Source organism: Paraburkholderia franconis, from assembly GCF_009362735.1.
Taxonomy (GTDB): Bacteria; Pseudomonadota; Gammaproteobacteria; order Burkholderiales; family Burkholderiaceae; genus Paraburkholderia; species Paraburkholderia franconis.
This window is the reverse complement of record NZ_WHNP01000018.1, coordinates 1-55,647: the sequence shown is the minus strand read 5'-3', so window position 1 is coordinate 55,647 and position 55,647 is coordinate 1. Positions and strand designations below refer to the sequence as shown.

The following is a 55,647-nucleotide window of genomic DNA, read 5'->3' as shown; positions in this document are numbered from 1 at the left end:
GATGCTCGACGGCGTGAGTGCCGCCGTGTTCGGCGTGATGCTGCCGCTGATCGCCGCCGACGTCGCGGGTGGCAAGGGCCGCTACAACCTCACGATCGGCCTGTTCGGTCTCGCGGCGGGGATCGGCGCGACGTTCTCGACGGCACTCGCGGGTTTCATTGCCGACCGCTTCGGCAGCGCAATCAGCTTCTTCGGACTCGCGGGCGCGGGTGCGCTTGCGGTGCTGCTCGTGTGGGCCGCGATGCCCGAGACGCGCGTTGCGAACGACGATCTGCAGACGAAGCCGGCGCCGTCCGACGAAGGACCGTTCAAGCGGGCGAAGTAACGTAGAAGCAACGTCGACGCGCGGCTTCAGCCGCGCTTCGATCAAAATCTCGATGCGGGTCGGCAGATTTCACGCGCGGCGGCGCTTCCTCGCAGCCGCGATGGATGGCATCGGAATCGGCACACTGCCCGTCATGCCCTCGTCGATCAGAAAGTCGCGAAACAGGCTGGCGACGCGCGGCAAGCGCTTATCCGATACATGCATCACATACCAGTCGCGCTCGATCGGGTTGTCGGGCAGCGGCAGCAGCGCGAGCAGCCCCGCCTGAAATTCCAGCGTGCACGCGTGCAGCGACAGAAACGAAATGCCGAGGCCCGCTTCCACCAGTTGCTTGATCGCTTCGTTGCTCGACAGCTCCGAGCCGATATGAATCTTGTGCCCCGCCTGACGGAACAGATTCTCGACGGTCGAGCGTGTACCCGAGCCGCGCTCGCGCACGAACAGGTTCGCCGACTCCAGATCGCCGAGCGTCAGCCGCTTCTTCTTCATCAGCGGATGTGACGGCGACGCGACGAACGCCATCGGATGCTTCGCGAATGCCGTGGCGACTGTGCGCAACTCGCGCGGCGGACTGCCCATTACGGCGAGATCGATTTCGTGCGTCGCGAGCATGCGAATGATGTCCGCGCGGTTGCCGACCTTGAACTGCACCTTCACCTGCGGACGCGCCTCCGTGAAGCGCACGAGAAACGGCGGGATCAGATATTCGGCCGTCGTGATCGCGCCGATGCGCAGCGTGCCGCCCTGCTCGCCGTGCAACGCGGCGAGATCGTCGGAGGCGCCGTTCCACAAATCGAGAATCTCCAACGCATAGCGCGCGAGGATTTCTCCCGCCGCCGTCAGTTGCACGCCGCGCCCCACGCGCTGCAAAAGCGGCGCGCCCGCTGCCTCTTCGAGCAGCCGGATTTGCAGCGATACGGCGGGCTGCGTCAGGCGCAACTCTTCCGCCGCGCCCGACACGCTGCCGAGCTTCGCCACCGTATGAAGCGCCTTCAATTGACGAAATGTCGCCACCTTTAACATAAGTCGGAACCTATATGTTTCGTACAAACATTAAATTGTGCTGCTGTTTTACCCGATTCTATACTCGACCTCAATGATGAAGTTGCCGCATGAATCGAATTGAAAACGTTCAGGAGAGTACACGTCATGGCCTCGATCGATCGACACACAGCAAGCAGCACGCACTACGCGTCGCACCGTATCGTCATCGTTGGCGGCGGCGTCGGCGGACTGGGACTCGCGACGCGGCTCGGCGAATCGCTCGGCAAGAGCGGACAAGCGCGGATCGTTCTCGTCGACCGTTCGCCGACGCACTTCTGGAAGCCGCTCCTGCACGAAGCCGCATCGGGGCAGATCGATCCCGCCACGCATCAGCTGCAATATGCGGTGCAGGCGCGGCGTCATGGCTTCGAGTTCGAACAGGGTTCGCTGCAATCGCTCGATCGCGCGCAGCGCCGCATCACGATCGGCGCGACGCGCGACGCGGACGGCCGCGAAGTGCTGCCCGAGCGCGACATCGCATTCGATACGCTCGTGCTCGCGATGGGCAGCGTGACCAACTATTTCGGCGTGCAAGGCGCGGCCGAGCATGCGCTGCCGCTGGAGTCCGTCACGCATGCGGAATCGTTTCGCCGCAAGCTGCTCGATGCGTGCACGCGGGCGAATCACGCGCGGCGCGTGAGCGGCGCGCAACACGTGCAGCCTGTGTCGATCAACATCATCGGCGCGGGCGCGACGGGCGTCGAACTCGCCGCCGCGCTGCGTGACAGCATCCGTTTGATGCACCGCTACAGCCTCTTCGCACTCGATCCCGAGCGCGACTTCTGCATCAGGCTGATCGAAGGCACCGATCGCGTATTGCCCGCGTTGTCGCAACGCATTTCGGCGCGGGCGCAGCGGATACTCGGCGGGCTCGGTGTCGACGTGCTCACGAATACACGCATCACCGAAGTGCGCGAAGCGGCCGTGCGCACGCACGACGGCAAGCAGCTCGCAAGCGATATCGCGATCTGGACGGCAGGCATAGCAGGGCCGCCCGTGTTGCGCACGCTCGACGGCATCGAGGTGAATCGCAACGCGCAGGTGCTCGTGAGTCGCACGCTGCAAACGACGACGGATGCGAACGTGTTCGCGCTCGGCGATTGCGCGGCCTGTCCGTCACATGCGGATGGCTTTCTCGCGCCGCGTGCGCAGGTCGCGCATCAGCAGGCGATGTTTCTCGCCCGCGCGCTGAAGTGCCGTGTCGGCGGTGAAACGCTGCCGGAGTTCACGTATCGCGATGCGGGCACGCTGGTCGGCTTCGGCGATGTCGGCACGATCGGCAGCCTGAGCGGGTTGCGCGAGCGGCCCGTGTTCGTCGACGGCTGGTTCGCGACCGTCGTCTACCGGCTGATCTATCGCCGGCACGTGATGACGCTCACCGGCTTCGCGCGCATGACGCTCGATACGGCGAGCCATTGGCTGCGCCGCCGCGTGCACCCTGTGATCCGGCTGCATTGAATCTCGCGCGAAACGAGGGAATGCAGGCGGTCAGTCGAGAAACTCGGCGGACCGCTTGCGCAGCGCCGCGCCAAAATCATCGAGCCAGCCGATCGACAGACGCCAGCTTTGCCAGTACAAGTCGACGTCGAGATGCTTGCCCGGCGCCATGTCGATCAACTCGCCGCTTTCGAGCTGCGCGGCAATCATCCGCTCCGGGCACATGCCCCAGCCCAGGCCCGTCGAGCATGCGCGCAGAAAGCCGGAGACGTGCGGAATCCAGTGCGTCGGCGCGTCGAGTTCGGCGCGCGTGATCTTGCGCACGAAGCGCTTTTGCAGCTGATCCTTCGGATTGAAATCGACGCACGGCGCACGGCGCAACGTATCGCGCGCGACGCCTTCGCTGAAATAGCGCTCGAAATATGCTGGCGTGCAGACGGCGAGATAGCGCATCCTGCCGAGCCGCGTCGAACGGCAACCCTGCACGGGCTCCGATTGCGTCGTCACGGCCCCCTGCACGCTGCCGTCACGAATGCGCTGTGCCGTATGGTCCTGATCGTCGATCACCAGATCGAGCAGCATGCCGCGCCCGGCGCAGAAATCCGCAACGGCATCGATGAACCACGTGCCCACGCTGTCGTCGTTCACGGCGACGCGCAACGTCGGCCACGGCTCGAGCAATGCGCCCGGCAGATCGGGCACGCGGCCCGTGAGTTCGGCTTCGAGCAGTTGCACGCGCTCCGTATGCCGGCACAGCAGCGCGCCCGACGTGGTCGCCGTGCACGGCTGCCCGCGCTTGACGAGCACGCTGCCGACGCGCTCCTCCAATAGCTTCACGCGTTGCGATACAGCCGAAGGCGTCACGTTGAGCGCCGTCGCCGCGCGATCGAACGAGCCGTGGCGCACGACGGCCGCGAGCGCATCCAGCAGTGCATAGTCGAGCATTAGCGCTCCTTAATCGACATTACCGAAATTAGCTTCTCTTATTTTAACGATCGCGGCACACTTGCGCCACGCGACTTACTCATCTCCCCAAAAACATCATGAACTGGCTGGCTTTTTCACATGGCGCCGCGTTGTGCGCGTCACTCATCGTCACTATCGGCGCGCAAAACGCATTCGTGCTGCGTCAAGGCATCATGCGCTCGCATATCGGCAAGATCGTGTTGCTGTGCACGCTGTCTGACTTTCTGCTGATCGGCGCGGGCGTCGGCGGCGCGTCGGTGCTCGTCGAGCGTTATCCGACTTTCATCCACGCGCTGCTGTACGTGGGTCTCGCCTATCTGGCGTGGTTCGGCATCAGCGCGCTGATGCGCGCGCTGCGCCCCGGACATGCCGTGCTCGACGCCGATTCGAAAGGCGACACCGCGCCTCCCGTGCAACGCGCATTGCCCATCGTGATGATGACGCTCGCGTTCACGTGGCTCAATCCGCACGTCTATCTGGATACGTTTTTGCTGATCGGCACGGCGGGCGCCCGCGAAGCGCAAGGCACGCGCGCCGCGTTCGCCATCGGCGCGATGACCGTCAGCGCCATCTGGTTCGTTGCATTGGGCTATGGCGCGCGAGCCCTCGCGCCGCTCTTCAGGCGCGCGGCCGCGTGGCGCGTGCTGGATGGCGCGATCGGCAGCATGGTGTTGCTGCTGGCCGTCACGCAGTTGCGCTAGGGCCGCTGACGTGTGCCGGATTGCGTCGACTGACGCGCCGGCTCTTCAACGTTCGAATCTCACCTTCGTGGGCCGCGCGATGTCTTCGAGGGCTGCGCTGCCCACGCCCACTGTCTGCAACGCGCCATCCGTCACGTAGGGCTCCAGGCCCAGCGCGGCGATCTTCAGCGCGATCTCGCGGCGGCGTGCTTCCTCGTGCGGCGGACAATAATCGATTGAAATGACGGGCAGCCTGTAGTGCTCGCATATCGTGCGCGCCTGGTCGAGCAGCCATTCGCGGTCGTTGTCGGGCACTTCGCCATAGCGCTGGTTCGTTTGATCCCACCGGCCGAACAGCGATTCGAACGCGACGGCCGCGACCTGATCGTGCACGTGCGGCAGGATCTCAAAGCCGCGATTCAGGATCAACTGTGCCTGCGGATAGCGCGCCTTCAATGAGCGCAGCACCGCGATCAATCCCGCCTGCTGCCGCGCCCGCTCGTTATCCGTCTTCGCGACGAGCTGATACGAGTCGAGCGTGTCGAGAAAAAAGCCGCGATAGCCACGCTCCCACAGCGGCCCGACGATCTCGCCGACAAAGAACTCGGGCCAGCCAGCCGCTGTCTGATCCACGACCGTCGACGCCCATACTTCGTTGCGGCCTGCAAACCACTCCTTCGGCATTTTCGCGTAATACGCGCGCTGCTTCGTCACCTCGCCGACGCTCACATACGCATACGGACAGTGCGCCGTGTGCGCGAGCGGATCGAATCCGCTATCGGGTTCGAGCACGACGGTATCGAACGGCTCGAACAGCTCGGCCTGCACGCTCGTGCCGTAGAAGAACGCGACCGACCCGATGCCCGTCGCCGAAACCCGCTTGCACGCGGTAATCGCGGGTCGCAGCCATCCAACCGACAACAACAGTATCGCCACCACCACGCAGGTGATAACGACCCATGAAATTCCGATCTGAGCGAGAAAATGGGCTGTCATGAGCCGACAATTGCAAATGGGCCACCAGGCTTCCTATGATGGCATGATGGGCACGGGTGTTGCTCCATGCCGTGACGGCGGCGCCTGTGTCTGCCGGCGCGGTTTCCGCGCATCGGTCGATCGCTGCATCGACCTGTCCAGCAATCCAACGATGGAGATTGCCATGCTTCGATACGCTGCCATCTTTTTCGTCATTGCCATCATCGCGGCCATCTTCGGATTTGGCGGTATCGCCGCCGGCGCTGCCGAAATCGCGAAGGTGCTGTTCTTTATTTTTATCGTGATCTTCCTCGTGACGCTGCTGATGGGCGTAATCAGACGCTGAGCGCGCATACCTTTTGTTCCGGCAAACGGCTGATCGTGGTGCTTGCAAATTGTGCTCGGCACTTTTGCAATAGTTGCCGACAGCCGTTTGCGGCTGCTTTTCGTGAGTCGCCTTGCCTGTCCTGAGCATCCGCAACGCGCCAGGAGGCGCTAACGCGGATGCCAGCAAAAGCGCCCAGGCGACACATCGCAGACGAGCAAACGCTCAAGTCCCCGCACGAGACTCCAGCGCGTTCAACGCTTCGTGAAGCTTCTGCGCGCGACTCTTCTGCGCAGGAATGCGCGCAGCCGCATTGACGTCGTCCACGCGCTTGCGCCAGTAAGAAAGCGGAATAGGCTCCGCACCGGAAATGCGCACCAGGACATGCTCGAGATGCTCGAGATCCGACTCAAGCTGATGATGGTTCATGCCTTTCCCCGATTGCACAGTCCGCCTGGCTCACCCCGTCATGCTGTCGCGGCAGTGTCGAATTGATATGTGCTGAGGCGGGCTCTCGCGCGCTCAAGCCATCGCGGCCCTCGAACAGACTATGAACGGACAATATGACAACTTGACCAACACGTCGGCAAGTCCAGCGTTGTCCGCCGTTGTGTATTCGAGGAATCCTCACAGCTTTCACGCGCTCGTCAAACTGACGCTTTTCGCGCAAGCCGCGCGCGTAGCGTTCACTGCGGCATGCGGCGCTAGCGGCGCTCTTTCGATGAACGTTCGATAAGGCCGATATCCAGTTCTTCGCAAAGGAAGGTTTGCAATGCATCCACAGCGGCGCTCTGCGCGCCCGCCACGTGCCGAGTGAAAAGGCCGAGGTCTGCTGCGGGCGGCTCGGGCAAGCCGTCGGCGGCGCCGAGCACGCGCATCGATTCGTAGCGGATATTGCCTTCGAGCAGCACCGATACGCCCAGCCCCGCTTCGACGGCCGACTGCACGGCAGGCAGGCTCGTGCTCGTGCAGACGACACGCCACGCGATGCCCGCGCGCCGCAAGATCGTCATCACCTGTTGCTGCCACAGGCATGTGCCGCCGAAGGCGACGAGCGGCAGCGGCGCATCGCGCCCGGCCACATAGCCGCGCGCGCCGACCCAATAGAGCGGCAGGGTCCACGCGACGAGCGGCGTCGCATCGACCATCGCCGGATCGCCGACGAGCACGTCGAGCGCGCCATCGGCAAGACGCTGCGACAGCGCCGCGCTCGCATCGACGACGATCTCCAGCGCGACCTGCGGATGCGCGGCCGAGAAACGCCGCAGCGCGCGCGGCAAGCGGCCCACCGCGACGTCTTCGAGCATGCCGAGACGCACGGTGCCTGCCACATCGCCCGCATCGAGCGCACGGCGGGCATCTTCACCCGCGCCGAGAATCGCGTGCGCGTAAGGCAGCAGCCGATGGCCCGCCTCCGTCAGGCGCACGCCGCGCGGCGAACGCTCAAGCAGACGCTGGCCGATGTCGTCCTCCAGACGGCGCAGCTGCATGCTGACGGCCGCCTGGGTTCGCGAGAGACGCGCAGCGGCGGCACTGACGCCGCCCGTCTCCGCGACCGTCACGAAGGCTCTCAGAAGACTGCTGTCGAAGTCACGCACTATTAGTGTCCGTGATAGTGGCATAAGAAATATCAGCTTATCTTAACGCTCGTTTCGCCGATATGATGGGATCTGCCGTTCTTCCGCCGATTTATGCCCGCTGCGCGCCCATTGAAAACAACCCATGAAAGACTCCACGCTCGCCGATCCCGCCGCATTCGACGCGTCGCCATCTTCTTGCGCGCCGACTGAGCCCGCGCCGGCCGCACCTACGACGGCCGCACCGAAACGCCACGTCGGCGTGGCGGCGCTGCTCGGCTTGCTGTCGATGTCGTGCGTGCAGTTCGGCGCCGCTCTGTCTGCGCCGACGATGGACGCATTCGGCGCATTCAGCACGACCTGGTTGCGGCTCGCGTGGGCGGCGGCTGTTCTCGCGCTCGTCGTGCGTCCGCGGCTGCGCCGCTACTCGCGCGCGCACTGGATCGCGGCGGGCGTGCTCGGCGTTGCGATGGCAGGCATGACGTTGTGCTTCTTCTCGGCGATCGAGCGCATTCCGCTCGGCCTCGCCGTCGCAATCGACTTTCTCGGCCCGCTCACCGTCGCGACGCTGGGCGTGCGGCGTCTGCGCGCGCTGTTGTGGCCGCTGCTCGCCGTCGCGGGCGTGCTGCTGCTCGCGCATGACCGCGCGGGCTGGATCGGCGAGCCGATCGGCATGCTGCTCGCGGCGGGCGCGGCGTGCGGCTGGGGCAGCTACATCGTGTTGATGAAAAAGACGGGCGCGCTCTTCGACGGGCTCGAAGGACTGTCGGTGTCGTTGATCGCGGCGGCGCTCGCCGCGACGCCGTTCGGGCTCACCGAGCACGGCCTGCACATCGCATCGACGCAACTGGCCGCGACGGCCGGGCTCGCGCTGCTCGTGCCGCTTCTGCCCTACGCGCTGGAGATGATCGCGCTGCGGCACATGCCCGCGTCGTCGTTCGGCATTCTGATGAGCATCGAACCGGCGATCGGCGCGCTCGCGGGCTTTGTCGTGCTGCATCAGCCGATGACGGCGCTGCAACTCGCGGGCACGCTGTTCGTCGTGAGCGCAAGCGTCGGCGTAATTGTCACGTCGAGATGAGGCGCTGCGCTGACGCTTCGCATCGACGGTCTACAATCGACGGATCACATTCCGACCATCGAGGACGGCATCATGACCGACGACGAACGCGCAATCCGCCAGCTGATCGACACATGGCTCGCCGCCAGCAAGGCAGGCGATACGGCAACCGTGCTGAGCCTGATGACGGACGACGTCGTCTTCATGGTCGCGGGCCAGAAGCCTTTCGGCAAGGCCGCGTTCATGGCGGCATCCGAAGGACAGAAGAACATCGACATCGACGGCAAGAGCGACATTCTCGAGCTTCAGGTGCTGGGCGACTGGGCATTCTTGCGCACGCATCTCGAAGTCACGATCACGCCGAAGGACGGCTCGCCGCCGATGCGCCGCGCCGGCAACACGCTGACGATCCTGCGCAAGGAAACCGACGGCCGCTGGCTGCTCGCGCGCGACGCCAATCTGCTCGTGCCGCAGCAGTGACCTGGACGACCGCTACGCGAGTCGCGGCAACGACGGCTCACTTCTCCCAGGGCACGCGCCGATCCGCGTCGAGTCTGCTGTAGCGTCCGAGCGCCTGCCGCACGGTATCGCGCGAAACCACGCCCTCGTCGGCCAGCGATTTCAGCGCCGCAATCGCAATCGACACACGATCCACCTCGAAGAACGCGCGCAATGCCGCGCGCGTATCGCTGCGCCCGAAGCCGTCGGTGCCGAGCGTCACGTAGCGGCGCGGCACATACGCGCGAATCAACTCGGGCACGGCGCGCACGTAATCGGTCGCCGCAATGACGGGGCCGCGCGATGCAGCGAGCGCCGATGTCACATAAGGCGTCGCCGTGTCCCCGTCAGTATCGGCATCGAACAGGCGCTCCGCGCGCTCCGATGACACGCCGTCGCGATGCAATTCGGTGAAGCTCGTCACGCTCCACACGGCCGCGTCGATCTGCCAGTCGTCCTTCAATATGCGCGCCGCCGCCTGCACCTCACCGAGTATCGCGCCCGAGCCGAGCAACTGAACCTGCGCCGTTTCGAGCGCCGCGGCATCGAGCGGATACATGCCCTTCAGCACGCCGTTGCGCAACTCGTCGATGGGCGTGGCTGGCAATGAAGGCTGCGCGTAGTTTTCGTTCGTGACGGTGAGGTAATAGAACACGTCGCGCTGACGCTCGATCATCTCGCGCATGCCTTCGTCGACGATCATCGCGATCTCGTATGCGAACGCGGGATCGTATGCACGGCAGTTCGGCACCGTCGATGCCGCCAGATGGCTCGTGCCGTCCTGGTGCTGCAGGCCTTCGCCGCCGAGCGTCGTCCGGCCCGCCGTCGCGCCGATCAGAAAGCCGCGTGCGCGCTGGTCGGCGGCGGCCCAGATCAGATCGCCGATGCGCTGGAAGCCGAACATCGAGTAGTAGATGTAGAACGGCAGCATGGGGAGATCGTGCACGCTGTACGACGTCGCCGCCGCGATCCACGACGACATCGCGCCCGCCTCCGAAATGCCCTCTTCGAGTATCTGGCCGCGCGTGTCCTCTCGGTAGTACAGCATCGAGCCCATGTCTTCCGGCTCGTACAGCTGGCCGAGCGGCGAATAGATGCCGACCTGGCGGAACAGGTTAGCCATGCCGAACGTGCGCGCCTCGTCGGCGACGACGGGCACGATGCGCGGCCCGAGCGACGTGTCCTTCAAGAGACTGCCGAGCATGCGCACGATCGCCATCGTCGTCGACATCTCCTTGCCGTTCGCGTCCAGCGCGAATTGCCCCCAGGACGGCATCGCGGGCACGGTCGGCGTCTGCGATGCCGCTCTCCGCCTTCTGGGCAGATAGCCTCCCAAGGCAGCCCGGCGCGCATGCAGGTACTGCATTTCCGGGCTGTTTTCCGCTGGCTTGTAGAACTTGAGCTGCTCGACCTCGTCATCGGAGAGCGGCAAACGGAAACGATCGCGAAACGCCTTCAATTGCTCGACGTCGAGCTTCTTCTGCTGATGCGTCGTCATGCGCCCCTGGCCGATCGAGCCCATGCCGAAGCCCTTCATCGTCTTCGCGAGAATCACGGTGGGCTGGCCGCTGTGCTTCGATGCGCGCTCATACGCTGCATGCAGCTTGCGCACATCGTGGCCACCGCGCCGCAGGCGGTCGATGTCGTCGTTGCCCAGATGCGCGGCGAGCGCGGCCAGCTCGGGGTTCTGGCCGAAGAAGCGTTCGCGGTTGTAGGCGCCGTCGTTGGCCGAGAAGGTCTGGAACTGGCCGTCGACGGTATGCGCGAACGCGCGCAGCAACGCGCCCGTGCGATCGCGCGCGAACAGCGCATCCCAGTCCGAGCCCCACAACACCTTGATCACGTTCCAGCCCGCGCCCGTGAATTGCGCTTCGAGTTCGTCGATGATGCGGCCGTTGCTGCGCACGGGACCATCGAGCCGCTGCAGGTTGCAGTTGATCACGAACACCAGGTTGTCGAGCCGTTCGCGCGCGGCGAGCGACAGCGCGCCGATCGATTCGGGCTCGTCCATCTCGCCGTCGCCGAAAAAGCCCCACACCTTGCGGCCTTCCGTCTTCAGCAGACCGCGATTCTGCAGATAGCGCATGAAGCGCGCCTGGTAGATCGCGTTGATGGGCCCGATGCCCATCGATCCCGTCGGGAACTGCCAGAAGTCCGGCATCAGCCACGGATGCGGATACGAACACAGCCCCGGCCCGGAGATCTCGCGCCGGTAGTGCTCGAGATGCGTCTCGCTCAAGAAGCCTTCGAGAAACGCGCGCGCATACACGCCTGGCGACGAATGCGGCTGGAAGTAGACGAGATCGCCGCCGCGCGCATCGTCCGGCCCACGAAAGAAATGATTGAAGCCGACTTCGAACAGATCCGCCGCCGATGCATAGCTCGCGATATGACCGCCCAGCTCGCCGTACGCGCGATTGGCGCGCACGACCATCGCCAGTGCGTTCCAGCGCAGCGCGGCGGCGAGCCGTTCTTCCGTGTCGAGATCGCCGGGATAAGGCGGCTGCTGATCGACGGGAATCGTGTTCGCGTACGGCGTGACGCTCACGCGCGCCGACGCGACGCCGTTCGACAGCGCATGCGCGGCGAGCCGGTCGAACAGATACTGCGCGCGCCCGATGCCGACATGCTGCACGACGCCATCCAGCGCGGCGAGCCATTCGGCCGTTTCCTGCGGGTCGCTGTCGACGCGTGCTTGAGTGAGGGCTTGAACGGGTTGAGCACCGCTCGATAAATCGGTCATGGCGCGACTCCGGCAGAAAAGAGGCGTGAAAGCGGAATGTCAAAACGACTCGGCAACATCGAATCAGCTTACCCATGCAATCACAAAATGTGCGTCTCTTTTGCTCGCTTTCGCGCTTTCATATAGTGTATTTATTCCTGAAATACGGCCCCATATGGAATGTTTACACTATGACATCCGAAGCCAGATCCACCACCGCGCGGCGACTCGACCGTATCGACATCGCCATTCTCCAGCAGCTCCAGCAGAACGCGCGCATCACGAACGCGGAGCTGGCGCGCGCCGTCAACCTGTCGCCGACGCCCTGCTTCAACCGCGTGCGCGCGCTCGAAAAGCTCGGCCTCTTCCGCCAGCAGGTCACGCTGCTCGACGCCGAGGCGCTCGGGCTGCGCATCAACGTGTTCATCCAGGTGAGCCTCGAAAAGCAGGTCGAAGACGCGCTGCGCCGCTTCGAACAGGAAGTCGGCGAGCGGCCCGAGGTGATGGAGTGCTATCTGATGACAGGCGACGCCGACTATCTGCTGCGCGTCGTCGTGCCTGACATGCAGGGCCTCGAACGCTTCATCGTGCAGTGGCTCACGAAGATTCCCGGCGTGTCGAACATCCGCTCGAGCTTCGCGCTCAAGCAGGTGCGCTACAAGACGGCGTTGCCGCTGCCCGTCGCGGGCCTCACGCTCGCCGCCGATGACGATGCGCCGCGCGAATGGGCGTGAGGAAGAATCCGCGTCCGTTCGAACGCCGCCTACGCGGATGAACCGGCCGGCGGCGTCACGCGCTCGCGCAGTTCACGGCGGATCACTTTGCCCGTCGCCGTCATCGGCAACGCTTCGACGAAATGAATCGCGCGCGGATACTCATGCGCGGCGAGATGCGTCTTCACGTGCTCCTGCAGCGTCCGCACGAGCAGATCGCCCGGTTCGTAGCCGGGATTCAGCACGACGAAGGCGGTGACGATTTCGGTGCGCTGCGCGTCGGGCGCGCCGACCACGGCCGCCATCCGCACGGCGGGATGGCGCAGCAGGCAATCTTCGATCGGCGCGGGCCCGATCCGATAGCCGGCGCTCGTAATCACGTCGTCATCGCGGCCGACGAAACGGATGAAGCCGTCCGCGTCCATCAGGCCCATGTCGCCCGTCAGCAGCCAGTCACCGCGAAACTTGTCGCGCGTGGCCGGCTCGTTGCGCCAGTAGCCGAGGAACATCACCGGGTCCGGCGCGCGAATCGCGATGTTGCCGGGTTCGCCGCGCGGGACGGTCTGCCCCGCGTCGTCGACGATCGCGATGCGATGCCCGGGCACCACCTTGCCGATCGAGCCGGGACGCGGCTCGAACAGCGTCGCGCACGACGACACCACGACGTTGCACTCCGTCTGCCCATAGAACTCGTTGATCGTCACGCCGAGCGCGCGCCGCCCCCAGTCGATCAGCTCCGCGCCGAGCGACTCGCCGCCGCTTGCGACAGCGCGCAGCGAGAGCTTCCATCGCTCCGGGCGCTCGACGGCGCGCATCATCTTCAACGCGGTCGGCGGCAGGAACGTGTGCGTGACGGCGTAGCGCTGCATCAGATCGAAGGCCGCTTCGCCGTCGAACTTCTCGAAGCGCCGCGCGAGCACGGCCACGCCGTGATGCCACGCGGGCAGCAGGACATCGAAGAGGCCGCCGATCCATGCCCAGTCGGCGGGCGTCCACATCAGCCGCGCATCGGCGGGGAAAAACGCCTGTGGCATCTCGACGCCGGGCAGATGGCCGAGCAGCACGCGGTGCGCGTGCAGCGCGCCCTTCGGCTTGCCCGTCGTGCCGGACGTATAGATGATCACGGCGGGATCGTCCGCGGACGTCGCCTCCGGATCGAACTCGGCCGGCGATTGGTTGAGCGTGGTCCAGAACGATTCGACCTGCGATGCGGGACCGGCATGGTCGGCGTCGACGCAAAAGATCGTGCGCAGTTCGGGCAATGTCGCGCGCACCGAGGCGATCTTCTGCACGCCGCTCGGATCCGTGACGAGCGCGACAGCGCCGCTATCCGACAGGCGGTATTGAAGCGCATCGGGCCCGAACAGCGCGAAGAGCGGCACCGCGATTGCTCCGCACTTGTAGACGGCGAGATGCGCGATGGCCGTCTCGACCGATTGCGCGAGAAAGATGCCGACACGGTCGCCCTTCTTCACGCCACTGCGCCGCAGCGCATTCGCAAAGCGATCCGACAGCGACTTCAGTTCGTCGAATGTGTAGCGCGTCGCCTGCCCTTCGCGCGTCTCGCAGATCAGCGCGAGACGGCCGCTGCCGTCAGCCCACTTGTCGCACGCGTCCACGCCGATGTTGTATTGCTGCGGAATGCGCCATTCGAATGCGGCGATGAGACCGTCGTATGTGTCAGCGGCGGGAAGCATCAGTGTCTCCTGAGTGTTGCTTATATGTGCGGCAACGCGCTCGATGTCATGCTACTCCGCAAGCGATGCGGATGGCCTGCACAACGCGTATTCCTGGATCTCGATGTCGAACATCGAATTGCGCACAGGTTGTGCCTTGCAGGTTCGGGCGCGACGCGTGTGTCTTTATTTGAGTCCATCTCATCTTTTGCGTCAAGTGATGGATCGAATAATCTCTCTTTTTCTGCGAATCTTTTCGAAGTTATCGAGCGATGATGACTAGCATGAGTCACGCATTCTTGAGCTTTGCTCAATTCATGTTTTGCGCTCTGCCAGGCGCGATCTGGCTGCCGCGCCCGGTATGGGAAGCACGATGCAATAACATGGACCCGATGCGTGGGCCGCACTGGCGCCCTGAATCAGACCAGGATTTTTTTCGATTGCTTGTTATGGGCATCGGCCGCCACAATGCGCCAACCAGGGGAGGACTATGAAGAAGTGCATTCTGCTGGCGGGGATTGGCGTGCTCGCGGCATGCACCGCGGTATCGAGCGTGGACAAGAAGCAGAATGGCTATCTGTCGGTCACGAGTCGCGGACGCACTAGCCTCGCATCGTGGAACAGCATCCGCAATGCGGGGCTCAAGCACGCGAAGGCCTATTGCCGCGACCAGGACAAGCAGATGCACACCGTCGAGATCCATACGAACGGCGTGCGCAGCGCGGGCAACCAGACTGTCGAAGTAGTGTTCGAGTGCTTCTGACGAATTGATGAACGGCGCTCAGGCCGTATTCGATTGATCGGCGACGGTATCGCCGAAATGACGCGCGACGAACGCGCGCATCGCGGCGGTCAATGGCGTGGCGCCCGTCTGTTCGATCGTGCCTGTGCCCGCGGGGACGAAACCCGTCCACGTCGCGTGCTCGCCCGCCGCAGCGGGAACGAGATGAATCCTGGCACGCTCGATGATCGGGCCGCACTGGGCCCAGTCCGTCGACGGCGCGAAAACGGCTTCGAGCGCGCCTTCCGGGTCGCCGTCGCAAGCCGGTTCTTCGATCCAGCAGAAGCCATCGTCGACGCGCGGCTTCGGCAGATTGTCCGCTCGTGCGACCCAGTAATCGAGCAACGCGCCTTCCAGATCCGAAACTCTCATCTCTGCTCCTCGTGGAGATCGTGTGTGGCGAACCAGCATCGATTGTGCATCAAGTTCGTGTTGGGATTTGTGACGGTGCGTCCGCGTCCTTACCGCCGCTGAAGGACGCTCGCAATGCAGCGGCGAGGTAAGCATTCTCGCGATCAGTCGCCTAGAATGTAAGTTCGGCCACGACATGATGGAGGGCACGCCGTGAATGAAACGTTGATGGCGTACTTGCTAGGGCCCGTCGTAATGGCAATCGTCGGCGTTGTACTGTGGATCGTCACGCATTACCACGGCAAGCCCGGCCAAGGACGGGGAGCCCGTTGGCTCGATACGCACTACGTCGATTTGATGCACCACAGACACTGATGGCCCGCGCACACGCGCCTTTTTGTGGACTGCGGGCTCTTTGGCGGGCAGAAACGAAAACGGGCCGAATGGCCCGTATTCATTGGTGTCCTGGCGGAGAGAGGGGGATTCGAACCCCCGATAGGCTATTAACCTATACACGCTTTCCAGGCGTGCGACTTAAACCACTCATCCATCTCTCCGGCGGGGACGCGCATTATAGCAAACTCTCGCGCCCTTGCCACCTCAGCCGGATGGCACGTGTCACGGGTGCCGTATGTAGTCCACCAGCGCTCGCGTGTAAGCGTCCGGCTTCGCGTCCACGAGGCTGACCAGCACTGTCACCAGAAAGCCCGCCGGCACGCCGAACACGCCCGAGCTGATCGGCTCGATGCCGAACCAGCGCGTGCCGACGAAGCCCGTCAGCTGCGTGAAGAACGGATACGTCGACACGATGTAGTAAATGCACACCCCCAACCCCGCGAGCATCCCCGCGACGGCACCCAGCCGCGTCGTGCGCTTCCAGAACACGCCGAGCACCAGCACCGGAAAGAGACTCGACGCCGCCAGCGAAAACGCCGCGCCGACCAGAAACAGGATGTTCCCCGTATTCAGCGATGCCACATACGACGCGAACAGCGCGACGCCCAGCAGCAGGATCTTCGAGATCGTCACGCGCCGCTGGCTCGACGCGTCGGGATCGACCATGTGGTAGTAGACATCATGCGACAGCGCATTGGCGATCGTCAGCAGCAAGCCATCGGCTGTCGACAGCGCCGCCGCCAGCGCGCCCGCCGCGATCAGCCCCGACATCACATACGGCAGCCCCGCTATCTCCGGCGCGGCCAGCACGACCATGTCCGGCTGCATCTGGATCTCGCTCCAGCGCACGATGCCGTCGCCGTTCACGTCGGCGATGCTGATCAGGTACGGCTCGATCCGCCGCCACTGCATCACCCACTGCGGCAGCTCGGAGAAGCGATGGCCGACGAGATTCGACAGGATCTCGTACTTGATCAGCACCGCGAGCACGGGCACCGTCAGGTAGAACAGCGCGACGAAGAAGAGCGTCCAGCCGACCGAGCGCCGCGCCGATGCCACGGAGGTCGTCGTGTTATAGCGCGTCAGAATGTGCGGCAAGCTTGCCGTCCCCAGCGACAGGCACAGCAACAGCGAAAGAAAATTGCGCAGATGCAGCCGCCGCTCGGCTTCGTTCGCGGCGGGAAAAGGCTCGTGCATCTGCACGGGCGCCCCTGCGCGCCGCATCATCTCGTCGCGCTGCTGCGCCCACACGATCTGCGCCGTCGCGGCGTCGCGAGGAAAGCGCGCAATCCGCCGTTCGAGATCGGCGATCTCGCGCAACGGTCCGTTGTGCCGCCGCAAGTCGGCGAGCTGCTCGGTCAGCCGGCCTTTCTCGTCGATATACGACTGCGGCAAGCCGTCGATCTGCGCCTGCACCAGCGCGGCGCGCATCCGGTAATCGTCGCGCACCGATTGCTCGGACGGCGCGTCGCGCACGGCGCGCTCCATCGTCTCGACGCGCTCCATCAGGCGTCCATAGCCGAATTGCGGCACCCAGCCGAGGCCATCCTTGTGCGCGATCATCGACACGGGAATCAGGAACGCCGCGATCAGGATGATGTACTGCGCGACCTGCGTCCACGTCACGGCGCGCATGCCGCCGAGGAACGAACACACCAGAATGCCCGCAAGCCCGCAGAAGATGCCGATCGCAAAGTCGACGCCGATGAAGCGCGTCGCGATCAGCCCCACGCCCTGAATCTGCGCGACCAGATAAACGAACGAGCAGAGAATCGCCGACAGCGCCGCAAGCCCGCGCACCGCGTTGCTCGAAAAGCGCGTGCCGAGAAAATCGGGAATCGTGTAGCGCGCGAGCTTGCGCACGTACGGCGCGAGCAGAAACGCAACGAGGCAGTAGCCGCCCGTCCAGCCCATCGTGTACGCGAGTCCATCGTAGCCCGTCGCGTACAGCGACCCGGCAAGCCCGATGAACGACGCCGCCGACAGCCAGTCCGCCGCCGTCGCCATGCCGTTGAACACGGACGGCACGTGCCGCCCGGCCACGTAGTACTCGACGAGATCGGAGGTGCGCGACAGCAGGCCGATCACGGCATACACGGCAATCGGCACGAACAGGAACACATAGCCGATCCACATGCCCGCCCCGTTCGCGGCCTCGATTCGCCACAACAGATAGATGAACGCAAAAAAGCCCAGCGTATAGAGCGAATACGAACGGATCAGCCGATGCGCGAGCTTCATCGGTCGGCCGTGCGCTCGGCGAAGTCGTCCTGCGCACTGGCTTCGAGCGCGCGTTGCAATGCGGCGTCGGCACGCTGCATCAGCACGATGTAGATCACGATCAGCATCAGGTACACGAGGATCGCGCCCTGCGCGCCCATGTAGAACGGCAGGCTGAAGCCCGCAAAACGCACGGGCGCGAGCCCGCTCGCGATCAGCGGCACGATGAACGACACGAAGAAGCCGACCAGCATCAACGCGACGATCAGCACGATGTTGAAGCGCCAGTAGCGCGCATGCGCGCGCGCCATCGCCTCCGTCACGGGCGGCGGCTCGGGCAAGGGATTGATGTTGTGACGCGATGTGTGGTGTGGCGCGGCCATGCGCCTATGTATCAAAAACGTGTTACATCGGCAATCGGGGTTGTCCGCGCAACGACTTGCGTCACGGTTCGAAGCACGCCGCGCGGCGCATGAAAAAACGGCGCGTCCTCATCGGATGCGCCGCTTGCGTCTTCAAGGCTTCACGGCCTTAAGGCCCTATGCGCTTTATCGATCAGCGCGATTCACCCAACTGATCGAGAATCGCAGGGTTCTCGAGCGTCGACACGTCCTGCGTGATCTCCTCGCCCTTTGCGAGCGAGCGCAACAGACGCCGCATGATCTTGCCCGAGCGCGTCTTCGGCAGGTTGTCGCCGAAACGGATGTCCTTCGGCTTCGCGATCGGACCGATTTCCTTGCCCACCCAGTTGCGCAGTTCCGCGGCGATCTTCGCGGCCTCTTCGCCTTCGGGGCGCGTGCGCTTCAACACAACGAACGCGCACACGGCTTCGCCCGTCGTCTCGTCCGGACGGCCGACCACGGCGGCTTCCGCGACCAGCGGATTCGCGACCAGCGCCGACTCGATCTCCATCGTGCCGAGGCGGTGGCCCGACACGTTCAGCACGTCGTCGATGCGGCCCATGATCGTGAAGTAGCCCGTCTCCTTGTCGCGCACCGAGCCGTCGCCGGCGAGGTACAGATTGCCGCCGAGCTCTTCGGGGAAGTAGCTCTTCCTGAAGCGCTCCGGGTCGCCCCAGATCGTGCGGATCATCGCCGGCCACGGACGCTTGACGACGAGAATGCCGCCCTGCCCGTTCGGCACGTCCTGGCCCGTTTCATCGACGATCGCGGCCATGATGCCCGGCAGCGGCAGCGTGCACGAACCCGGCACGAGCGGCGTCGCGCCCGGCAGCGGCGAGATCATGTGGCCGCCCGTTTCCGTCTGCCACCACGTATCGACGATCGGGCAGCGCGAGCCGCCGACGTTCTCGTAGTACCACACCCACGCTTCCGGATTGATCGGCTCGCCGACCGTGCCGATGATGCGCAGCGACGACAGGTCGTAGCTCTTCGGATGCACCTTCGGGTCGGCTTCGGATGCCTTGATCAGCGAGCGGATCGCCGTCGGCGCCGTGTAGAACACGGAGACCTTGTGCTTCTGGATCATGTCCCAGAAGCGGCCCGCGTTCGGATACGTCGGCACGCCTTCGAACACGACCTGCGTGCCGCCGAGCGAGAGCGGACCATACGTGATGTAGCTGTGGCCCGTCACCCAGCCGATGTCGGCCGTGCACCAGAAGACATCCGTCGGCTTCCAGTCGAAGGTCCACTTCATCGTCTGCGCGGCCCACAGCAGATAGCCGCCCGTGCTGTGCTGCACGCCCTTCGGCTTGCCCGTCGAGCCCGACGTATAGAGGATGAAGAGCGGATGCTCGGCGCCGACCCATTCCGGCGCGCATTGATCCGATTCGTTCGCCGTGATCTCGTGCATCCACAGATCGCGCTTGTCGTCCCAGCCGATCTTGCCGCCCGTGCGCTGGTAGACGATCACGCTCTTGACGGCCTCGCAGCCGCCCATCATGAGCGCTTCGTCGGCGATGTTCTTGAGCGGCAGCGCCTTGCCGCCGCGCATCTGTTCGTCGGACGTGATCAGCGCGACGGCGCCCACGTCGACGAGACGTTCGTTCAGCGACTTCGACGAGAACCCGCCGAACACGACCGAGTGCGTCGCGCCGATACGCGCGCACGCCTGCATCGCGACGACGCCCTCGATCGACATCGGCATATAGATGACGACGCGATCGCCCTTTTTGATGCCGCGTTTCTTCAGCGCATTCGCGAAGCGCGACACACGCTGCAACATGTCGTTGTACGTGACGTGGGTGACGGTGCCGTCGTCGGCTTCGAAGATGATGGCGACGCGATCGCCGTTGCCCGCTTCGACATGCCGGTCGATGCTGTTGTACGACGCGTTCAGTTCGCCGTCTTCAAACCATTTGTAGAAAGGTGCATCCGATTCGTCGAGCACCTTCGTGAAGGGCTTTTTCCAGCTGAGCGTTTCACGCGCCAGCCTGCCCCAGAAGCCTTCGTAATCGCGCTCCGCTTCGGCGGCGAGCGCCCGGTATGCGTCCATGCCGGACACTGCCGCCTGTGCCGTCACTTCGGCGGAAGGCGGAAACACGCGGCGTTCCTGAAGAACCGATTCAATCGCAGACATCGACTACCCCTTGGTGAAGATGAAACATCAATCCTGTGTCGGCGCGCTCGCGATGCGTGCCCGTCCAGCGGGCGCAAGGCGTCGCTCCGTGTCGTCATAGTGGCGCCGCGCGTGACATCGGCCGCGGCGTGTCTCCCACCCTCGTGCCCGTTCGCAACGGCGGGCACACAGCGAATCGGCAAACGGCAGGTGCGGCGTCGCAACATCGCGCGGGCCGCCTGCCCGTTCAATAGGCTTCGATCGCTTCCCACGATAAGCGTTGCAACTTACCGCGTACTTACGCGCGGACCGGCTGCGCGTCAGGCAAAACACCAGGTGCCATGACAGCCAACGCGTCGCGATGCAAGCACATTGCAAACACCGCAAACATCGAGCCTACCTGTCGCTCGCGTGTCTTGCACACGTCCTAGTGCAATTGCGTCGCTTTGCACCGTAGTTATGCGCCCTTTTACAATGCTAACTGAACTAGCCACATGGATTCCAGCTTGAACCGCTATTCACTGTTTCTCATTGCCGCGATGCTGCTCGTCGGCAGCAACGTCGGCATTGGCAAGTCGATTGTCGCGTTCGTTCCCGTTCCCCTGTTCGCCCTGCTGCGTTTCGTGATCGCGATGGCCGTGCTGTGGCCGTTGCTGCGCGTGAGCAAGCTGCGCCGCGTGAAAGCGGGCGAATGGGTCAATCTGTTCCTGCAGGCCCTCTTCGGCACATTCGGGTTTACGCTGCTGATGCTCAACGGCGTGCACCGGACCAGCGCCGTCGCGGCGGGCGTCATCACGAGCACGATACCCGCCGTCGTCGCGCTGTTCTCGTGGATCTTCCTGAAAGAGAAGCCTGATGGGCGGGCGCTGGCCTCGATTGCGCTCGCGATCGCCGGCGTGGTCGTCATCAATCTCGCGCACGCCGGCAACGCCACGAGCGCCGCGAGCACAAGCTCGTTCGCCGGCAATCTGATGGTGCTCGGCGCCGTGTGCTGCGAATCGCTGTATGTGATCCTGTCGCGCCGCCTCACGCAGACGCTCGCGCCCATCGATATCTGCGCGTACACGCACCTGTTCGGCTTGCTGCTGATGCTGCCGCTCGGCGTGTCGGCGCTGTTCAAGTTCGACTATGTGAGCGCGCCCGTCAGCATCTGGGCGCTCGTGCTGTGGTACGGGCTGTCGGCGAGCATCTTCTCGTTCTGGCTCTGGATGAAGGGCATCCGCCACGTGCCGGGCAGCCTTGCGGGCGTGTTCAGCGCGGTGCTGCCCGTCGCGGCCGCCGTCTACGGCATCGTGTTCCTCGACGAACGACCGACGCTCGCGCACGGCGTCGCGCTCGCGTGCGTGATCGCGGGCATCGCGCTCGCGAGCCTCAAGGTCAGGCGCGTGCCGCCCGTCGCGTCGTAGCATCGGCGTCACGCATGGCCTTGCGCATCGGCCTCATACATCGGCCTCATACATGGCCTCGCGCAGCGCCGCGCCGGCTCTCGTGCCCGCTTGTACCCGCTCCTGCCCGCTTCGACACGGCCGTCACACATCACGCTGTACAATAACGCGCCCAGCGCGCTGCGCCCGCCGGTTTCATCGCCGGCCGCCTGAACGTCGGTTGTTCGCTTTCCGCGTGATCCGCCGTCGTCGATGCGAGCGCGCCCGTGCCCGCTGTCATTCGCCACCATCAAGCGCCAACACACTACGCCGACGACCCATGACCGCCCTGCGCCCCGTTCCTTCTGGCAAGCATCGACGCATGCGCCCGCTGCCCTCCGTGATCTTCATGAGCCGCTGGCTGCAAGTGCCGCTCTATCTGGGCCTGATCGTCGCGCAAGGCGTGTACGTCGTGCTGTTTTTGAAGGAAGTGTGGCACCTCGTCACCGCGTCGATGACGCTCGACGAAACCAGCATCATGCTCGTCGTGCTCGGCCTGATCGACGTGGTGATGATCTCGAACCTGCTGATCATGGTGATCGTCGGCGGGTATGAAACGTTCGTGTCGAGACTCGGCGTCGAGGGCCATCCCGACGAGCCCGAATGGCTCGACCATGTGAACGCGGGCGTGCTGAAGGTGAAGCTGTCGATGGCGCTCATCAGCATCTCGTCGATCCATCTGCTGAAGACCTTCATCGATCCGGACCAGCACACGACGCATGCCGTGATGTGGCAGGTGATCATCCACATCGCGTTCCTCGTGTCCGCGCTGGCGATGGCCTTCGTCGACCGCCTCACGACGCACACGCACCCTGAGCATTTCCACGAGCCCGCAGCAGCGCGCACGTTGAAGCAGAAGATTTCCCACTCCCCTGAAAGCGCATGACCGACCACGCAGCCGCGCAGTCGCGATAACGAGCGCCACCCCACTGAGCCTAGCCATGACCGTCATCAAACAGGAAGACCTGATCCAGAGTATTGCGGACTCGCTGCAGCACATCAGCTATTACCATCCGCTCGATTACATCCAGGCACTCGGCCGCGCGTACGAGCTCGAGGAGAGCCCCGCCGCGAAGGACGCCATCGCGCAGATTCTCACGAACAGCCGCATGTGCGCCGAAGGCAAGCGCCCGATCTGCCAGGACACGGGCATCGTCACGGTGTTCGTGAAGGTCGGCATGGACGTGCGTTGGGACGGCGCGACGATGAGCGTCACCGACATGATCAACGAAGGCGTGCGCCGCGGCTACACGCACCCCGACAACGTGCTGCGCGCGTCGATCGTGAGCCCGCCCGAAGGCGGCCGCAAGAACACGAAGGACAACACGCCGGCTGTCATCCACTACGAGATCGTGCCGGGCGACAAGGTCGACGTGCAGGTCGCGGCCAAGGGCGGCGGCTCGGAGAACAAGTCGAAGTTCGCGATGCTGAACCCGTCGGACTCGATCGTCGACTGGATCCTGAAGACCGTGCCGACGATGGGCGCCGGCTGGTGCCCGCCCGGCATGCTCGGCATCGGTATCGGCGGCACGGCCGAGAAGGCGATGGTCATGGCGAAGGAATCGCTGATGGACCCGATCGACATTCAGGACATCATCGCGCGCGGCCCGAAGGACTGGATCGAAGAGCTGCGCGTCGAGCTGCACGAGAAGGTCAACGCGCTCGGTATCGGCGCGCAGGGCCTGGGCGGCCTGTCGACGGTGCTCGACGTGAAGATCATGGCTGCGCCGACGCACGCCGCATCGAAGCCGATCGCGATCATCCCGAACTGCGCGGCCACGCGCCATGCGCACTTCACGCTGGACGGCTCGGGCGTCGCGAAGCTCGAAGCGCCGTCGCTCGACGCATGGCCGAAGGTCACGTGGGCGCCCAACACGGAAACGAGCAAGCGCGTCGACCTGAACACGCTGACGCCTGAAGAAGTCGCGTCGTGGAAGCCGGGCCAGACGCTGCTGCTGTCAGGCAAGATGCTGACGGGCCGCGACGCCGCGCACAAGCGCATCGCCGACATGCTCGCGAAGGGCGAGAAGCTGCCCGTCGACTTCACGAACCGCGTGATCTACTACGTCGGCCCCGTCGACCCGGTGCGCGACGAAGTGGTCGGCCCTGCTGGCCCGACCACGGCAACGCGCATGGACAAGTTCACCGAGACGATGCTCGCGCAAACCGGCCTGATCTCGATGATCGGCAAGGCCGAGCGCGGCCCCGTCGCGATCGACGCGATCAAGAAGCACAAAGCCGCGTATCTGATGGCCGTGGGCGGCGCTGCGTATCTGGTGTCGAAGGCGATCCGCAGCGCGAAGGTGCTCGCGTTCGAAGACCTCGGCATGGAAGCCATCTATGAGTTCGACGTGCAGGACATGCCCGTGACGGTGGCCGTCGATTCGAACGGCACGTCGGTGCATCAGACGGGCCCGAAGGAATGGCAGGCGAAGATCGGCAAGATCCCCGTCGCGACGGCTTGACGTCGGTTTGTTTTTACGGAAGCCGGGGCGTTATAGTCCCGGCTTTTTATTTGCTCACGCAGAACGCAACACAATTGCGTGAGCAATTCTCATCAACCGCATTCGTCCTTGGCTTTTCGGGTTCAGCCGTTTATTGTTCTTGGGAAACCAGGCTCCAACGAGGGAAAGATCATGCAAGGCGATAAAAAGGTCATCGAATATCTGAACGCCCAGTTGAAGAACGAACTGACCGCGATCAACCAGTACTTCCTGCACGCACGCATGTACAAGCACTGGGGTCTCGACAAGCTTGGCAAACATGAATACGACGAATCGATCGGCGAGATGAAACACGCCGACATGCTGATCGAGCGCATTTTCATGTTCGACGGCCTGCCGAATCTGCAGGATCTGCACAAGCTGCTGATCGGCGAAGAGACGAAGGAAATCCTCGAATGCGATCTGAAGCTCGAGCAGATCTCGCAGGGCACGTGCAAGGAGGCGATCGCCTATTGCGAGTCGGTGCGCGATTTCGTGTCGCGTGAAATCTTCACGACGATTCTCGACGACACCGAAGAGCACATCGACTGGCTCGAAACGCAACTCGATCTGATCGACAAGGTCGGCATCCAGAATTATCAGCAGTCGGCGATGGATTCGCCCGAAGAATAAGATCGCGTGCAAGATGGTGGCATCGCCACGCCTGTGACTCCTGCTACACTTCTGCGGTTCGATCCGCGCAACGTCTTTCGAACGCGCTGCGCGGATTTTCTTATATGGCTTCCATTGAATCCATGACCGCTTCGCCCCCCGCCTCCTCTGCGCTCTCTTCGCTGCCTGCGATTCCCTCGCTCGATCCGCGCGCGCCCGTCGGCATTTTCGACTCGGGCCTGGGCGGCCTGTCGGTGTTGCGCGCGGTGCGCGCGCAACTGCCGAACGAAGCGATCATCTATGTCGCGGATTCGCTCTACGCGCCCTATGGCGAGCGCGACGACGACTTCATCGCGGATCGCACGCTGGCGATTGGAGAATGGCTCGTCGCGCAAGGGGCGAAAGCGCTCGTAGTCGCGTGCAACACGGCGACGGCGCAGTCGATCGCACTGGTGCGCGAGAAGCTGCCCATTCAGCTGATCGGCGTCGAGCCGGGCGTAAAGCCCGCGGCGCTGCAATCGCGCTCGCGCGTGGCAGGCGTGCTCGCCACGCAGGTGACGCTGCGCAGCGCACGCTTTCAGGCGCTGCTCGAACGCCACGCCGCCGACTGCCGTTTTCTGTGCCAGCCGGGCCATGGGCTCGTGCAGGCTGTCGAACGCTGCGATATCGGCTCGCCGGAACTGCGCGCGCTGCTCGAAAGCTACATCCAGCCGATGCTCGATGCCGGCGCCGATACGCTCGTGCTCGGCTGCACGCACTATCCGTTTCTCGACGCCGCGATCCGCGATATCGCCGGCGACCGGCTTACGCTGATCGACACGAGCATCGCGATTGCGCGTCAACTGGAGCGCGTGCTCGACCAGCAAGGGCTGAGTTCGCCCGGGCGCGACGCCGCACCCCAGCCCCGCTTCTGCTCGACCAGCGACGGCGCGCATCTCAGGCAGCTTGCGGCGACACTGCTACAGATCGACGCGCCCGTCGAGCGCGTGCATATTCCTTCGCGTCGTACGGCCGCCACGGATTCGCACGCCGCCTGACCTGATTCCGGTAGCAGGCGCGCGCAATATTTCCGATTTTGATGCACTGCGCCGGCTGTACAGTGCCACCGTCGGTCGCAAGAGATACGCGCTCCCAACGCCCGCCCGCTGCGGCAAAAGCCCGCACGGCACCCACTCGCCGCAAGCCGGCGGCACCCGCGCCACATAAAGGCCGCTGCAACGAACCCCTTCCACCAAGCTGGTTTTGTTACAAAAATTTGCGACGAACGCTTGCCAAAGCGCCTGAACATAATGATAATAATTCGCATTAACGTTAGCTATCGCGAGCTGTCATGATTGTCTGCGTGTGCAAGTCTGTATCCGACCGGAAGATCCGCGCCTCGATCGCCGAGGGCATCGATACCTTCGACGAACTTCAGTTCGAGCTGGGCGTCGCGATGTGCTGCGGCAAGTGCGAACAATCCGTGCGGGATGTGATGGCCGAAAGCGGCGTCTGCGCGAGCCGTTGCGGCGTCGAACACCACACGCAAGCCGTGCCGCTGACGTTCTACGAACGCAAGGCCGCCTGACTCCGCGTTCGTCAGCCTTGACGCATCTTCATGTTGCGCGCTGAAAAGCGCGCTAGCATCGCACGCGCTTTCAGTTTTCTTTCCGCCGTCAGCAAGCCAGTCCGAGACCAGCCAGCGACGCCATTCTTCGAGGAGTTCGAAATGGAATTGCTGATCGGTTTCGTGACCACCCTGTGCATTTCACTGCTGATATTCCGAAAATGACGCCGTGCTGCATCGACGGCGCGCCGCCACGCTAACATGCAGGCCACGCCTACTCTCCCAACCGGCTTCGCGCCACACGCTTCCGCCCGAATCAATCCGCGTGTCGTCACGGTGACGGGCATCGTCATCGGACTGCATGTCGTTGCGCTCGCCGTCGCGTTCACGATGCGTGAAGCGACGCCGTCCAAACCGATCGAATCGCGCACGATCACGGCCGAGCTGATCAGCCCGGCGCCCGTCGCCGCGCCCGCCGCGATCCAGTCGATCCCGACGCCACCTCCGCCGAAGCCCACGCCCGTGCAGAAGGTCAAGCCGAAGGTGCAGCCGCATCCGACGCCGAAGCCCACACCGACGCCGCTGCCCGTTGCGCAGGCGCCGTCGCAGCATGAGATCACCACGCCCGCCGAGCCTGCGCCGCCGGCTCCGCCCGCGCCTGCCGCGCCCGCCCCCGCGACGCCAACTGCGCCCGCCGCGCCTGCCGTCGGCAAGCCGACGATGACGCTGTCCGCGCCGAAGAACGTGTCGCACCTCGATTGCAGCATCGTCCAGCCCGACTATCCCGCTCTTTCGCGCCGACGCGGCGAGACGGGGACGGCAATGGTCCACTTCGTCGTCGGGCTGACGGGCAAGATCGAGAACATCGAATTGAAAAAGAGCAGCGGCTACGATCGCCTAGACCAGGCCGCGCTCGACGCGATGCACTCCAGTTCATGCAAGCCGTATCTGGAGAACGGCGAGGCCATCCGCGCCGCGTACACACAGCCTTTCGCCTTCAGTCTTAGCAATTGATCCGCCGGAACAGATTTCAAAGAAGAAAAGGAATTGCCATGCAGAACTACGGTATTGCCCACGTCTGGGCACAAGGGGATTTCGTCACGCGCGGCATCGCGCTGGCACTGCTCATCATGTCGATGCTGTCCTGGAGCGTGATCTTCATCAAGAGCTGGAACGTCATGCGTCTCAAGCGTCTGACGAAAGACGCCGAGCAGGCGTTCTGGCATTCGGACGACTTCAGCGACGGCGTGAAGAAGCTCGGCAGCGATACGTCGTCGCCGGCTGAAAACCCGTTCCTGGCGCTTGCGCTGTCAGGCCAGGAAGCCGCCGACCATCATCATCAGACGCAGCCGCACCTGCACGACCGCATGGATGTGTCGGACTGGGTCACGCGCTGCCTGAAGGACACGATGGACGACAGCATCGCGCGCATGCAGAGCGGCCTCGCGATTCTCGCGTCGATCGGCAGCACGGCGCCGTTCGTCGGCCTGTTCGGTACTGTGTGGGGCATCTATCACGCGCTCCTGACCATCGGCGCGACGGGCCAGTCGTCGATCGATCAGGTCGCGGGCCCCGTCGGCGAGGCGCTCATCATGACGGCCTTCGGTCTCTTCGTCGCGATTCCCGCCGTGCTCGGCTACAACGCGCTCACGCGCGCCAACAAGGCGATCGTCAGCAAGCTGAGCCGCTTCGCTCATGGCCTTCATGCGTTCTTCGTGACGGGCGCGCGCCTGTCGTCGACGAAACGCGGAGACGGTCTTCGGCTCGCGTCCCGCGCCAACTAAATAAGCGAGGCACAGCGATGGCAATGAGCCCTTTTGCCGGCGACGATGACGACGGCCTGATGAACGAAATCAACATGACGCCGCTCGTCGACGTCATGTTGGTTCTCCTGATCGTCTTCATGGTGACGATTCCGGTGATCCGCCACGCGGTGAAGATCGACCTGCCGCACGCGAGCAGCCAGAAGGAAGACACGAAGCCGGCGCAGGTGACGGTGTCGATCGACGCCGACGGCAACGTGCTGTGGGACGACCAGAAAATCTCCGACGACACGCTGCAGGCGAAGATCACCGCCGCTGCGCAGCAGAACCCACAGCCGGAGCTGCATCTGAGCGCGGACCGCAAGGTTGCGTACGAGAAGGTGGCCGACGTGATGTCGGCGGCCCAGGCGGGCGGCCTGACGAAGATCGGCTTCGTCACGCAGCCGAAAGCGCACTGAGCGCGCCGCCCGCGTTCGTCATTCTTCGAAGAAAAGCCCTGTTTTTCAGGGCTAAATGTAAAAGGCCTTCATCGTCGGATGAAGGCCTTTTTTCGTGCGCACTCGGCGCCTTCGGGCGGCGGGATCATTTACCATCGCTTCTGCTCTGGATCTGATCACCGCATGCAGCAGCCGTGGTTGACACGGACAGCGCGGTCAGCCCTATCAGGCTCACTATCAAAGCGGCCGTCAGTTTTCGCATAGGACACTCCTTAGCGAAGGGATTTCAATATAAGCCCGCGGGCGCGTGCGTACAAGCCTGCGGCCATTGAAAGTATCCATCGCCGTTCGCGCTTAAATGGCAAAAACGATATTTGCCGTGTGGCGTGCGCTATGTTCACGTTCGCTCGCGTGGACACGGCGCGATGCGATCCGATGTGATGTGTCAGAGAACTTCCGCCTTCAGACGCAGCGGCTTCGCTTCGCGCTCCGGACATTCCTGCTGGATATGCTTGCCCGTGTCCGGATCGAGCATCTCGACCAGATAATCGACGAAAGTCCGCACGGCCGGCACCATGCCCTGCCGCGACAGGAACACCGCGTACAGCTGCGGCGACGGCAGCGTCCAGCCCGGCATCACAGGCGACAGGCGTCCGCTGCGCAACGCGGCGCCATACATCATCTCTGGCAGCGCCGCGATGCCGACACCCGCGAGCGCCGCTTCCGTGATCATCATCAGGTCGGCCGTCACGAGGCGCGGTTCGTGCTCGTGCGCGTGACGCGTGCCGTCGGGCGCGATCAGATTGAAGACGTGGCGGCCGTCGCCCGTCGGCGTGTCGAGTGTCTCGAAACGGTTCAGATCGGCGGGCGCGAGCGGCGGCGCATTCTGGCTCAGCAGGCTCGGCGCGCCGACCAGCATCTGCTGCGTGCGCCACAACGGCCGCACGACGATATTCGCGTTCTCCGGCGGGTCGGAGCGCACCCGCAACGCAACGTCGATCGAATCTTCGAACAGATCGACGACGCGGTTCGTCACGCGCATCACGACGCGCACTTCGGGATACCGATGCATGAATTCCGGCAGGATCTGCGACAGGATGGTCTGCGAGATCGTCACGGGCACGCTGACGCGCACCGTGCCGCGCGGCGACGAGCGCAGCTGCTGCACGACGTTGACGGCCGCCTGCGCCTCGGAAAGCATCGCCTGACAGTGCTGGTAGAACAGTTGCCCCGCTTCCGTCAGCGCGAGCTTGCGTGTCGAGCGCTGCAGCAGACGCACACCGAGCGACGCCTCCAGTTCGGTCAGGCGCCGCGACAGACGTGACTTCGAAATGCCGAGCACGCGTTCGGCGGCGGAAAACCCGCCATGTTCGACGACCTGCGAAAAGTACATCAGGTCGTTCAGGTTATGCGAATCGATCTTCATGTCACCGTTTCACTAGCAGAACAATCCATTGCGATAGGTGGCCTGTTTCGGCCAAAAACGGTCCATATAATAGTCGCATGTTTCAGAAATAACGCTATTCCCCATTTTTCGAGGTGACTTTGATGAGCGCGACCCGCACGATCGAACGCACGTACCCTTCCGTTCGCACGGTTGAAGGCGGTGGCTTTGTCGTCCACCGCCCGTTTCCGACACGCATGTTGATGGACTTCGATCCGTTTCTGCTGCTCGACGAAATGGGCCCCGTCGACTACGCGCCCGGCGAGGCGAAAGGCGCCCCCGATCACCCGCACCGCGGCTTCGAAACGGTGACGTACGTGCTCGAAGGCCAGTTCGGCCACAAGGACTCGGCGGGCCACTCGGGCACGCTGCGCGCGGGCGATGTCCAATGGATGACGGCCGGTTCCGGCGTCGTCCACAGCGAAATGCCGGACCCGTCGTTCATCGCGACGGGAGGCCGCGTGCACGGTCTGCAACTGTGGGTGAATCTGCCGAAGCGCGACAAGATGATCGCGCCGCGTTATCAGGAGATGCCGTCGGCAGATATTCCCGTCGCGACATCCGACGACGGCAAGGTGCGCGTGAAAGTGATTGCCGGCGAGGCGCTCGGCGCAACGGCCGCAATCGAGACGCGCACGCCGATCCTGTATCAGCATTTCACGCTGCAGCCGGGCGCGCGCATCGCGCACCCGGTACCGCGCGACTATCGCGTGTTCGCTTATGGGCTCTCGGGCAAAGGCTTCTATAGCGACGAGCAGCTCGAAATCGGACCGCAGCAGATGATCGTGTTCGACAACGATGGCGACACGGTGACGATGGCCGCTGGCGACGAGCCGCTCGACGTGCTGCTGTTCGGCGGCGTGCCGCTCAACGAGCCTGTCGTGCGCTATGGCCCGTTCGTGATGAATACGGAGGACGAAATCCGTCAGGCCGTCATCGACTATCAGGCGGGCCGCATGGGACAGATCACGCATTGAAGCGCCCTACTAGCCCTGAGGTTTCGGTTTTTCGCGCGGCGCGCTCAATCCGCGAATCGCAGCAAATTCGTTCACAATAGCAACCTGAGAAAAGCAACCTGAGCCGCGCGCCGCGTGATACGCGGCGCGCGGCTCACCTTTCCCCGTACAAGGAGCGCGCATGGCAGACACGAAGGTCACGGCACACATCGGCTCGACGAATTATCAGGTGATGTTCGACGACGGCGCGCATACGTGGATCGCCGACGAACCCGAGTCGCTCGGCGGCGCCGATCGCGGCCCCACGCCGAACTCGTTGCTGCTGTCGAGCCTCGGCGCGTGCACGTCGATTACGCTGAAGATGTATGCGCAGCGCAAAGGCTGGCCGCTCGAAGAAGTGCGCGTGACGCTGTCGATCCAGAAAGAAGGCGACGGCACGGCCATCGACCGCCAGATCGTGCTGACGGGCGATCTGTCCGACGAGCAGCAGGAACGGCTTCTGCAGATTGCCAATTCGTGCCCCGTGCACAAGATCCTCAGCAATCCGATTTCGATCCGTACGGGCCTGGCTGTTGCTTGACGCTATAAACCTTGGGCTTTAGAAGGAAGCTGCCGTCTTGAACTTCGAACATCTGATCCAGATTAACGATCCGCTGAATCCGCTCGTCGAAGCGCTGACGCGCGAGCAACTGTGGGAAGGGCTCGTGCTGCGCGCCGAGCAGCCGCAGCTGTTCGTCATCGGCCTCGACAGCTGCTCGATCCTGTCACGCACCGACAGCACGATGGAGCGCGAACTGCACTACGGCCAGGCGACCGTACGCGATCGCGTGACGCTCACGCCGAAGGACAGCGTGCGTTATGACATCCTCGCGACGGCGGAATACGTCGGCGGTTCGCTGACGATGACAATCGAGCAGCCTGACGAGTTGCAGCTCTTTTTGCGCTTCGAGTACAAAACGAGCCTGCCCTCCGCCGACGACAACGGCGATCCCGATGCGCGTCAGACGGAAGAGATCGTGAAATCGGCGTATCGCGAGTCGGACATCGACACGGTCCGCCTGATCCGCCAGTACGTCAGCGCGCGCAATACGCCTGACCAGCTGCATTAAATCCTGCGCGCCGCCGGACGCTCCGTGCGGCGCAATCCCCTGCCTATCGAAACGTCTTGCCGATTGATTTCGCAGCCTTGTGAATAGGAATGGTTATCATTTAGAATAAATCCAACAAATCGACGAACCAATGGCAAGCATGACGAACACGACGCGCTCTTCCACGCTCAGCCTGCGCCGCCCCGCAGCCGCGGCACTGACGAACGGCCGCCCGGCGAAGTCCGTCACGACGGCGCCCGCCGAACGCCGCACCGGCAACGACAATGGCGACAGCAGCAGTAACGCCGCACAGGCCGCCGAGCCAACTGAGCGCGTATTGACGAGCGACGCGCTGCTTCAGGGCCGCAGCCACGTGAGCATCGTGCATAACGGCGAGACGTATCAGCTGCGCGCGACGCGTCTGGGTAAGCTGATTCTGACCAAGTAACGATTGCAGTAGAACCGGGTATTGTGGGGACCACCTCTCCGAGAGGTGTTGGGCACTAGCCAGCCACGACGGCTTGCACGCGAGATCTAGACCCCTTCGTGCAGACATCAAGCCAGCCGTCTCAGCCAGCCAGGCCGCTTTTTTGCGTTCTCACCGCGAATCGCACCGCAAAGCGCGCGCAACGAATCGCGCGACGTTCAAACGATATGAAGCCGTGTGGGTGAACACATCCGCGCGGCTTTTGTCTTTGAAGGCGTGTCCGAAGAATCGCAAGCCTGAGCCGACGACAAGATAAACGTGTCAGCCGATCTCCAGCGCGGCGATACCCGCGCGCGCTATCGCCGCATCCTGCTCGGATTTCACGCCCGATACGCCGATCGAGCCGACCGTCTCTCCGTCCACGATGATGGGCACGCCGCCTTCGACCATCGCCGTGATCGGCGCGCTCAGAAACGCTGTGCGGCCCTGCTTGATCACGTCTTCGTAGACCTTGGTTTCGCGGCGCCCGAGTACGGCCGTGCGCCCTTTCGCGGTCGCCATTTCGACCGTACCCGGCGCGGCGCCGTCCATCCGGTGCAGATGGAGCAGATGACCGCCATCGTCGAGGATGGCGATCGTCACGATCCAGTGATTGGCTACCGCATGCGCCTCGGCGGCGGCCGCCATTTTCTTGACGTCTTCGTCGGTCAGTACGGGTTTGGTTCTCACAGGCTGCCTCGCTGGAAAACGCGGTGGAAAACGCGGCGCGCCTTCAGTGCGTCCAGCCCCAGAACATCAGCCACCACGCACTATCGACGACCGCCAATGCCGCCATGAACCATACCATCGCGAGCCCGCGCTGCAAAATGTGCGCTGTGTAGCGGCACGTCACGAGCCACGCGAGCCACGCGCTCCACGCGTTCGCGATCACGAGAATCGCGATGCGCACACCCGAAGCCCAGTCGATCGGCACATGCTCGGCCTTCAGCAGCGACAGCGTCGTCGCGGATAGCCCGAGGAACACGCCCGTGCCCGCAATCGGAATCAGCGCCTGCGCGAGATGATGCAGGCGCGTCATGTCGAAGCGGCCCAGCGTACGCGCCGCGCCCGCCAACAGCGCGAGCAACGCAGTGCCGTAGAAAGCGCCCGTCGCGAGGATGTAGCCGATGATCATCCCGCCGTCGAGCCACGAGAAAACGTCGTTCTGCTCCGGATAGTGTGTGAACACGAACCACGGCGCATTCGTGTCGAGCGGCCACATGATGTCGTGATCGATGAGCCATGTCGCGAGCGTCTGCTTGACGTCGATGAACCACGGCGAGCCCGTCCAGTGGAACGCACCGATCGCGATGCCGAGCAGGCCGTAGAGGATCAACGCCGTGTCCCAGGCGCTCGCCTGCTTGTCGCCGAGATCGACCACTTCCGACGACGGCTTGCGCCATGTCAGCGCGATCGCGTCGCGATGCCCGCTGCAACGGCCGCACATATGACACGACGATGCGCCCTTCATGTTGCGCAACGGCACGAGCGGCGCGCAGTTGATGGGAATCACGCGATGACCATGCTCACCCTGCTTGTACGAGCGGCGCCATGCGTCTTCATCGACCTTGTAATGAAACGGCGCGAGGCGCGCCAGAAGCGAAAAGACCCCGTTCACGGGGCACAGGTATTTGCACCAGACCCGCTTCTCACGGCCATAGAGCAATCCGATGACCATCGCGCCCAACGTCGAACCGCCGAGCACCAGCAAGACCGCTTTCGGATACTGGTAGACGCTGACCATCTGGCCGTAGATCGTCGTCAGGCCGAATGCGACGAATGGCCAGCCGCCCCAGCGCATCCAGTGCGGAATCGCCCGGCCTCGTCCGTATTTGCTCGCGAACTCCGAAAGCGCGCCTTCGGGGCACAGCACGCCGCACCAGACGCGTCCGAGCATCACCATCGACAGCAGCACGAACGGCCACCAGATGCCCCAGAAAACGAACTGCGCGGCGAGCGTCAGGTTGTTCCACAGGTGCGCGGTGTCGCCCGGCAGTTCGGTGAACGCGGGCACGAGAATCAGAAATGCGTAGACGCCAACGACCACCCACTGAATGCCGCGGATGACAGCGCCGTGGCGCTGCATCCAGTTGCCGACTTCCGCAAGCCGGCTGCGGCGATTCGCAACGACACTGCTCATGCCGCGCGCCCCGCGGGTTGCCGCGCCGGGCCACGCTTCGCGCGGCGCAGCAGCAGCCAGACGACGGCCCAGTACAGCGCGTAGGTGATCAGGTTCATCAACGCCGGATGAGCGCGATAGCCGGTGAGCGTCGCGACGAGCGAGCCGAACGTGCTGGAGTCGTCGAGAATCATCGACGCGTTCCACAGCCGGTCGACGACGGTCGGCAGGATTTCCTTGTCGATCAGCTTGTCTACGCCCGTCTGAAACAGACCCGCGCCGAGGAACAGCAGCATGATTTCGGTAATGCGGAAAAAGAGCCGCCACGAAAAGATCTTGCCGCCCAGCTGCAGCACGTAGAACGTGATGAACGCAAGGCCGAGGCCGACGATCACGGCAATCACCTGGCTCGCGTCTACATGGCCCGACTGGCCGAAGCCGAGGCCGTAGAGGAAGATCACCGTCTCGCTGCCCTCACGCGCGATCGCAAGCGCGACGAGCACTGCGATGCCCCACCAGTTCGCGTCCTGCGTGCTCTTCTTGAGCGACTGTTCCATGTCCCGTTTGAGCGTGCGTCCGTGCGATTTCATCCACAGCACCATCTGCACGATCAGCACGCAAGCGATCAGCACCATCGCGGTCTGGAAGTAGTCTTGCGCATCGCCCGACAGCACCTCGGTGAACCCGACCAGCGCCGCGCCCAGGCCGATCGCGGCCAGCACGCCGGCAACCACGCCCGCCCACAGGTACGGCAGACCATGGCGCGCCTGCTCGTCGCCATTCTTCAGCCACGCGTACAGAATCCCGACGACGAGCAGCGCCTCGACGCTCTCCCGCCAAACGATGAACACTACCTGACCCATCGAAACCTCCAACTGCTTGTAGACGCCGCGCGTCCGTGTTACAGCTCGTGCTGCCGCGACGACGTCACTTGGCGACGATCACGCCCTGCGCCTGTTGATGGAAATCGTCGAAGAACTTGTACGTGCCGGGATCGAGCGGAGCGATCACGACGACCGATTCGGCGCCCGGCGCCAGAACCTTCTCTTTGCGCAATTCGACGCTCTCGAATTCCGCCGCGCCTTTACCCGTGTTCTTCACTTCGATTCTGATGCGCTTGCCGGCGGGCACTTCGATACGCGCCGGATTCAGCTTGCCGTCCGTCATTTCCAGCTTGAACGTCACGGCTTCGTCCGCGTGCGCCAGCCCGACGAACGATGCCACCAAGGCCAGAACGGCGATCTTCTTGTTGACTCTCATGCACCCTTCCTGGAAATGCGGCGCGCTCTAACGCGCCGCTCACTTCATTGGGGATCGCGATGCGATCGACGGAGATCAGTAACCGCCCTTCTTGCCGATTCCCGCAAACGCGAAATCGTATTCGATCGTGAACGGCTTGAACCACGGACCGACGCCCGTTTCCTTGTCGACGTGACGGCCGAACGCCATATGTCCCGTCTGCATCGGCGGTTCGACGATCAGCTTCAGGTGATACTTGCCCGGGCCGGCGAGCTTGACGTTGTCGCCGTAGTGCGGACCGTCGTCGGCGACCATCGGCATCAGATCGCCCTTCTGGTCGTAGCTCGAACCCGGCTTGGTCAGCTCGTAGCGCACTTGCAGATAAGGCATCCAGTCGCCTTCCGCGAAACCAGTCGGATTTTTCTTGACTGCATGGATGTCGGCCTCGAGGTGGACATCGGAATCCGATGCCTTACGCATCATGCCTTCCGGATCCATTGTGATCGGCTGCAGATACACGGCGCCGATTTCCATGCCGCCCTGGATCTGCTGCTTGCCGATCGGATATTCAGCTGCCGACGCCGACATCGCGGCGACGGCAGCGAGGACAGCAACCCCGCCGCTCAGAATTGACGAAACGCGCATTGAAACTCCTTTGTTTTTTTAGACTGAAGCAAGGAAAAGCTGAAAACGGAAAAGCGCATCGAAGAGGTTTCGCATGCGCATTTCTTCACGTCTTTCGCCAATTATTCGATGCCGCCGACGCAAGTGCGAAAGCAGTAACGAACGGTAATGCGAACTATTCTCAATACATGATTCAGTTTATCACTGTTCATAGGGAAGAACAAATGCGAATGTGTGGAAAGCCTTGCTGCAACAGGGTCTTACGGGAAGCTTAAGCACACGTTTTTCAGAAGGATGCCGTTGCCGCAATCCGGCACACGAGTGTGGTGCGCGGCGGCAAAGCGCCGCACCAAAGTCATCTGTGCGTCTTGATGGCCGCTCCCGCAAGCTAATCCGTGCCCGTCAGATGATCGCCGACGTTTGCGCCGAACACCCGCTCGCGTAACAGGGCAATCTCATCGCGCACCCGAGCCGCCTTTTCGAATTCGAGATTCTTCGCGTGCTCCATCATCTGCTTCTCAAGCCGCTTGAGCTCCTTCGCGACCTGCTTCTCGGACATGTCTTCGAACTTCGCACGGACTTGCTGCTCCTTCAGTTCGGCGCGCGCCTCGTCGACGTTGTAGACGCCGTCGATGATGTCCTTGATCCGCTTCACGACGCCGCGCGGCACGATGCCCATCTTCTCGTTGAACACGATCTGCTTCGCGCGCCGCCGCTCGGTTTCGTCGATCGCGCGCTTCATCGAATCCGTGATCCTGTCCGCGTAGAGAATGGCCTTGCCGTTCACGTTGCGCGCGGCGCGGCCGATCGTCTGGATCAACGAGCGCTCGGCGCGCAGGAAGCCTTCCTTGTCCGCATCGAGAATCGCGACCAGCGAAACTTCCGGAATATCCAGTCCTTCGCGCAGCAGATTGATCCCGACCAGCACGTCGAACGTGCCCAGCCGCAAGTCGCGGATGATTTCGACGCGCTCGACCGTATCGATGTCGCTGTGCAGATAGCGCACCTTCACGCCGTGATCGGCGAGAAACTCCGTCAGCTGCTCGGCCATGCGCTTGGTCAGCACGGTGACGAGCACGCGGTCGCCGGCGGCCACGCGCTCGTTGATCTCGGCCAGCACGTCGTCGACCTGCGTGCGCGCCGGCCGCACGTTGATTTCCGGATCGACGAGACCCGTCGGACGCACGACCTGCTCGGCCACCTGCCCCGACGTCTTTTTCTCGTAGTCGGCGGGCGTCGCCGACACGTACACAACCTGGCGCATCTTGCGCTCGAACTCGTTGAACTTGAGCGGCCGGTTGTCCAGCGCGGACGGCAGCCGGAAGCCGTAGTCGACAAGATTTTCCTTGCGCGCGCGGTCGCCGTTGTACATGCCGTTCAACTGGCCGATCAGCACGTGCGATTCGTCGAGGAACATGATCGCGTCGGTCGGCAAATAGTCGACGAGCGTCGGCGGCGGCTCGCCGGGCGCGGCGCCCGAGAAATGCCGCGAGTAGTTCTCGATGCCTTTGCAGAAGCCCAGTTCCTGCAACATTTCCAGATCGAAGCGCGTGCGCTGCTCGAGCCGTTGCGCTTCGACGAGCTTACCGTCGTTGTAGAAGAACTCGAGCCGGTCGCGCAGTTCGGACTTGATCGTCTCAACAGCACGCATCACAGTCTCACGTGGCGTCACATAGTGCGACGACGGATAAACGGTGAAGCGCAGAATCTTCTGACGCACGCGGCCCGTGAGCGGATCGAACAATTGAAGCGTATCGATTTCGTCGTCGAACAATTCGACGCGCACCGCCATTTCCGCATGTTCGGCAGGAAAAATATCGATCGTGTCGCCGCGCACGCGGAACGAACCGCGCTGGAAATCGGCCTCGTTGCGGTTGTACTGCATCGCGATGAGACGCGCGATGATGTCCCGCTGTCCGATCTTGTCGCCGGTGCGCAAGGTCAGAATCATCTGGTGATATTCCGACGGATTACCAATACCGTAGATCGCCGACACCGTCGCGACGATCACGACATCGCGCCGCTCCATCAGGCTCTTCGTCGCCGACAGACGCATCTGCTCGATGTGCTCGTTGACCGACGAATCCTTTTCGATGAAGAGGTCGCGCTGCGGCACATACGCTTCCGGCTGGTAGTAGTCGTAGTACGAGACGAAGTACTCGACGGCATTGCGCGGAAAAAACTCGCGAAACTCCGCGTACAGCTGCGCGGCGAGCGTCTTGTTGGGCGCGAAGACGATGGCCGGCCGGCCCAGACGCGCGATCGTGTTCGCCATTGTGTACGTCTTGCCGGAGCCCGTCACGCCGAGCAGCGTCTGGAATGACAGACCGTCCTCGACGCCTTCGACGAGCGTGTCGATCGCCGTCGGCTGGTCGCCAGCGGGCGGATACGGCTGATAGAGCCTGAACGGCGAGTCCTCGAACGTCACGAATTTGGATTCGTCGAGAGCGTCGTTGACTTCACTCAGATGATGTTCGGACATGGAAGCGGCACCTCGGCCCCGGAGCAAACGACTATTCTAGCGTTTTGCGAACGGTCGGGCCGACGCCTCGCCTCGCGTCTGAAACCGTGCCTGACCACCCACGCCGTTGCGCTGGAAATCGCGTGTTTGCAGAGAAAAACATCGCCAGATCGCTGTTTTCATTGCAAATTAATCCGCCCGCCAGCGCGGCCGACGCGAAAAACGTCGGCGAGATTCGTTACAATGGCACGTTCGCGCCCGCGCGGCTGTCGTCGAACGCATGATCGGGACCTGAGCATGGTTCCCGACGCAAGTTCCGAACCTCGCCGCCTCGAGCCGCATGCGGTTCCTAGCAGCATCCGAAGTCGTCCCTCTTTCCACTACTGCCGAATCATCATGTCTCTGTTCTCCGCCGTCGAACTTGCTCCCCGTGACCCGATTCTGGGCCTGAACGAAGCCTTCAATGCCGACACGCGCACCACTAAAGTCAATCTGGGTGTCGGCGTGTACACCAACGAAGAAGGCAAGATTCCTCTGCTGCGCGCTGTCCGCGAAGCAGAAAAGGCACGCGTTGAAGCTGCGCTGCCGCGCGGCTATCTGCCGATCGAAGGTATCGCCGTCTATGACGCAGCGGTGCAGAAGCTGCTGCTCGGCAACGATTCGCCGCTGATCGCTGCTGGCCGTGTCGTGACGGCGCAGGCGCTCGGCGGCACGGGCGCGCTGAAGATCGGCGCGGACTTCCTGAAGCGCCTCAATCCGGCGGCGAAGGTCGCGATCAGCGATCCGAGCTGGGAAAACCACCGCGCGCTGTTCGAAAGCGCCGGCTTCGAAGTCGCGTCGTACCCGTACTACGAAGCGAAAACGCATGGCGTGAACTTCGAAGGCATGCTGTCGGCGCTCAACAGCTACGCGCCGGGCACGATCGTCGTGCTGCACGCGTGCTGCCACAACCCGACGGGCGTCGATCTCTCCGTCGACCAGTGGCGCCAGGTGGTCGAAGTCGTGAAGGCACGCGAACTGGTGCCGTTCCTCGACATCGCCTATCAGGGCTTCGGCGACGGCATCGACGCCGACGCGGCTGCCGTGCGTCTCTTCGCGCAATCGGAGCTGAACGTGTTCGTGTCGTCGTCGTTCTCGAAGTCGTTCTCGCTGTACGGCGAACGCGTCGGCGCACTGTCGATCATCACGGGCAGCAAGGAAGAGGCAACGCGCGTGCTGTCGCAAGTCAAGCGCGTGATCCGCACGAACTATTCCAACCCGCCGACGCATGGCGGCGCCATCGTCGCAGCGGTGCTCGCTTCGCCGGAACTGCGCGCAACGTGGGAAACGGAACTGGGCGAAATGCGCGACCGTATCCGCGCGATGCGCAATGGCCTCGTCGAGCTTCTGAAGGCCGCGGGCGTCGACCGGGACTTCAGCTTCGTCAACGCGCAACGCGGCATGTTCTCGTACTCGGGTCTGACGGCGCCGCAAGTCGACCGTCTGCGCGAAGAGTTCGGCATCTACGCCGTCAGCACGGGCCGTATCTGCGTAGCCGCGCTGAACACGCGCAATCTGGACGTCGTGGCCAACGCGGTTGCTGCCGTCCTGAAGTAAGTCGTGGTGAGAGACAGCGTGCGGCGCCGTCTCTTCTCACATGGCAGCCAATGCTGCGAGTGAAAAGGCGCTCCTCGTGAGCGCCTTTTTCATGTCATGCCCGATCGCCCTCATTCCGGCTCGCGATCGCATGTCGATGCAACGGCAACCGCGCGTTCAATGCCACACGTCATCACCAGGCGTCGAACACTGCGCTTAACGCGAATCGCGATGAATGTCGTGCGTGACGAAGCTCGCGTCGTTGTCCGGCATGTCGAGCCAGCCCGGTTGCGCAAGCGAGTTGCGGATATCGTCCAGACCGCTTGCCCAATGCTGATGCATCGTCGACAAGCCGAACTGGTAGTCCTTGTAGTGCCCTTCGTATTCCTTGTCCCGGTAGATCAGGTGAATGATGTTGTAGCGCTTCGAGCAGGCGAGCTGCTCCGCGAGCTTGCACCACGGATCGTCGCGATGCTCAGGCGACACGCGGTCGAGCACTTCGCGCAGTACATGCCGAAAGCGCTGCGAATGCTGCATCGTATCCGTGACGAAGCGCGTCCGGCTCGAATACTGGATGTCCTTGACACGCCCCTGCACGTCGGTGATGTTGTCGGGCACGGGGCCGATCGCGCTCCACAGATCGACCTGAAAGGCGAGCGTATCGCGGCGCGGGCTTGCCTGCGCCACCTCGGCGAGCGGCGTATTCGACATCAGCCCGCCGTCCCAGTAGTACTCGCCGTCGATCTCCACGGCCCCGAATCCCGGCGGCAACGCGCCTGATGCCATGAAATGCTCGGGCTTCAACGTCGTATGCGTGTTGTCGAAGTACGCGAAGTTGCCCGTATGCACGTTCACCGCGCCGACCGACACGCGCATCTCTTTCGAGTTGATCCGGTCGAAGTCGCATAGCCGCTCGAGCGTCGCCTTGAGCGGCGTCGTGTCGTAGTAGCTCGCGTTTTGAGGCGGAGCCGACACGGCAGGCAACGGCGGCGGAAAGCGCGGCGTGAAGAAACCCTTCTGCCCGTCGACGAGCGCGCCGACCGCCTGCATCGCCGTGAACATCTTGCGTACGGCGTCGTTCGAGTTGAAGAGCGCGTGCTCGATGGACGGCGGCACGGGCGGACCGTAGGCCGGCTGGCAGATCGTCTCCCAGAACTCGTGCAGCTTTTCCACCCGATGCCTGGGTGCGTTGCCCGCGATAATCGACGTGTTCAACGCGCCGATCGAAATGCCAGCGAGCCAGTTCGGCAAAATGCCGGCCTCGTCGAGCCCTTGGTAGACCCCCGCCTGATACGCGCCGAGCGCGCCGCCGCCCTGCAGCACCAGCGCGACCGTTTCGTACTGCGGCAGCTCGACATGATGACTGGCGCGAACGCTAGACGACGCGCCCACCCGTTCGCCCTCCTCCGCACCGGCGCCGCCGGCGCGCTCCCGCTTCACGCTGCGTTGTGATTCGCGTTGCGCCATCATCACGCTCCGTTCTTATTGCATGTACCAGCCGTGGCTCACGATGAACGATTGGCCTGTGAGCGCAGCCGTCGGGAATGCCGACAGGAACAGCACCGTCTGCGCGACATCTTCAACGGTCGTGAATACGCCGTCCACCGTGCTGCCCAGCATCACGCGCTTGACCACTTCTTCCTCGCTGATGCCTAGCTCCTTGGCCTGCTCGGGAATCTGCTTGTCGACGAGCGGCGTGCGCACGAAGCCCGGACATACGACATGCGAACGCACATTGTGTTTCGCGCCTTCCTTCGCGAGCACGCGAGCGAGACCGAGCAGCGCATGCTTGGCGGCCACATACGCCGACTTCAACGGCGACGCTTCGTGCGAGTGCACCGAGCCCATGTAGATCACGATGCCGCCGCGATCGTCCTTGTACATGTGCTTGAGCGCGGCCTTCGTCGTGAGGAACGCGCCGTCGACGTGGATCGCCTGCATCTTCTTCCAGTCGGAGAACGAATAGTTCTCGATCGGGTTGACGATCTGAATGCCGGCGTTCGAGATCAGGATATCCACCGAGCCCAGTTCGGCCGCGACCTTGTCGATGCCCTGATTGACGGCGTCTTCGCTGGTCACGTCCATCGCGACGCCGAGCGCCTTGCCGCCGGCTTTCGTGATTTCTTCGGCGACGGCATTCGCGCCGTCCTGGTTCAGGTCCGCAATCGCGACGGCCGCGCCCGCCGCCGACAGCGTCAACGCGATCTGCTTGCCGATGCCGCTCGCCGCGCCCGTGACGACGGCGACCTTGCCTTTCAGACTTTCATTCGATGACGACATCCAGAACCTCCATGCGGTTGATTGAGCAATGAGAACATGGCGCGCAGATAGCGTAAAGCTGGCTGAACGGCATATGCCGTTCGGTCGATTGCTGCACTGCGGCCGACTTCGCTATTGTGCATGAACCGAAGCGAATGAAACACCAAAGGCACGTCTTGCGGAATCGGATTAATGTGTCAGGTTCCGGCGACGATACTTACAAGGAGATCTGGATGAACTACCCACGTCTCGGCCGTTCCGGCCTGCAGGTCAGCGAGCTGTCGATCGGCTCATGGGTGACTTACGGCAATCAGGTGGACCGGCGCGCCGCGCGGGAATCGCTGGCGGCTGCGCGCGACGCGGGCGTCAATTTCTTCGACAACGCCGAAGTCTATGCAGGCGGCCGATCCGAAGAGATCATGGGCGAGGCGCTGAAGGAACTGAACTGGCCGCGCGTGAGCTATATCGTCTCCACGAAGTTTTTCTGGGGGCTCAACGAAGCGCCCAATCAGTATCACACGCTCAATCGCAAGTACCTGCTCAATGCGATCGACGGCTCGTTGAAGCGTCTGCAACTCGATTATGTCGATCTCGTGTTCTGTCATCGTCCTGACCCGAACACCCCCATCGAAGAGACGGTATGGGCGATGAGCGACATGATCGCGCGCGGCAAGGCGCTGTACTGGGGCACGTCCGAATGGAGCGCCGACGAGATCCGCGCGGCCTGTGAAATCGCCGAGCGGCATCATCTGCACAAGCCCGTGATGGAGCAGCCGCAATACAACCTGTTCCACCGCAAGCGCGTCGAAGACGAATATCGACGGCTCTACGAGGACATCGGCCTCGGTCTCACGACATGGAGTCCGCTTGCTTCGGGACTGCTCACGGGCAAGTACCGCAACGGCGTGCCATCCGGCAGCCGCGCGGAACTGCAAGGCTACGACTGGCTGCGCAAGGAAGTCACTGACGCGGGCAGGAACAACATCGTCGGCCAGCTCGGCGAAGTCGCGGACGAACTCGGCTGCACCGTGGGGCAGCTTGCGCTTGCATGGGTCCTGACGAATCCGAACGTCAGCACGGTCATCACGGGTGCATCGCGTGTCGAGCAGATCGCGGAGAACATGAAGGCGCAGGATGTCGCCGAGCAGATCACGCCGGAGATCAAGTTCAACATTGAAGCGATTGTCGGCGACGCTTACGACTAGGGGCTTTGAAGAGCCGCGGTTCGGGCGAGGGTCGGGCGTGGATCGGGCACCCGTCGATCCGATCATGCGTTCGGCCAGAACGGCGAACCGTCGGCGTTGACCTTGCTGCTCGCACGCTTACCTCATTTACGTACCTCGTTCACGTACAATACGCGGCCGCATAACCCGCCTCCTCTAGCGCTTCTCATCGCCATGCTCAGTTACCGCCACGCTTTTCACGCAGGCAATCACGCCGACGTCCTGAAACACGCAGTCGTCGTGCAACTGCTGCGCTATCTCGGACAAAAGGACAAGGCGTACTGGTATATCGACACGCACGCTGGCGCAGGTGTGTATTCGCTGAAAGAGGGGTACGCGACCAAGACCGCGGAGTTCGAAACGGGTATCGCAAAGCTGTGGAATCGCAAGGACTTGCCGCCCGTGATTGCGGAGTATGTCGATGAGGTATCCGCGCTGAATGCCGACGGCGAGTTGCGTTTCTACCCCGGCTCGCCCTATCTCGCGTGGCGGCTGATGCGCGAGCAGGATCGCATGCGCCTGTTCGAATTGCATAGCACCGAAATCGACGTGCTGCGCCATAACTTCCGCGATGCTGGCCGACGCGCGATGCTGTTCGATGGCGATGGCTTCGATGGCATCAAGACGCTGCTGCCGCCCGCGCCACGCCGCGCGCTCGTGCTCGTCGATCCGTCCTATGAAGACAAACGCGATTACGCGCGCACGCTGACGTGTGTCGAAGAATGTCTGAAGCGCTTTGCAACGGGAACGTATGCGATCTGGTATCCGCAAGTCGCGCGTCCGGAGTCGCAGCGTTTCCCCGAACTGTTGAAACGGCTGCAGGACAAGAACTGGTTGCATGTGTCGCTGACGGTCAGCAGCCCGCCGAGCGATGGCTTTGGACTCTTCGGCAGCGGCATGTTCATTCTGAATCCGCCCTACACGCTGCCGAAGATGATGAAGGAAACGCTGCCGTGGCTCGTCGAGACGCTCCGTCAAGACAAGGCCGCGCAGTTCAAGATCGAACATCGCGGCGACTGAGCCACATTGGGCCGAACGCGGACTCGGCCATAAGCGACACAACAAGCGCGTGCATTAGAGAAGAACAAGCCTGCACGCAAGACGCGGCTCCCTCGCAACGCTGGAACTACTTGGCTTGCTCGTCCGCCTTGCGCGCGAAGTCGTTCGTATAAGTCGTCTTCAGGTCGATCTTCGACGCGTCGAGCCGCGTATCGAACGACGAAAGCGCACGCAAGGCCGTCGGAGGCCCGTCCGCGGGCATCAGGCCATCCGGCGAGTAGGCTTCTCGGACGTTGTGAAAGGCATCGATATATAGCGCCTTGTCGTTGAGCAGATAAGCGGGGGGCACCATCTTCACGATATCGGCGTCGCTGGCTGTCTGAAGCCATCGGTCCGCGCGCACGATCGCGTTGGCCAACGCCTGAGTTGTCTTCGGATATTTCTGGATGAAGCTATCCGGTGCGTAGAGCGTCGCCGCGGGCATCGTCCCGCCGAATACTTCCTGCGTGCCCTTTACGGTACGCGTATCGACCAGCACCTTGATGTCGCCCGAACGCTGCAGCTTGGTCATCATCGGATCGACATTCGATAGCGCGTCGACCTGTCCGTTGCTCACGGCGGAAATCACCGTCGCGCCGCTGCCGACACCGATCACCGAGATATCGCTGCGTTGCACCCCTGCCTTGCGCAGCGCGACCGTCAGCACGAGGTCAGTCGACGAACCGGGTGCGCTCACGCCGACCTTCGCGCCTTTGAAATCGGCCAGAGTCTTCAACGTGCCGGCCTTCTCTTTCGTCACCGCCACGGCGATCTGCGGCGCGCGGCCCATCAGTACGAACGCGCGATAGTGCTGGCCTTTCGCCTGCATGAAGATCGTGTGCTCGTAGGCACCCGCGCCGACATCCGCACTGCCGCCGACCACGGCTTCCAGCGCCTTCGATCCGCCCGCAAAATCCTCGAGCGTCACATCGAGGCCTTCGTCCTTGAAAAAGCCCAGTTGCTGCGCGGTCAGCACGGGAAGGTAGTAGAGGCCCGGCAAGCCTCCGACGGCCATCGTGAGCTTCGGCTTCTCGGGCGTCTCTTTCGCGATGGCGGGATACGTCGCGAGCGCAAGCAGCGTTGCACATGCGCCCATGGCACGCCGGAACCAGAGGTTAGACATTCGTCGTCTCCTGTCTTTTTCGAGTCGTTCGTCTCGCTGCGTTGGAGCGCTAAACGCGTGTGCCGCGAGCGATGATTGCGCAACGATTGTCGTCGGATGATCCGGCGCGCGCCATGCGCCGAAACCCGAATGATGAGCGATCGTCCCGTGCGCGAATATCGGCGCAGGGCAAACCAGCCGCTCTATTGGGAGCGAGGCGTCGGCCGCGGATGCGGCGCCGGCACACCGCCCGGCACCTGGATGTACGGCGCGACGACATAGGGTGGTGTCGAGCCGTTGTTGTACGGCAATTCTTCGGGTGTCGCGATTGGCTGGGCTTCGACGATGCGTCTCGTCGAAAGCGGTCCCGTTTGCAGTATGGTGCCGCTCTGGCCGTCGCTGATGCCGCTTTGGGTATCCAGAATCAGCGGCTGACGGCCCGCCGAAGAAGCGGCAAACACCGACGATGCCGCCCCCAGCAGCACGACGGTCGCTGCGAATCGCAGCAGAAGCATCGAATGGTCTGAAAACATGAGCGCCCCGGTTGATTGTAGGAATGCCGGTTATCGCAAAAACATCCTACATTACCGCGACGACCGCGTTCCGGCTAGTCGTCGAAGCCGTCGCGCGCGATCCGCCGGCGCCAGATACGACAAAGCCCCGCATGGCGGGGCTTCCGTATCGCTTCGTGCTCGCGGCGAACAGCGTGCCACGTAGGCTGGGGCGATCGACTTACAGCGAGTAGCCGTTGGTTTCGAGCGAGCGAATACGCTGCTCGAGCTGAACGATATCCGACGACGCTGCGAGGTAAGCCTCACGGCGGCTACGTTCAGCAGTTTCAAACCAGTTGCTCAGCTTTTCGACCAGAAACGCAATCATGATGAACTCCAAGGATCAGTTAAGAATCCCCGGTGGGTTGGACATCAGGGATTTCCCGTAGAAGGGTTAACCCGAATTATAGCGTTCCAGTGCAACCTTGCCAGTGAATTGCCCGAATGGTGTGCATTCCGTTTTGGAATGGTGCATCTCAATTCCGTAGGCAAACCTTTGATTTTCAGCCAATTTTTCTAGATTTGTCGCAAAATCGCCCGGAACAGGTGTCACAACCGCACCCATTCAGTGCAATCGCGTGCGATTGAGCACAACATCGCGTCGCTGTTTTTCAGTGACTGTGACAATCGGGCGCGGCATCTATCGGATCGACAGCCGCGAGGCCTTCGATGATCGGGCAATCCGGCCGGTCATCGCCATAACAATGCTCCGCGAGATGCGCCAGGGTGTCGCGCATCTCGGTCAGTTCGGCAATGCGGTGGTTGAGTTCGGCGACGTGCTCCAGCGCGATCGATTTCACTTCCGCGCTCGTGCGAGTCCGGTCGTGCCACAACGCGAGCAGCCTGCGAATGTCCTCGACGGGAAAGCCCAGCCGCCGCGCCTGGCGGATAAAGCGCAGCGAATGCACTTCCTGCGCGCCATAAACCCGATATCCCGCCGACGTACGTTCCTTTGCCGCGAGCAATCCGACGCTCTCGTAGTAGCGGATCATTTTCGCCGTCACGCCCGACGCGCGGGCCGCTTGACCGATATTCATCGCCCGTTCCCCACTCTGCTTTCACGATATGTTGCACGATTCTTGACCTTCCCACGATGGGAAGGTCAATCATGTATTTGCCGGTCGACAGGCATAATTCAATGGTTGCAGGACTGACAAGCTAAAGGAAAAGCATGAGCATCGAATTCAAGGTAGAAGGCATGAGCTGCCAGCATTGCGTCGCGGCCGTTACGCGCGCCATCCAGGAGCACGACGCGCACGCGCAGGTTCAAGTCGATCTGCCTGCGGGCAAGGTCGCCGTCCAGTCGGGCGCATCCGTCGACACGCTGAAGGCCGCCATCGACGAAGCCGGCTACACGGTCGTCGCCGTCGACGGCCATTGAGCCGGGGAATGCGGATGTTCAAGGTTGCCGTCATCGGCGGATCGGGTCTGCTGGGGCGGGCCGTCGTCGGCGAACTCACCCGGCAGCGCGACTGGCAACTCGTGCAGACGGCATTCAGCCACCCGGGCCCGCAAAGCGTGAGGCTCGACGTCCGCGATGCCGATGCCGTCACGCGGTTCGTCGAGCGCGAGCAACCCGACGCCATCGTGATCGCGGCGGCCGAGCGCCGGCCGGATGTCTGCGAGCACGATCCGGCGCTTGCGCGCGCGTTGAATGTCGACGCCGTGCGGGCGATTGCGTCGGCGGCACAGCGGCGCGGCGCGTGGGTGCTGTCCATCTCCACCGACTACGTGTTCGACGGCAGGCACCCGCCGTATCGCGACGACGCGACGCCATCGCCGATCAACGCATATGGCCGCAGCAAGCTGGATGGCGAGCAAGCGCTCGCCGAGTCGACCGATCTGGGCTGCGTGCTGCGCTTGCCGCTGCTGTTCGGGCCGATCGTCGGCTGGCAGGAATCGGCGGTAACGAGCCTCGTGCCCGCGCTTGCCGCGTCGGCAAGCGCGGCGCCCGACGCAAAGGCCGCCGTGATGGACGCGTGGGCGATCCGCTATCCGACCTATACGCCGGATGTGGCCGTCGTCGTGCGGCAATTGCTGGAGCGGCACGCGCACGGCGAGGCGGTGTGCGGCACGGCGCAGTGGTCCGGCGACGAACCGATGACGAAGTACGACATCGCGCAACGCCTCGCAGATGCGCTGCAAATCGACGCGCAACTCACGCCGCAGCACACGCCAGCCGACTCGACGCCACGCCCGCACAACTGCCATCTGGACTCGTCGCGGCTCGAAGCGCTAGGCATCGGCCGGCGCACGCCATTCGATACGGCGATCTGCCAGGTGCTAGCTCAGTTTCCGTGGCGCGGTTAGCGCGATCAGTGGAAGTCGCGGCTCGTCGATTGCAGCCCGCCCAGCAGATGCGACATGTCGACGAGCCGTTGCGCCACGAGGTGCCGCACTTCGCCCTCGCATTGCCACGTGCCGTAGACGGCGAGCAGCGATGCGCCCAGCGCTTCCCGCCTCTGCTTCTCCAGCAGGCTCGGCCACACGATCACATTGACGTTGCCCGTCTCGTCCTCGAGCGTCACGAACAGCACGCCCTTCGCCGTGCCGGGCCGCTGCCGCACGGTGACGATCCCGCATCCGCGCGCGAGGCGTCCATTGCGATAGCTGCTCAACGTCGACGCGGGCATGAGGCGCTGCTCCAGCAATACGGGCCGCAGCAGTTCCAGCGGATGACGGCCGAGCGTCAGCCCCACTGACCGGTAATCCGCGACGATGTCCTGCGCCTCCGACGGCGCGCCCAGTTCGGGCGTGTCGTCCTGAACGGCGGCGGCAGACAGCATGTCCTTGTCGGGCACGGCCGCGACCGAATGCCACAACGCCTCGCGCCGGTTGCCTGCCAGCGACGACAACGCATTCGCATCGGCGAGCACATGCAGGTCGTGCCGGTTGAGTTGCGCCCGGCGCGCGAGATCATGGACGCTCCTGAACGGGCGCACAGCGCGCGCATTTTCGATGCGCTCCGCCGCGCCGTCCTTCATGCCGCGCAACAGCGACAGCCCGAGGCGCACAGCGGGACGCGTGCTGCCTGGCACTGTTTCGAGCGCAGAATCCCATCCGCTGACGGTCACATCGGCGGGCAAGACGATCACGCCATGCCGCCGCGCGTCCTGCACGAGTTGCGACGGCGAATAGAAGCCCATCGGCTGGCTGTTGAGCATCGCGGCGAGAAACGCCTCGGGCTCGTGGCATTTCAGCCAGCTGCTCGCATAGACCAGCAGCGCGAAGCTCGCCGCGTGGCTCTCCGGAAAGCCGTATTCGCCGAAGCCCTTGATCTGCTCGAAGATGCTCTCGGCGAAACTCTGCGGGTAGCCACGTTCCTGCATGCCGTTGACGATGCGGTCGTAGTATTTGATGAGGTCGCCCTTGCGCTTCCACGCGGCCATCGCGCGACGCAGCTGATCGGCTTCGCCCGGCGTGAACCCCGCCGCGATAATCGCGACCTGCATCACCTGCTCCTGGAAGATCGGCACGCCGAGCGTGCGTTCGAGCGCGACCTTCAGCTTGTCGTTCGGATAACTGACGGGTTCGAGCTTTTGCCGTCGCCGCAAATAAGGATGCACCGCTCCGCCCTGAATCGGTCCCGGCCGCACGATCGCGACTTCGATCACGAGATCGTAGAACTCTCGCGGACGCAGGCGCGGCAGCATGCTCATCTGCGCGCGCGATTCGATCTGGAACACGCCGATCGTATCGGCGCGCGAGATCATGTCGTAGGTCTCTTCGTTTTCGGGTGGAATGTCCTGCATCTCGAAGCGTTCGCCGCGCCGCTCCGATACGAGATCCAGCGTGCGCCGGATCGCCGACAGCATGCCGAGCGCGAGCACATCGACCTTCAGCAAGCCAAGCGATTCGAGATCGTCCTTGTCCCACTCGATCACGGAGCGATCGACCATCGCCGCGTTCTCGACGGGCACGAGCCGCGTGAGCTTGCCGCGGCTGATCACGAAGCCGCCCGAATGCTGCGACAGATGACGCGGAAAATTGAGCAGTTGCGACGCGAGCCGCGCCCACGCCTGAATCAGCGGCTTCTCCGGGTCCAGCCCCGACTCCTCGAAGCGCTTGAGCAGATCGTGACTCGTATCGAACCAGTGATGCGACTTCGCGACGGTATCGACGATCTGCGGATCGATGCCGAGCGCCTTGCCCGTCTCGCGCAACGCGCCGCGCGGCCGGTACGTCGACACGGCCGCCGCGATCGCCGCACGGTCGCGTCCGTACTTGCGATAGATGTACTGGATGACTTCTTCGCGCCGCTGGTGTTCGAAGTCCACGTCGATGTCGGGCGGCTCGCCCCGTTCCTTCGAGATGAAACGCTCGAACAGCATGTTGCCGCGCGCCGGGTCCACCTCCGTCACGCCCAGGCAGTAACAGACAGCCGAGTTGGCCGCCGACCCGCGCCCCTGACACAGAATGTGCTGGCTGCGTGCATAACGCACGATGTCGTAGACGGTCAGAAAGTATGGCTCGTATTTGAGGTCCGCAATCAGCGCGAGTTCGTGTTCGATCTGATCCTTTACGTTCTGCGGAATGCCCGAAGGAAAACGCCGCTGCGCGCCGAAATACGTCTCCTGACGCAGGTATTGCGTCGGCGTGTAGCCTTCGGGCACGAGTTCATCGGGATATTCGTATTTGAGTTCGTCGAGCGAAAACGTGCAGCGCGACAGCACGCTGATCGTCTCGCGCAACGTGTAATCGGGATACAGATTCGCGATGCGCAGACGCGAACGCAAATGTTGTTCTGCATTCGGCGCGAGCTCGTAGCCGCACTCGTGCACCGGCCTGCCGACGCGAATCGCCGTCATCGTGTCCTGCAGCGGCTTGCGCGAGCGCACATGCATCACGACGTGACCCAATGCGACGACGGGCACGTTCTGCTTGCCCGCGACATATTCGAGCGCGCCGCGATGAATGTCGTCCATCGCGCGCTGATGCAGCACGAGCCCGACCCATGCGCGGCCGGGAAACGTCTCGTCGAGCCATTCGATCTGCGCTTCGAGCGCCGCTTCGTCCGCGGGAAAGTCGGGAACGAGGATCGCGAGGCAATCGGGCATGCCGCGCAGATGCACATTTTCGCGATCGGGCCGCGACAGATCGTGCGGCGTGAGGCGATATTCGCCCTTCGGCGCGCGCGTGCGCGCGAGCGTGATCAGCTCCGACAGATTGCCGTAGCCCTCGCGATTCTGCGCGAGCAGAATCAGGCCGAACGCGGGCGAGCCATCAGCATTGCGCAGCCGGAAATACGATCCGATGACGAGCGGCAAGCCCACTTTCTTCGCCGCGACATGCGCGCGCACAACGCCCGCCAGCGAGCATTCGTCGGTGATGGCGAGCCCCGAATAACCAAGCTGAAACGCGCGCTCGGCGAGTTCTTCCGCATGCGACGCGCCATGCAGGAACGTGAAATTCGAAAAACAGAACAGCTCGGCGTAGGCCGGCAACGCATTGAATGTCGTGTCCATCGCGCGTCATCCGAACAGGCCGTGCAGGAACCAGCGCGGCTCCTCTTCGGCATCGCGGCTGCTGATGCGCTCGCGATAAACCCAATAGCAGCTGCGGTCTTCGCCTTGCATGACGAAGTAATCGCGTGTGACGAATGCGCCGTCGAACCAGCCTGCTTCGATCCGCTCGCCCGGCGACACCATCTTCAGCGGCGAACCGTAAAACGGCCGGTGCTGACGCATCGGCAGACGCACGGGCGTCTCCAGCATCCATGTCGGGCGCGGCAGGCTCTTCGGCAACTGCATCTTTTTTTCCGCGTGATTCACGGGCACCCAGCGGTTCGCGATCTCCGGCCGGTAGTCGGCCGTCGGCGCGGGACGCAACACGTTTTCGTCGCCGAGGCGCGCAATCAGCAGTTCGATCAGCCGCGCGTGATCCGCCGGCGAGCCGCCCGGCTCGGGAAAGAGCTGATCGGTGGCGGGCGCAGCCGCATCGACCTTCGATGCATCGAGCCGCACCGCGATAGCCGGTGCGTTCAACGTGAGACGATGCAGCCGCTCCTTCACGAGGCGCAGCAGATGGTCTTCGCGCCAGGCGGCTTCGCCCAATGCGATGTCGATCGACGTCGGCGCGATGGCTTCGCGACCGCGCTCGTGCTCGAACGACAGCGTGATCGCCGTCACCGCCAGTTGCTTCGCGCACAGCCAGCCGCACAGCTGCACGATCAGACGATGCGCGGCGAACACGGCGCCATCCGCATGCTCCAGACGATCGGGCAATTCGAGTCGCGCGCTGAACGTGGGCGGCAACTCGATCCAGTCGAACAGTTCCGGCGCGGTGCCGAACGCGCGGTCGAGCGAGTCCAGCAGATGCTCGCCGCAGCGCCGCTGCAAGCCGGCGCGCGGCAGACGGCGCACATCGGCAATCGATTCGCAGCCCAAACCGCCGAACCAGTCGGCAAACGGACGGATTTCCGGCACGGCGAGCATCGGCAGCGGCGCGAGCACGCGCTCCAGCGACGCGAGTTGCAGCACGCGCCCGTTGCCGTGTTTCGCCAGAAGCCATGCGCCCTGCCCCGTCGGCGCGGCGCTGATGCGCGCCGTCAAGCCAAGCGCGTCGAGAACCACCTTCGCCTGACGGCATAGCGACAACAACCCGCCGAAAAGCCGCAAGCTCGCGCCGACTTCGACGAGCACCGTCGCTTCGTCGAGCAACGCTACATCGGGCGAAAACTTCATCAGCGCCACGCCGACTTCGCGCTGCGCCGCGTTTTCACGCACGATGTCGCGCTCGTACAGGGCCGTTTCCGGCGACAGCGTCAGCACGCCACCGCGCTTCATGCCCAGTCGCACGCCTGCCGCGCGGGCTGCACTGTCGGCAATCGCGACCTTGTCCTTCTCCAGCACCGCGCTACCGTGCACCGGCTCAGGCGACCACCTCGGTCGAAAGACTTCGAGCGGCAACTTCGGCAGATGGACGGCGAGAAAGACGCGCATGGCGAGAAAACAGAACAGGAGTGGGTTGAAGAGAAATCGACAGAGGCTCCGCACGTGTTGGGCCTCGTCGTTTCACGATGTCGACCATCAGACCGTCGGCCGAGGGGCGTAACGCCAGCCGCAATAGCGCCGGCGATGAGGCCTGAGCCGAGGCGAGCGGCCGGACCATGATGAAGAGCGTCTCCGACGACTGCGCAGCCAGATGGAGACGCCGCAGCGACGACGCCTGCGCATGCTGCGCCCACAGGATCAGCGCGCCACAACTGCCGGCATGCAGGATCTGTTCGGCGGACCAGAAGGCGTCGGCGCTTTTGGGGGCTTTGATCTGCAGCAGCCTGTCGAGCGAGAGCCCGATGTAATTGAGGCCTAGCCCATCCGGTATATGAGGCGGCTGAACGAGAGCAATGGGCCGATCGCCAAGTGAACTCAATGCCGGCCGCAACAGCCGCATCTCGCCGACGCCCGGCACCTGGACCAGCAAATCGACAAGCGCGCCAATGGGCCAGCCACCGCCGGGCAACTCCATCGATAACGCGGGATAGCCGGTGTCGAGCGTGCGCCGCCCGCCGCGCGCGAGCTGTGAGGCTCGCCATAGCGACGGATGAATCTCTTCGGCACGGGTAGCGGCGGCTGACATCGATGTAGGAAAGCACTGTATATTTGTACAGTATCCTACATGGAAAAGTGCGGGGTGAATCGCGCCCTTTTTCGAGGCTATTTTTCCTATGAATTAAATACCATGTCTGATTGGTGAGTGTTTCCGTGCTTTAAAACTCTTTTAAGCTTTAAAGCGCTGCCGATAAAGGTTATCGCACACCAAGTCGGGATATCTGGATTCAGATGGATGAAACTTATGACGGTCGAGGGCGACAATCATTTTGGCCGGTGTAGCGGCGAAGGTTTTGGCCGGTGGGGAGAAGTCGGAGGCGGCGTAGCCGCCGGAGAGTTTTCCCCACCGACGGCGCCGAGTCGGCCGGGCTCTACGATGGCTGATCGAATAAGAAAGCGATCAGCTACATGTCTGGAACCCGCATTACCGACCAACAGGTTCGCCTCCACATGCCCAAACGCAAACACCACTCGCAGGAGATCGCCGCCGCCAAGGCCGGCATCAGTGTGCGCAGCGCCCGGCGCATAGAACGGGACACCGTACTGCCATCACAGAAACCGCGTCGTTACTGGCGTTCCCGTCCCGATCCCTTCGCCGACGTCTGGGATACTGAAGTCGTTCCGGATGCTCGCGAACGCGCCGCAACTTCAGGCGGTCACGATCCTGCGCAAGCTGCAGGACGATCATCCCGGGGAGTATCCCGACAGCACACGCCGCACACTCAAGCGCCGCGTGCGGCACTGGCGGGCGACGTCCGGCACACCGAAGGAAGTCTTCTTCCCGCAGTTGCATGAGCCCGGCGCACGCGGCCTGTCCGACTTTACCGACATGGCCGAACTGCGAGTGACGATCGCTGGCGTGCCATTCGAACACCGGTTGTCCCACTTCGTGCTCGCGTTCTCGCGCTGGGAATACGCCAATGTCGTTGAAGGTGGCGAGAGCTTCGAAGCGCTGTCCATGGGATTGCAAAACGCACTATGGCAGGCCGGGGGATGTCCGCGCGAGCATCGCACCGACAGTCTGTCGGCGGCGTTCAGAAACCTCGCGGATGAAGACGACTTCACGGTGCGCTATGCGGCGCTGCTCGAGCACTATGGCATGACCGGGACACGCAACAATCGCGGCCTGGGTCACGAGTATGGTGCGGTAAAAAATATGTGCTGCTCGATAAAGAACTAGGCCAAGGCAGTACCTTTGTGGAAAGCGAACAGCACATATTATTCGCTACAAGGTGCGGAGGAAGGTCATCAGGTCGGGCTGATCCCGCCATTGCTTTTGGCCTTCGGCACCGCCTTCCACTTCGCATGTCGCCAGTGCCTGTGCCTTTGTTTCCAGATTGATCTCGGCGTAGATGTTGGTCGTCTCCAACGAAACGTGCCCAAGCCAGCCGCGTATCGTATTGATGTCGACACCGGCCTGGAGT

Annotated in this window: 55 protein-coding genes, 1 tRNA gene and 2 pseudogenes (1 of these 58 only partly in view); 29 read left to right on the top strand and 29 right to left on the bottom strand. The window is 63.3% G+C overall.

What is annotated here, in order from left to right:
- On the top strand, positions 1-325 hold the final stretch of the coding sequence (locus GCT13_RS20310; protein ID WP_152760942.1) for an MFS transporter. It extends 944 nt beyond the left edge of the window; 325 of the gene's 1,269 nt are visible here — the last part of the coding sequence; its start codon lies off the left edge, out of view; the stop codon is at positions 323-325.
- A 69-nt stretch (positions 326-394) separates the two neighbouring features.
- On the opposite strand, the gene GCT13_RS20305 is transcribed toward GCT13_RS20310, so the two are convergent.
- Positions 395-1,348: a LysR family transcriptional regulator gene (locus tag GCT13_RS20305; RefSeq protein WP_152760940.1), complete on the bottom strand. Its 954-nt coding sequence runs from the start codon at positions 1,346-1,348 to the stop codon at positions 395-397.
- A 126-nt stretch (positions 1,349-1,474) separates the two neighbouring features.
- Between GCT13_RS20305 and GCT13_RS20300 the strand changes: the two genes are divergently transcribed.
- The gene (locus tag GCT13_RS20300; RefSeq protein ID WP_152760938.1) at positions 1,475-2,827 is read left to right on the top strand and encodes an NAD(P)/FAD-dependent oxidoreductase; all 1,353 of its coding nucleotides are present in this window, start codon (positions 1,475-1,477) and stop codon (positions 2,825-2,827) included.
- Between the two features lie 30 nt (positions 2,828-2,857).
- Here GCT13_RS20300 and GCT13_RS20295 read toward each other — a convergent pair whose 3' ends face one another.
- Positions 2,858-3,751: a LysR family transcriptional regulator ArgP gene (locus tag GCT13_RS20295; RefSeq protein ID WP_152760936.1), complete on the bottom strand. Its 894-nt coding sequence runs from the start codon at positions 3,749-3,751 to the stop codon at positions 2,858-2,860.
- 98 nt (positions 3,752-3,849) lie between these two features.
- On the opposite strand from GCT13_RS20295, the gene GCT13_RS20290 reads away from it, so the two are divergent.
- On the top strand, positions 3,850-4,473 hold the full coding sequence (locus GCT13_RS20290) for a LysE/ArgO family amino acid transporter (protein ID WP_152760934.1): 624 nt from the start codon (positions 3,850-3,852) through the stop codon (positions 4,471-4,473).
- A 45-nt stretch (positions 4,474-4,518) separates the two neighbouring features.
- Here GCT13_RS20290 and GCT13_RS20285 read toward each other — a convergent pair whose 3' ends face one another.
- On the bottom strand, positions 4,519-5,448 hold the full coding sequence (locus GCT13_RS20285) for an endo alpha-1,4 polygalactosaminidase (protein ID WP_152760932.1): 930 nt from the start codon (positions 5,446-5,448) through the stop codon (positions 4,519-4,521).
- A gap of 163 nt (positions 5,449-5,611) precedes the next feature.
- Between GCT13_RS20285 and GCT13_RS20280 the strand changes: the two genes are divergently transcribed.
- Positions 5,612-5,773, top strand: a complete 162-nt coding sequence (locus GCT13_RS20280) for a DUF1328 family protein (protein ID WP_007590496.1) — start codon at positions 5,612-5,614, stop codon at positions 5,771-5,773.
- 204 nt (positions 5,774-5,977) lie between these two features.
- Here the strand turns inward: GCT13_RS20280 and GCT13_RS20275 are convergent, their stop codons facing one another.
- Together GCT13_RS20275 and GCT13_RS20270 are read right to left on the bottom strand one after the other, a co-directional pair.
- Positions 5,978-6,181 (bottom strand): hypothetical protein, encoded by a 204-nt coding sequence (locus tag GCT13_RS20275; RefSeq protein ID WP_152760930.1) that lies wholly within the window; start codon positions 6,179-6,181, stop codon positions 5,978-5,980.
- A gap of 275 nt (positions 6,182-6,456) precedes the next feature.
- Positions 6,457-7,374 (bottom strand): LysR substrate-binding domain-containing protein, encoded by a 918-nt coding sequence (locus GCT13_RS20270; RefSeq protein WP_152760928.1) that lies wholly within the window; start codon positions 7,372-7,374, stop codon positions 6,457-6,459.
- A 100-nt stretch (positions 7,375-7,474) separates the two neighbouring features.
- Between GCT13_RS20270 and GCT13_RS20265 the strand changes: the two genes are divergently transcribed.
- Both GCT13_RS20265 and GCT13_RS20260 read left to right on the top strand, forming a co-directional pair.
- On the top strand, positions 7,475-8,410 hold the full coding sequence (locus GCT13_RS20265; protein ID WP_152760926.1) for an EamA family transporter: 936 nt from the start codon (positions 7,475-7,477) through the stop codon (positions 8,408-8,410).
- A 72-nt stretch (positions 8,411-8,482) separates the two neighbouring features.
- The gene (locus tag GCT13_RS20260) at positions 8,483-8,869 is read left to right on the top strand and encodes an SgcJ/EcaC family oxidoreductase (protein WP_152760924.1); all 387 of its coding nucleotides are present in this window, start codon (positions 8,483-8,485) and stop codon (positions 8,867-8,869) included.
- A gap of 37 nt (positions 8,870-8,906) precedes the next feature.
- Here the strand turns inward: GCT13_RS20260 and mdeB are convergent, their stop codons facing one another.
- Entirely contained in the window at positions 8,907-11,630 is a 2,724-nt protein-coding gene (gene mdeB / locus GCT13_RS20255) for an alpha-ketoglutarate dehydrogenase (protein WP_152760922.1), read from the bottom strand.
- Positions 11,631-11,800: 170 nt separating this feature from the next.
- Here mdeB and GCT13_RS20250 point away from each other — a divergent pair, with 170 nt between their 5' ends.
- Complete coding sequence (locus GCT13_RS20250) at positions 11,801-12,343, top strand: Lrp/AsnC family transcriptional regulator (RefSeq protein WP_152760920.1); 543 nt, start codon at positions 11,801-11,803, stop codon at positions 12,341-12,343.
- A 29-nt stretch (positions 12,344-12,372) separates the two neighbouring features.
- Here the strand turns inward: GCT13_RS20250 and GCT13_RS20245 are convergent, their stop codons facing one another.
- Positions 12,373-14,019: an acyl-CoA synthetase gene (locus tag GCT13_RS20245; protein WP_152760918.1), complete on the bottom strand. Its 1,647-nt coding sequence runs from the start codon at positions 14,017-14,019 to the stop codon at positions 12,373-12,375.
- A 469-nt stretch (positions 14,020-14,488) separates the two neighbouring features.
- Between GCT13_RS20245 and GCT13_RS20240 the strand changes: the two genes are divergently transcribed.
- Positions 14,489-14,761, top strand: coding sequence for a hypothetical protein (locus GCT13_RS20240; RefSeq protein ID WP_152760916.1), 273 nt, complete (start codon positions 14,489-14,491; stop codon positions 14,759-14,761).
- Positions 14,762-14,779: 18 nt separating this feature from the next.
- On the opposite strand, the gene GCT13_RS20235 is transcribed toward GCT13_RS20240, so the two are convergent.
- Positions 14,780-15,151: a DUF2591 domain-containing protein gene (locus tag GCT13_RS20235; protein WP_152760914.1), complete on the bottom strand. Its 372-nt coding sequence runs from the start codon at positions 15,149-15,151 to the stop codon at positions 14,780-14,782.
- A gap of 192 nt (positions 15,152-15,343) precedes the next feature.
- On the opposite strand from GCT13_RS20235, the gene GCT13_RS48450 reads away from it, so the two are divergent.
- On the top strand, positions 15,344-15,505 hold the full coding sequence (locus tag GCT13_RS48450) for a hypothetical protein (protein WP_193727712.1): 162 nt from the start codon (positions 15,344-15,346) through the stop codon (positions 15,503-15,505).
- A gap of 91 nt (positions 15,506-15,596) precedes the next feature.
- Here GCT13_RS48450 and GCT13_RS20230 read toward each other — a convergent pair.
- From GCT13_RS20230 to acs, 4 genes are all read right to left on the bottom strand, one after another.
- Positions 15,597-15,687: transfer RNA gene (locus GCT13_RS20230), tRNA-Ser, on the bottom strand.
- A gap of 61 nt (positions 15,688-15,748) precedes the next feature.
- Complete coding sequence (locus tag GCT13_RS20225; RefSeq protein ID WP_152760912.1) at positions 15,749-17,767, bottom strand: sodium:solute symporter family protein; 2,019 nt, start codon at positions 17,765-17,767, stop codon at positions 15,749-15,751.
- A complete protein-coding gene (locus GCT13_RS20220; RefSeq protein ID WP_152760910.1) occupies positions 17,764-18,129 on the bottom strand; it encodes a DUF4212 domain-containing protein in 366 nt (121 codons plus the stop codon). The genes GCT13_RS20225 and GCT13_RS20220 overlap by 4 nt, the downstream gene beginning before the upstream one ends.
- Before the next feature lie 172 nt (positions 18,130-18,301).
- Positions 18,302-20,284 (bottom strand): acetate--CoA ligase, encoded by a 1,983-nt coding sequence (gene acs, locus GCT13_RS20215; RefSeq protein WP_152760908.1) that lies wholly within the window; start codon positions 20,282-20,284, stop codon positions 18,302-18,304.
- Between the two features lie 485 nt (positions 20,285-20,769).
- Here acs and GCT13_RS20205 point away from each other — a divergent pair, with 485 nt between their 5' ends.
- The 10 genes from GCT13_RS20205 to GCT13_RS20165 all read left to right on the top strand — a co-directional run bounded on the left by GCT13_RS20205 (position 20,770) and on the right by GCT13_RS20165 (position 28,549).
- Positions 20,770-21,669, top strand: coding sequence for a DMT family transporter (locus tag GCT13_RS20205; protein WP_152760906.1), 900 nt, complete (start codon positions 20,770-20,772; stop codon positions 21,667-21,669).
- A gap of 340 nt (positions 21,670-22,009) precedes the next feature.
- Positions 22,010-22,573: a TIGR00645 family protein gene (locus GCT13_RS20200; RefSeq protein WP_193727707.1), complete on the top strand. Its 564-nt coding sequence runs from the start codon at positions 22,010-22,012 to the stop codon at positions 22,571-22,573.
- Positions 22,574-22,628: 55 nt separating this feature from the next.
- Positions 22,629-24,152: a fumarate hydratase gene (locus tag GCT13_RS20195; protein ID WP_152760902.1), complete on the top strand. Its 1,524-nt coding sequence runs from the start codon at positions 22,629-22,631 to the stop codon at positions 24,150-24,152.
- 171 nt (positions 24,153-24,323) lie between these two features.
- On the top strand, positions 24,324-24,803 hold the full coding sequence (gene bfr / locus GCT13_RS20190; RefSeq protein WP_152760900.1) for a bacterioferritin: 480 nt from the start codon (positions 24,324-24,326) through the stop codon (positions 24,801-24,803).
- A 122-nt stretch (positions 24,804-24,925) separates the two neighbouring features.
- The gene (murI, locus tag GCT13_RS20185; protein ID WP_407670822.1) at positions 24,926-25,819 is read left to right on the top strand and encodes a glutamate racemase; all 894 of its coding nucleotides are present in this window, start codon (positions 24,926-24,928) and stop codon (positions 25,817-25,819) included.
- 293 nt (positions 25,820-26,112) lie between these two features.
- On the top strand, positions 26,113-26,349 hold the full coding sequence (locus GCT13_RS20180; RefSeq protein ID WP_087736062.1) for a (2Fe-2S)-binding protein: 237 nt from the start codon (positions 26,113-26,115) through the stop codon (positions 26,347-26,349).
- A 30-nt stretch (positions 26,350-26,379) separates the two neighbouring features.
- Positions 26,380-26,553, top strand: coding sequence for a hypothetical protein (locus tag GCT13_RS48445; protein WP_193727706.1), 174 nt, complete (start codon positions 26,380-26,382; stop codon positions 26,551-26,553).
- Between the two features lie 36 nt (positions 26,554-26,589).
- Entirely contained in the window at positions 26,590-27,342 is a 753-nt protein-coding gene (locus tag GCT13_RS20175; RefSeq protein WP_152760896.1) for an energy transducer TonB, read from the top strand.
- Between the two features lie 38 nt (positions 27,343-27,380).
- The gene (locus tag GCT13_RS20170) at positions 27,381-28,112 is read left to right on the top strand and encodes a MotA/TolQ/ExbB proton channel family protein (RefSeq protein WP_152760894.1); all 732 of its coding nucleotides are present in this window, start codon (positions 27,381-27,383) and stop codon (positions 28,110-28,112) included.
- A 17-nt stretch (positions 28,113-28,129) separates the two neighbouring features.
- On the top strand, positions 28,130-28,549 hold the full coding sequence (locus tag GCT13_RS20165) for an ExbD/TolR family protein (RefSeq protein ID WP_152760892.1): 420 nt from the start codon (positions 28,130-28,132) through the stop codon (positions 28,547-28,549).
- 424 nt (positions 28,550-28,973) lie between these two features.
- Here the strand turns inward: GCT13_RS20165 and GCT13_RS20160 are convergent, their stop codons facing one another.
- Positions 28,974-29,954, bottom strand: coding sequence for a LysR family transcriptional regulator (locus tag GCT13_RS20160; protein ID WP_152760890.1), 981 nt, complete (start codon positions 29,952-29,954; stop codon positions 28,974-28,976).
- A gap of 122 nt (positions 29,955-30,076) precedes the next feature.
- On the opposite strand from GCT13_RS20160, the gene GCT13_RS20155 reads away from it, so the two are divergent.
- From GCT13_RS20155 to hemP, 4 genes are all read left to right on the top strand, one after another.
- Positions 30,077-30,949: a pirin family protein gene (locus GCT13_RS20155; protein ID WP_152760888.1), complete on the top strand. Its 873-nt coding sequence runs from the start codon at positions 30,077-30,079 to the stop codon at positions 30,947-30,949.
- Between the two features lie 160 nt (positions 30,950-31,109).
- Positions 31,110-31,508, top strand: coding sequence for an OsmC family protein (locus tag GCT13_RS20150; RefSeq protein ID WP_152760886.1), 399 nt, complete (start codon positions 31,110-31,112; stop codon positions 31,506-31,508).
- A gap of 37 nt (positions 31,509-31,545) precedes the next feature.
- A complete protein-coding gene (locus tag GCT13_RS20145) occupies positions 31,546-32,037 on the top strand; it encodes an SRPBCC family protein (protein ID WP_087739934.1) in 492 nt (163 codons plus the stop codon).
- A gap of 139 nt (positions 32,038-32,176) precedes the next feature.
- Complete coding sequence (gene hemP, locus GCT13_RS20140; protein WP_152761108.1) at positions 32,177-32,464, top strand: hemin uptake protein HemP; 288 nt, start codon at positions 32,177-32,179, stop codon at positions 32,462-32,464.
- Positions 32,465-32,764: 300 nt separating this feature from the next.
- Here the strand turns inward: hemP and GCT13_RS20135 are convergent, their stop codons facing one another.
- The 6 genes from GCT13_RS20135 to uvrB form a co-directional block, all read right to left on the bottom strand.
- A complete protein-coding gene (locus GCT13_RS20135) occupies positions 32,765-33,172 on the bottom strand; it encodes a GlcG/HbpS family heme-binding protein (protein WP_321574488.1) in 408 nt (135 codons plus the stop codon).
- Between the two features lie 43 nt (positions 33,173-33,215).
- Positions 33,216-34,622, bottom strand: coding sequence for a 4Fe-4S binding protein (locus GCT13_RS20130; protein ID WP_152760884.1), 1,407 nt, complete (start codon positions 34,620-34,622; stop codon positions 33,216-33,218).
- Positions 34,619-35,464 (bottom strand): FTR1 family iron permease, encoded by an 846-nt coding sequence (locus GCT13_RS20125; protein WP_152760882.1) that lies wholly within the window; start codon positions 35,462-35,464, stop codon positions 34,619-34,621. The genes GCT13_RS20130 and GCT13_RS20125 overlap by 4 nt, the downstream gene beginning before the upstream one ends.
- 64 nt (positions 35,465-35,528) lie before the next feature.
- On the bottom strand, positions 35,529-35,861 hold the full coding sequence (locus tag GCT13_RS20120; RefSeq protein ID WP_152760880.1) for a cupredoxin domain-containing protein: 333 nt from the start codon (positions 35,859-35,861) through the stop codon (positions 35,529-35,531).
- Between the two features lie 75 nt (positions 35,862-35,936).
- Complete coding sequence (locus GCT13_RS20115; RefSeq protein ID WP_152760878.1) at positions 35,937-36,485, bottom strand: iron transporter; 549 nt, start codon at positions 36,483-36,485, stop codon at positions 35,937-35,939.
- 367 nt (positions 36,486-36,852) lie between these two features.
- On the bottom strand, positions 36,853-38,946 hold the full coding sequence (gene uvrB, locus GCT13_RS20110) for an excinuclease ABC subunit UvrB (RefSeq protein WP_152760876.1): 2,094 nt from the start codon (positions 38,944-38,946) through the stop codon (positions 36,853-36,855).
- 375 nt (positions 38,947-39,321) lie between these two features.
- Here uvrB and GCT13_RS20105 point away from each other — a divergent pair, with 375 nt between their 5' ends.
- Entirely contained in the window at positions 39,322-40,521 is a 1,200-nt protein-coding gene (locus GCT13_RS20105; protein WP_152760874.1) for an amino acid aminotransferase, read from the top strand.
- Positions 40,522-40,716: 195 nt separating this feature from the next.
- Here GCT13_RS20105 and GCT13_RS20100 read toward each other — a convergent pair whose 3' ends face one another.
- Together GCT13_RS20100 and GCT13_RS20095 are read right to left on the bottom strand one after the other, a co-directional pair.
- On the bottom strand, positions 40,717-41,967 hold the full coding sequence (locus GCT13_RS20100; protein WP_152761104.1) for a DUF3734 domain-containing protein: 1,251 nt from the start codon (positions 41,965-41,967) through the stop codon (positions 40,717-40,719).
- A gap of 15 nt (positions 41,968-41,982) precedes the next feature.
- A complete protein-coding gene (locus tag GCT13_RS20095) occupies positions 41,983-42,780 on the bottom strand; it encodes a 3-hydroxybutyrate dehydrogenase (RefSeq protein ID WP_152760872.1) in 798 nt (265 codons plus the stop codon).
- A gap of 212 nt (positions 42,781-42,992) precedes the next feature.
- Between GCT13_RS20095 and GCT13_RS20090 the strand changes: the two genes are divergently transcribed.
- Together GCT13_RS20090 and GCT13_RS20085 are read left to right on the top strand one after the other, a co-directional pair.
- Positions 42,993-43,964 (top strand): potassium channel beta subunit family protein, encoded by a 972-nt coding sequence (locus GCT13_RS20090; RefSeq protein ID WP_152760870.1) that lies wholly within the window; start codon positions 42,993-42,995, stop codon positions 43,962-43,964.
- 192 nt (positions 43,965-44,156) lie between these two features.
- Positions 44,157-45,002, top strand: coding sequence for a 23S rRNA (adenine(2030)-N(6))-methyltransferase RlmJ (locus GCT13_RS20085; protein WP_152760868.1), 846 nt, complete (start codon positions 44,157-44,159; stop codon positions 45,000-45,002).
- Between the two features lie 106 nt (positions 45,003-45,108).
- Here GCT13_RS20085 and GCT13_RS20080 read toward each other — a convergent pair whose 3' ends face one another.
- The 4 genes from GCT13_RS20080 to cueR form a co-directional block, all read right to left on the bottom strand.
- On the bottom strand, positions 45,109-46,143 hold the full coding sequence (locus GCT13_RS20080) for an ABC transporter substrate-binding protein (protein WP_152760866.1): 1,035 nt from the start codon (positions 46,141-46,143) through the stop codon (positions 45,109-45,111).
- Between the two features lie 182 nt (positions 46,144-46,325).
- Positions 46,326-46,655 carry a hypothetical protein gene (locus tag GCT13_RS20075; protein ID WP_152760864.1) on the bottom strand — a complete coding sequence of 110 codons (330 nt, stop codon included), beginning with the start codon at positions 46,653-46,655 and terminating at the stop codon, positions 46,326-46,328.
- 199 nt (positions 46,656-46,854) lie between these two features.
- A complete protein-coding gene (locus tag GCT13_RS20070; protein ID WP_152760862.1) occupies positions 46,855-47,001 on the bottom strand; it encodes a DUF3563 family protein in 147 nt (48 codons plus the stop codon).
- Between the two features lie 283 nt (positions 47,002-47,284).
- Positions 47,285-47,710 carry a Cu(I)-responsive transcriptional regulator gene (gene cueR, locus GCT13_RS20065; protein ID WP_152760860.1) on the bottom strand — a complete coding sequence of 142 codons (426 nt, stop codon included), beginning with the start codon at positions 47,708-47,710 and terminating at the stop codon, positions 47,285-47,287.
- A gap of 134 nt (positions 47,711-47,844) precedes the next feature.
- Between cueR and GCT13_RS20060 the strand changes: the two genes are divergently transcribed.
- Together GCT13_RS20060 and GCT13_RS20055 are read left to right on the top strand one after the other, a co-directional pair.
- Positions 47,845-48,054 carry a heavy-metal-associated domain-containing protein gene (locus GCT13_RS20060; RefSeq protein ID WP_152760858.1) on the top strand — a complete coding sequence of 70 codons (210 nt, stop codon included), beginning with the start codon at positions 47,845-47,847 and terminating at the stop codon, positions 48,052-48,054.
- Between the two features lie 14 nt (positions 48,055-48,068).
- Complete coding sequence (locus GCT13_RS20055; RefSeq protein WP_152760856.1) at positions 48,069-48,983, top strand: dTDP-4-dehydrorhamnose reductase family protein; 915 nt, start codon at positions 48,069-48,071, stop codon at positions 48,981-48,983.
- A 5-nt stretch (positions 48,984-48,988) separates the two neighbouring features.
- Here GCT13_RS20055 and GCT13_RS20050 read toward each other — a convergent pair whose 3' ends face one another.
- The 3 genes from GCT13_RS20050 to imuA are packed head-to-tail and all read right to left on the bottom strand — an operon-like array spanning position 48,989 to position 54,251.
- The gene (locus GCT13_RS20050; protein ID WP_152760854.1) at positions 48,989-52,138 is read right to left on the bottom strand and encodes an error-prone DNA polymerase; all 3,150 of its coding nucleotides are present in this window, start codon (positions 52,136-52,138) and stop codon (positions 48,989-48,991) included.
- Positions 52,139-52,144: 6 nt separating this feature from the next.
- A complete protein-coding gene (locus tag GCT13_RS20045; protein ID WP_193727705.1) occupies positions 52,145-53,614 on the bottom strand; it encodes a Y-family DNA polymerase in 1,470 nt (489 codons plus the stop codon).
- On the bottom strand, positions 53,544-54,251 hold the full coding sequence (gene imuA / locus GCT13_RS20040; protein ID WP_152760852.1) for a translesion DNA synthesis-associated protein ImuA: 708 nt from the start codon (positions 54,249-54,251) through the stop codon (positions 53,544-53,546). Before imuA ends, GCT13_RS20045 begins: the two co-directional genes overlap by 71 nt.
- A gap of 380 nt (positions 54,252-54,631) precedes the next feature.
- On the opposite strand from imuA, the pseudogene istA reads away from it, so the two are divergent.
- Positions 54,632-55,379, top strand: a pseudogene (gene istA / locus GCT13_RS20030) (IS21 family transposase); the annotation flags it as partial.
- Positions 55,380-55,448: 69 nt separating this feature from the next.
- On the opposite strand, the pseudogene GCT13_RS20025 reads toward istA, so the two are convergent.
- Positions 55,449-55,647: pseudogene (locus GCT13_RS20025) on the bottom strand (tyrosine-type recombinase/integrase); the annotation flags it as partial.

What these genes read in the sequence shown, in the direction of transcription:
- GCT13_RS20305 (WP_152760940.1), bottom strand. Translation starts at nt 1,348, where the DNA reads ATGTTAAAGGTGGCGACATTTCGTCAATTGAAGGCGCTTCATACGGTG.
- GCT13_RS20300 (WP_152760938.1), top strand. Translation starts at nt 1,475, where the DNA reads ATGGCCTCGATCGATCGACACACAGCAAGCAGCACGCACTACGCGTCG.
- GCT13_RS20295 (WP_152760936.1), bottom strand. Translation starts at nt 3,751, where the DNA reads ATGCTCGACTATGCACTGCTGGATGCGCTCGCGGCCGTCGTGCGCCAC.
- GCT13_RS20290 (WP_152760934.1), top strand. Translation starts at nt 3,850, where the DNA reads ATGAACTGGCTGGCTTTTTCACATGGCGCCGCGTTGTGCGCGTCACTC.
- GCT13_RS20285 (WP_152760932.1), bottom strand. Translation starts at nt 5,448, where the DNA reads ATGACAGCCCATTTTCTCGCTCAGATCGGAATTTCATGGGTCGTTATC.
- GCT13_RS20280 (WP_007590496.1), top strand. Translation starts at nt 5,612, where the DNA reads ATGCTTCGATACGCTGCCATCTTTTTCGTCATTGCCATCATCGCGGCC.
- GCT13_RS20275 (WP_152760930.1), bottom strand. Translation starts at nt 6,181, where the DNA reads ATGAACCATCATCAGCTTGAGTCGGATCTCGAGCATCTCGAGCATGTC.
- GCT13_RS20270 (WP_152760928.1), bottom strand. Translation starts at nt 7,374, where the DNA reads ATGCCACTATCACGGACACTAATAGTGCGTGACTTCGACAGCAGTCTT.
- GCT13_RS20265 (WP_152760926.1), top strand. Translation starts at nt 7,475, where the DNA reads ATGAAAGACTCCACGCTCGCCGATCCCGCCGCATTCGACGCGTCGCCA.
- GCT13_RS20260 (WP_152760924.1), top strand. Translation starts at nt 8,483, where the DNA reads ATGACCGACGACGAACGCGCAATCCGCCAGCTGATCGACACATGGCTC.
- mdeB (WP_152760922.1), bottom strand. Translation starts at nt 11,630, where the DNA reads ATGACCGATTTATCGAGCGGTGCTCAACCCGTTCAAGCCCTCACTCAA.
- GCT13_RS20250 (WP_152760920.1), top strand. Translation starts at nt 11,801, where the DNA reads ATGACATCCGAAGCCAGATCCACCACCGCGCGGCGACTCGACCGTATC.
- GCT13_RS20245 (WP_152760918.1), bottom strand. Translation starts at nt 14,019, where the DNA reads ATGCTTCCCGCCGCTGACACATACGACGGTCTCATCGCCGCATTCGAA.
- GCT13_RS20240 (WP_152760916.1), top strand. Translation starts at nt 14,489, where the DNA reads ATGAAGAAGTGCATTCTGCTGGCGGGGATTGGCGTGCTCGCGGCATGC.
- GCT13_RS20235 (WP_152760914.1), bottom strand. Translation starts at nt 15,151, where the DNA reads ATGAGAGTTTCGGATCTGGAAGGCGCGTTGCTCGATTACTGGGTCGCA.
- GCT13_RS20225 (WP_152760912.1), bottom strand. Translation starts at nt 17,767, where the DNA reads ATGAAGCTCGCGCATCGGCTGATCCGTTCGTATTCGCTCTATACGCTG.
- GCT13_RS20220 (WP_152760910.1), bottom strand. Translation starts at nt 18,129, where the DNA reads ATGGCCGCGCCACACCACACATCGCGTCACAACATCAATCCCTTGCCC.
- acs (WP_152760908.1), bottom strand. Translation starts at nt 20,284, where the DNA reads ATGTCTGCGATTGAATCGGTTCTTCAGGAACGCCGCGTGTTTCCGCCT.
- GCT13_RS20200 (WP_193727707.1), top strand. Translation starts at nt 22,010, where the DNA reads ATGCGCCCGCTGCCCTCCGTGATCTTCATGAGCCGCTGGCTGCAAGTG.
- GCT13_RS20195 (WP_152760902.1), top strand. Translation starts at nt 22,629, where the DNA reads ATGACCGTCATCAAACAGGAAGACCTGATCCAGAGTATTGCGGACTCG.
- bfr (WP_152760900.1), top strand. Translation starts at nt 24,324, where the DNA reads ATGCAAGGCGATAAAAAGGTCATCGAATATCTGAACGCCCAGTTGAAG.
- murI (WP_407670822.1), top strand. Translation starts at nt 24,926, where the DNA reads ATGACCGCTTCGCCCCCCGCCTCCTCTGCGCTCTCTTCGCTGCCTGCG.
- GCT13_RS20180 (WP_087736062.1), top strand. Translation starts at nt 26,113, where the DNA reads ATGATTGTCTGCGTGTGCAAGTCTGTATCCGACCGGAAGATCCGCGCC.
- GCT13_RS48445 (WP_193727706.1), top strand. Translation starts at nt 26,380, where the DNA reads ATGTTGCGCGCTGAAAAGCGCGCTAGCATCGCACGCGCTTTCAGTTTT.
- GCT13_RS20175 (WP_152760896.1), top strand. Translation starts at nt 26,590, where the DNA reads ATGCAGGCCACGCCTACTCTCCCAACCGGCTTCGCGCCACACGCTTCC.
- GCT13_RS20170 (WP_152760894.1), top strand. Translation starts at nt 27,381, where the DNA reads ATGCAGAACTACGGTATTGCCCACGTCTGGGCACAAGGGGATTTCGTC.
- GCT13_RS20165 (WP_152760892.1), top strand. Translation starts at nt 28,130, where the DNA reads ATGGCAATGAGCCCTTTTGCCGGCGACGATGACGACGGCCTGATGAAC.
- GCT13_RS20160 (WP_152760890.1), bottom strand. Translation starts at nt 29,954, where the DNA reads ATGAAGATCGATTCGCATAACCTGAACGACCTGATGTACTTTTCGCAG.
- GCT13_RS20155 (WP_152760888.1), top strand. Translation starts at nt 30,077, where the DNA reads ATGAGCGCGACCCGCACGATCGAACGCACGTACCCTTCCGTTCGCACG.
- GCT13_RS20150 (WP_152760886.1), top strand. Translation starts at nt 31,110, where the DNA reads ATGGCAGACACGAAGGTCACGGCACACATCGGCTCGACGAATTATCAG.
- hemP (WP_152761108.1), top strand. Translation starts at nt 32,177, where the DNA reads ATGACGAACACGACGCGCTCTTCCACGCTCAGCCTGCGCCGCCCCGCA.
- GCT13_RS20130 (WP_152760884.1), bottom strand. Translation starts at nt 34,622, where the DNA reads ATGAGCAGTGTCGTTGCGAATCGCCGCAGCCGGCTTGCGGAAGTCGGC.
- GCT13_RS20125 (WP_152760882.1), bottom strand. Translation starts at nt 35,464, where the DNA reads ATGGGTCAGGTAGTGTTCATCGTTTGGCGGGAGAGCGTCGAGGCGCTG.
- GCT13_RS20120 (WP_152760880.1), bottom strand. Translation starts at nt 35,861, where the DNA reads ATGAGAGTCAACAAGAAGATCGCCGTTCTGGCCTTGGTGGCATCGTTC.
- GCT13_RS20115 (WP_152760878.1), bottom strand. Translation starts at nt 36,485, where the DNA reads ATGCGCGTTTCGTCAATTCTGAGCGGCGGGGTTGCTGTCCTCGCTGCC.
- uvrB (WP_152760876.1), bottom strand. Translation starts at nt 38,946, where the DNA reads ATGTCCGAACATCATCTGAGTGAAGTCAACGACGCTCTCGACGAATCC.
- GCT13_RS20105 (WP_152760874.1), top strand. Translation starts at nt 39,322, where the DNA reads ATGTCTCTGTTCTCCGCCGTCGAACTTGCTCCCCGTGACCCGATTCTG.
- GCT13_RS20100 (WP_152761104.1), bottom strand. Translation starts at nt 41,967, where the DNA reads ATGGCGCAACGCGAATCACAACGCAGCGTGAAGCGGGAGCGCGCCGGC.
- GCT13_RS20095 (WP_152760872.1), bottom strand. Translation starts at nt 42,780, where the DNA reads ATGTCGTCATCGAATGAAAGTCTGAAAGGCAAGGTCGCCGTCGTCACG.
- GCT13_RS20090 (WP_152760870.1), top strand. Translation starts at nt 42,993, where the DNA reads ATGAACTACCCACGTCTCGGCCGTTCCGGCCTGCAGGTCAGCGAGCTG.
- GCT13_RS20085 (WP_152760868.1), top strand. Translation starts at nt 44,157, where the DNA reads ATGCTCAGTTACCGCCACGCTTTTCACGCAGGCAATCACGCCGACGTC.
- GCT13_RS20080 (WP_152760866.1), bottom strand. Translation starts at nt 46,143, where the DNA reads ATGTCTAACCTCTGGTTCCGGCGTGCCATGGGCGCATGTGCAACGCTG.
- GCT13_RS20075 (WP_152760864.1), bottom strand. Translation starts at nt 46,655, where the DNA reads ATGTTTTCAGACCATTCGATGCTTCTGCTGCGATTCGCAGCGACCGTC.
- GCT13_RS20070 (WP_152760862.1), bottom strand. Translation starts at nt 47,001, where the DNA reads ATGATTGCGTTTCTGGTCGAAAAGCTGAGCAACTGGTTTGAAACTGCT.
- cueR (WP_152760860.1), bottom strand. Translation starts at nt 47,710, where the DNA reads ATGAATATCGGTCAAGCGGCCCGCGCGTCGGGCGTGACGGCGAAAATG.
- GCT13_RS20060 (WP_152760858.1), top strand. Translation starts at nt 47,845, where the DNA reads ATGAGCATCGAATTCAAGGTAGAAGGCATGAGCTGCCAGCATTGCGTC.
- GCT13_RS20055 (WP_152760856.1), top strand. Translation starts at nt 48,069, where the DNA reads ATGTTCAAGGTTGCCGTCATCGGCGGATCGGGTCTGCTGGGGCGGGCC.
- GCT13_RS20050 (WP_152760854.1), bottom strand. Translation starts at nt 52,138, where the DNA reads ATGGACACGACATTCAATGCGTTGCCGGCCTACGCCGAGCTGTTCTGT.
- GCT13_RS20045 (WP_193727705.1), bottom strand. Translation starts at nt 53,614, where the DNA reads ATGCGCGTCTTTCTCGCCGTCCATCTGCCGAAGTTGCCGCTCGAAGTC.
- imuA (WP_152760852.1), bottom strand. Translation starts at nt 54,251, where the DNA reads ATGTCAGCCGCCGCTACCCGTGCCGAAGAGATTCATCCGTCGCTATGG.